49 protein-coding genes (1 of these 49 cut by a window edge) are annotated in these 50,651 nt (G+C 62.5%); 23 read left to right on the top strand and 26 right to left on the bottom strand.

The genetic code is table 11. The features are described 5' to 3' along the window. Positions 1 to 598 (top strand): ATP-dependent Clp protease proteolytic subunit (locus AAF563_04565; GenBank protein ID MEM7120527.1); only part of this gene is annotated, 598 nt, incomplete at its 5' end. 11 nt (positions 599 to 609) lie between these two features. On the opposite strand, the gene AAF563_04560 is transcribed toward AAF563_04565, so the two are convergent. The 4 genes from AAF563_04560 to AAF563_04545 are packed head-to-tail and all read right to left on the bottom strand — an operon-like array spanning position 610 to position 4,084. Beyond that, entirely contained in the window at positions 610 to 1,167 is a 558-nt protein-coding gene (locus AAF563_04560) for an NUDIX hydrolase (GenBank protein MEM7120526.1), read from the bottom strand. A 59-nt stretch (positions 1,168 to 1,226) separates the two neighbouring features. Then, positions 1,227 to 2,462, bottom strand: a complete 1,236-nt coding sequence (locus tag AAF563_04555) for a PQQ-dependent sugar dehydrogenase (GenBank protein ID MEM7120525.1) — start codon at positions 2,460 to 2,462, stop codon at positions 1,227 to 1,229. Beyond that, positions 2,459 to 3,316, bottom strand: coding sequence for a type 1 glutamine amidotransferase (locus AAF563_04550; protein ID MEM7120524.1), 858 nt, complete (start codon positions 3,314 to 3,316; stop codon positions 2,459 to 2,461). Before AAF563_04550 ends, AAF563_04555 begins: the two co-directional genes overlap by 4 nt. A gap of 9 nt (positions 3,317 to 3,325) precedes the next feature. Beyond that, positions 3,326 to 4,084 (bottom strand): HAD family hydrolase, encoded by a 759-nt coding sequence (locus AAF563_04545; GenBank protein MEM7120523.1) that lies wholly within the window; start codon positions 4,082 to 4,084, stop codon positions 3,326 to 3,328. A 113-nt stretch (positions 4,085 to 4,197) separates the two neighbouring features. On the opposite strand from AAF563_04545, the gene AAF563_04540 reads away from it, so the two are divergent. The 7 genes from AAF563_04540 (at position 4,198) to AAF563_04510 (ending at position 12,546) form a co-directional block, all read left to right on the top strand. Continuing rightward, the gene (locus AAF563_04540; GenBank protein ID MEM7120522.1) at positions 4,198 to 4,974 is read left to right on the top strand and encodes an inositol monophosphatase family protein; all 777 of its coding nucleotides are present in this window, start codon (positions 4,198 to 4,200) and stop codon (positions 4,972 to 4,974) included. 42 nt (positions 4,975 to 5,016) lie between these two features. Continuing rightward, entirely contained in the window at positions 5,017 to 5,793 is a 777-nt protein-coding gene (locus tag AAF563_04535; protein MEM7120521.1) for an inositol monophosphatase family protein, read from the top strand. A gap of 123 nt (positions 5,794 to 5,916) precedes the next feature. Next, a complete protein-coding gene (locus AAF563_04530) occupies positions 5,917 to 7,752 on the top strand; it encodes an extracellular solute-binding protein (GenBank protein ID MEM7120520.1) in 1,836 nt (611 codons plus the stop codon). Positions 7,753 to 7,777: 25 nt separating this feature from the next. Beyond that, a complete protein-coding gene (locus tag AAF563_04525; protein ID MEM7120519.1) occupies positions 7,778 to 8,884 on the top strand; it encodes a microcin C ABC transporter permease YejB in 1,107 nt (368 codons plus the stop codon). A gap of 1 nt (position 8,885) precedes the next feature. Next, on the top strand, positions 8,886 to 9,920 hold the full coding sequence (locus AAF563_04520) for an ABC transporter permease (protein ID MEM7120518.1): 1,035 nt from the start codon (positions 8,886 to 8,888) through the stop codon (positions 9,918 to 9,920). Beyond that, a complete protein-coding gene (locus AAF563_04515; protein ID MEM7120517.1) occupies positions 9,917 to 11,539 on the top strand; it encodes an ABC transporter ATP-binding protein in 1,623 nt (540 codons plus the stop codon). Before AAF563_04520 ends, AAF563_04515 begins: the two co-directional genes overlap by 4 nt. A 74-nt stretch (positions 11,540 to 11,613) precedes the next feature. Next, a complete protein-coding gene (locus tag AAF563_04510; GenBank protein ID MEM7120516.1) occupies positions 11,614 to 12,546 on the top strand; it encodes a glyoxylate/hydroxypyruvate reductase A in 933 nt (310 codons plus the stop codon). Between the two features lie 57 nt (positions 12,547 to 12,603). On the opposite strand, the gene AAF563_04505 is transcribed toward AAF563_04510, so the two are convergent. The 4 genes from AAF563_04505 to AAF563_04490 all read right to left on the bottom strand — a co-directional run bounded on the left by AAF563_04505 (position 12,604) and on the right by AAF563_04490 (position 16,677). Next, the gene (locus AAF563_04505; GenBank protein MEM7120515.1) at positions 12,604 to 13,656 is read right to left on the bottom strand and encodes a TAXI family TRAP transporter solute-binding subunit; all 1,053 of its coding nucleotides are present in this window, start codon (positions 13,654 to 13,656) and stop codon (positions 12,604 to 12,606) included. A 281-nt stretch (positions 13,657 to 13,937) separates the two neighbouring features. After that, positions 13,938 to 14,699, bottom strand: a complete 762-nt coding sequence (locus tag AAF563_04500) for a TVP38/TMEM64 family protein (protein ID MEM7120514.1) — start codon at positions 14,697 to 14,699, stop codon at positions 13,938 to 13,940. A gap of 26 nt (positions 14,700 to 14,725) precedes the next feature. Continuing rightward, positions 14,726 to 16,153 carry a mercuric reductase gene (locus AAF563_04495; protein ID MEM7120513.1) on the bottom strand — a complete coding sequence of 476 codons (1,428 nt, stop codon included), beginning with the start codon at positions 16,151 to 16,153 and terminating at the stop codon, positions 14,726 to 14,728. Between the two features lie 44 nt (positions 16,154 to 16,197). Next, positions 16,198 to 16,677 (bottom strand): hypothetical protein, encoded by a 480-nt coding sequence (locus tag AAF563_04490; GenBank protein MEM7120512.1) that lies wholly within the window; start codon positions 16,675 to 16,677, stop codon positions 16,198 to 16,200. Between the two features lie 206 nt (positions 16,678 to 16,883). On the opposite strand from AAF563_04490, the gene AAF563_04485 reads away from it, so the two are divergent. After that, positions 16,884 to 17,765 (top strand): LysR family transcriptional regulator, encoded by an 882-nt coding sequence (locus AAF563_04485; GenBank protein MEM7120511.1) that lies wholly within the window; start codon positions 16,884 to 16,886, stop codon positions 17,763 to 17,765. A 147-nt stretch (positions 17,766 to 17,912) separates the two neighbouring features. On the opposite strand, the gene AAF563_04480 is transcribed toward AAF563_04485, so the two are convergent. Beyond that, positions 17,913 to 18,989: a TauD/TfdA family dioxygenase gene (locus AAF563_04480; GenBank protein MEM7120510.1), complete on the bottom strand. Its 1,077-nt coding sequence runs from the start codon at positions 18,987 to 18,989 to the stop codon at positions 17,913 to 17,915. A 106-nt stretch (positions 18,990 to 19,095) separates the two neighbouring features. On the opposite strand from AAF563_04480, the gene AAF563_04475 reads away from it, so the two are divergent. Next, positions 19,096 to 20,049 carry an agmatinase gene (locus AAF563_04475; GenBank protein ID MEM7120509.1) on the top strand — a complete coding sequence of 318 codons (954 nt, stop codon included), beginning with the start codon at positions 19,096 to 19,098 and terminating at the stop codon, positions 20,047 to 20,049. On the opposite strand, the gene AAF563_04470 is transcribed toward AAF563_04475, so the two are convergent. Beyond that, positions 20,046 to 21,122 (bottom strand): Ldh family oxidoreductase, encoded by a 1,077-nt coding sequence (locus AAF563_04470; protein ID MEM7120508.1) that lies wholly within the window; start codon positions 21,120 to 21,122, stop codon positions 20,046 to 20,048. The two genes, AAF563_04475 and AAF563_04470, sit on opposite strands and share 4 nt — an antisense overlap. 135 nt (positions 21,123 to 21,257) lie before the next feature. Between AAF563_04470 and AAF563_04465 the strand changes: the two genes are divergently transcribed. Then, a complete protein-coding gene (locus AAF563_04465) occupies positions 21,258 to 22,187 on the top strand; it encodes a LysR family transcriptional regulator (GenBank protein ID MEM7120507.1) in 930 nt (309 codons plus the stop codon). On the opposite strand, the gene AAF563_04460 is transcribed toward AAF563_04465, so the two are convergent. From AAF563_04460 to AAF563_04450, 3 genes are read right to left on the bottom strand one after another with little or no spacing between them, the layout of a single operon-like run. After that, on the bottom strand, positions 22,184 to 22,912 hold the full coding sequence (locus tag AAF563_04460; protein ID MEM7120506.1) for a class II aldolase/adducin family protein: 729 nt from the start codon (positions 22,910 to 22,912) through the stop codon (positions 22,184 to 22,186). The two genes, AAF563_04465 and AAF563_04460, sit on opposite strands and share 4 nt — an antisense overlap. A gap of 43 nt (positions 22,913 to 22,955) precedes the next feature. Beyond that, the gene (locus AAF563_04455) at positions 22,956 to 24,518 is read right to left on the bottom strand and encodes a GMC family oxidoreductase N-terminal domain-containing protein (protein MEM7120505.1); all 1,563 of its coding nucleotides are present in this window, start codon (positions 24,516 to 24,518) and stop codon (positions 22,956 to 22,958) included. Between the two features lie 21 nt (positions 24,519 to 24,539). Beyond that, positions 24,540 to 25,514 (bottom strand): agmatinase, encoded by a 975-nt coding sequence (locus tag AAF563_04450; GenBank protein ID MEM7120504.1) that lies wholly within the window; start codon positions 25,512 to 25,514, stop codon positions 24,540 to 24,542. Positions 25,515 to 25,592: 78 nt separating this feature from the next. Between AAF563_04450 and AAF563_04445 the strand changes: the two genes are divergently transcribed. Further along, positions 25,593 to 26,504 carry an SMP-30/gluconolactonase/LRE family protein gene (locus AAF563_04445; GenBank protein MEM7120503.1) on the top strand — a complete coding sequence of 304 codons (912 nt, stop codon included), beginning with the start codon at positions 25,593 to 25,595 and terminating at the stop codon, positions 26,502 to 26,504. 34 nt (positions 26,505 to 26,538) lie between these two features. On the opposite strand, the gene AAF563_04440 is transcribed toward AAF563_04445, so the two are convergent. The 3 genes from AAF563_04440 to AAF563_04430 form a co-directional block, all read right to left on the bottom strand. Further along, entirely contained in the window at positions 26,539 to 27,753 is a 1,215-nt protein-coding gene (locus tag AAF563_04440) for a serine hydrolase (GenBank protein MEM7120502.1), read from the bottom strand. Between the two features lie 173 nt (positions 27,754 to 27,926). Further along, complete coding sequence (locus tag AAF563_04435; protein ID MEM7120501.1) at positions 27,927 to 29,558, bottom strand: N,N-dimethylformamidase beta subunit family domain-containing protein; 1,632 nt, start codon at positions 29,556 to 29,558, stop codon at positions 27,927 to 27,929. A gap of 16 nt (positions 29,559 to 29,574) precedes the next feature. Then, on the bottom strand, positions 29,575 to 30,834 hold the full coding sequence (locus AAF563_04430) for a hypothetical protein (protein ID MEM7120500.1): 1,260 nt from the start codon (positions 30,832 to 30,834) through the stop codon (positions 29,575 to 29,577). Between the two features lie 465 nt (positions 30,835 to 31,299). On the opposite strand from AAF563_04430, the gene AAF563_04425 reads away from it, so the two are divergent. The 7 genes from AAF563_04425 to AAF563_04395 all read left to right on the top strand — a co-directional run bounded on the left by AAF563_04425 (position 31,300) and on the right by AAF563_04395 (position 37,364). Further along, on the top strand, positions 31,300 to 31,581 hold the full coding sequence (locus AAF563_04425; protein MEM7120499.1) for an acyl carrier protein: 282 nt from the start codon (positions 31,300 to 31,302) through the stop codon (positions 31,579 to 31,581). Between the two features lie 58 nt (positions 31,582 to 31,639). Next, the gene (locus AAF563_04420) at positions 31,640 to 32,113 is read left to right on the top strand and encodes a 3-hydroxyacyl-ACP dehydratase FabZ family protein (protein ID MEM7120498.1); all 474 of its coding nucleotides are present in this window, start codon (positions 31,640 to 31,642) and stop codon (positions 32,111 to 32,113) included. Continuing rightward, positions 32,110 to 33,264: a beta-ketoacyl-ACP synthase gene (locus AAF563_04415; GenBank protein MEM7120497.1), complete on the top strand. Its 1,155-nt coding sequence runs from the start codon at positions 32,110 to 32,112 to the stop codon at positions 33,262 to 33,264. The genes AAF563_04420 and AAF563_04415 overlap by 4 nt, the downstream gene beginning before the upstream one ends. Next, on the top strand, positions 33,261 to 34,544 hold the full coding sequence (locus AAF563_04410; GenBank protein MEM7120496.1) for a beta-ketoacyl-ACP synthase: 1,284 nt from the start codon (positions 33,261 to 33,263) through the stop codon (positions 34,542 to 34,544). The genes AAF563_04415 and AAF563_04410 overlap by 4 nt, the downstream gene beginning before the upstream one ends. Then, positions 34,541 to 35,299 (top strand): SDR family NAD(P)-dependent oxidoreductase, encoded by a 759-nt coding sequence (locus AAF563_04405; protein MEM7120495.1) that lies wholly within the window; start codon positions 34,541 to 34,543, stop codon positions 35,297 to 35,299. The genes AAF563_04410 and AAF563_04405 overlap by 4 nt, the downstream gene beginning before the upstream one ends. A 63-nt stretch (positions 35,300 to 35,362) precedes the next feature. Further along, complete coding sequence (locus tag AAF563_04400; GenBank protein MEM7120494.1) at positions 35,363 to 36,385, top strand: zinc-binding dehydrogenase; 1,023 nt, start codon at positions 35,363 to 35,365, stop codon at positions 36,383 to 36,385. 16 nt (positions 36,386 to 36,401) lie between these two features. Further along, on the top strand, positions 36,402 to 37,364 hold the full coding sequence (locus tag AAF563_04395) for a lipid A biosynthesis lauroyl acyltransferase (protein MEM7120493.1): 963 nt from the start codon (positions 36,402 to 36,404) through the stop codon (positions 37,362 to 37,364). 11 nt (positions 37,365 to 37,375) lie between these two features. On the opposite strand, the gene AAF563_04390 is transcribed toward AAF563_04395, so the two are convergent. From AAF563_04390 to AAF563_04360, 7 genes are all read right to left on the bottom strand, one after another. Further along, complete coding sequence (locus AAF563_04390; protein ID MEM7120492.1) at positions 37,376 to 38,266, bottom strand: phytanoyl-CoA dioxygenase family protein; 891 nt, start codon at positions 38,264 to 38,266, stop codon at positions 37,376 to 37,378. Between the two features lie 82 nt (positions 38,267 to 38,348). Continuing rightward, positions 38,349 to 38,630, bottom strand: coding sequence for a DUF2160 domain-containing protein (locus AAF563_04385; protein ID MEM7120491.1), 282 nt, complete (start codon positions 38,628 to 38,630; stop codon positions 38,349 to 38,351). A gap of 13 nt (positions 38,631 to 38,643) precedes the next feature. Next, the gene (locus AAF563_04380) at positions 38,644 to 39,441 is read right to left on the bottom strand and encodes a carbohydrate ABC transporter permease (GenBank protein ID MEM7120490.1); all 798 of its coding nucleotides are present in this window, start codon (positions 39,439 to 39,441) and stop codon (positions 38,644 to 38,646) included. A gap of 13 nt (positions 39,442 to 39,454) precedes the next feature. After that, the gene (locus tag AAF563_04375; protein MEM7120489.1) at positions 39,455 to 40,321 is read right to left on the bottom strand and encodes a sugar ABC transporter permease; all 867 of its coding nucleotides are present in this window, start codon (positions 40,319 to 40,321) and stop codon (positions 39,455 to 39,457) included. A 3-nt stretch (positions 40,322 to 40,324) separates the two neighbouring features. After that, positions 40,325 to 41,407: an ABC transporter ATP-binding protein gene (locus AAF563_04370; GenBank protein ID MEM7120488.1), complete on the bottom strand. Its 1,083-nt coding sequence runs from the start codon at positions 41,405 to 41,407 to the stop codon at positions 40,325 to 40,327. Between the two features lie 12 nt (positions 41,408 to 41,419). After that, positions 41,420 to 42,487 carry an ABC transporter ATP-binding protein gene (locus AAF563_04365; protein ID MEM7120487.1) on the bottom strand — a complete coding sequence of 356 codons (1,068 nt, stop codon included), beginning with the start codon at positions 42,485 to 42,487 and terminating at the stop codon, positions 41,420 to 41,422. Between the two features lie 130 nt (positions 42,488 to 42,617). Then, a complete protein-coding gene (locus tag AAF563_04360; protein MEM7120486.1) occupies positions 42,618 to 44,363 on the bottom strand; it encodes an ABC transporter substrate-binding protein in 1,746 nt (581 codons plus the stop codon). A 157-nt stretch (positions 44,364 to 44,520) separates the two neighbouring features. On the opposite strand from AAF563_04360, the gene AAF563_04355 reads away from it, so the two are divergent. From AAF563_04355 to AAF563_04345, 3 genes are all read left to right on the top strand, one after another. Further along, complete coding sequence (locus tag AAF563_04355) at positions 44,521 to 45,312, top strand: DeoR/GlpR family DNA-binding transcription regulator (protein MEM7120485.1); 792 nt, start codon at positions 44,521 to 44,523, stop codon at positions 45,310 to 45,312. Further along, positions 45,305 to 46,852, top strand: a complete 1,548-nt coding sequence (glpD, locus tag AAF563_04350) for a glycerol-3-phosphate dehydrogenase (GenBank protein MEM7120484.1) — start codon at positions 45,305 to 45,307, stop codon at positions 46,850 to 46,852. Before AAF563_04355 ends, glpD begins: the two co-directional genes overlap by 8 nt. Positions 46,853 to 47,001: 149 nt before the next feature. Then, positions 47,002 to 48,213 carry a CoA transferase gene (locus tag AAF563_04345; protein ID MEM7120483.1) on the top strand — a complete coding sequence of 404 codons (1,212 nt, stop codon included), beginning with the start codon at positions 47,002 to 47,004 and terminating at the stop codon, positions 48,211 to 48,213. Positions 48,214 to 48,229: 16 nt separating this feature from the next. On the opposite strand, the gene AAF563_04340 is transcribed toward AAF563_04345, so the two are convergent. Next, positions 48,230 to 48,589 carry a hypothetical protein gene (locus tag AAF563_04340; protein ID MEM7120482.1) on the bottom strand — a complete coding sequence of 120 codons (360 nt, stop codon included), beginning with the start codon at positions 48,587 to 48,589 and terminating at the stop codon, positions 48,230 to 48,232. A gap of 165 nt (positions 48,590 to 48,754) precedes the next feature. Between AAF563_04340 and AAF563_04335 the strand changes: the two genes are divergently transcribed. After that, positions 48,755 to 49,324 carry a TetR/AcrR family transcriptional regulator gene (locus AAF563_04335; GenBank protein MEM7120481.1) on the top strand — a complete coding sequence of 190 codons (570 nt, stop codon included), beginning with the start codon at positions 48,755 to 48,757 and terminating at the stop codon, positions 49,322 to 49,324. Between the two features lie 17 nt (positions 49,325 to 49,341). Here the strand turns inward: AAF563_04335 and AAF563_04330 are convergent, their stop codons facing one another. Together AAF563_04330 and AAF563_04325 are read right to left on the bottom strand one after the other, a co-directional pair. Then, positions 49,342 to 50,424, bottom strand: coding sequence for an agmatine deiminase family protein (locus tag AAF563_04330; GenBank protein ID MEM7120480.1), 1,083 nt, complete (start codon positions 50,422 to 50,424; stop codon positions 49,342 to 49,344). A 134-nt stretch (positions 50,425 to 50,558) separates the two neighbouring features. Then, a protein-coding gene (locus AAF563_04325; protein ID MEM7120479.1) for an ABC transporter permease crosses the window boundary here: on the bottom strand, positions 50,559 to 50,651 show its 3' end. 828 nt of this gene lie beyond the right edge of the window; only the last 93 of its 921 coding nucleotides appear in the window; its start codon lies off the right edge, out of view; it ends in the stop codon at positions 50,559 to 50,561.

The raw sequence follows: 50,651 nt of genomic DNA, 5'->3' as shown, positions 1-50,651 counted from the left end.
TGACGACGAAGACGACGACGACAAGGACAACGCCAAGTCGTCGGACAAGAAAGACAAGAACCGCGCGGTTCAGAGGATCCTGTTCGATGCCCGCACAATCCTGCTGTTCGGCGAGATCAACGAAAAGATGGCGCGCGAGACGGTCTCCCAGCTTCTGGCGCTGGACGAAGAAGGCGCCGATCCGATCAAGTTGGTGATCAGTTCGCCCGGCGGTCACGTCGAATCGGGTGATGCCATTCACGACATGATCCAGTTCGTGCGCGCGCCTGTGAAGGTGATCGGCACCGGCTGGGTCGCCAGTGCCGGCGCGCATATTTTCTTGGCGGCCGACAAGAACAACCGCTACTGCACGCCCAACACCCGCTTTCTGCTGCACCAGCCCATGGGCGGCGTCGGCGGCAAGGCGACCGAGATCGACATCGAGGCCAAGGAAATCCTCAAGATGCGCGAGCGCCTTAACAAGATCATCGCCGAGGAAACCGGTCAGCCGATCGAGCGCGTCGCCAAGGATACCGACCGGAACTATTGGATGGGGCCGGACGAAGCCAAGGAGTACGGCGTCGTGACCCACATCATCAACAGCTCCAAAGACGTCTGAGAGAGTTCGCTCTAGACGGGCGCATCCTCGACGAAGTTGCCGATCTCGCCCGGCGGGTTAGAGCGTGCCGCGGTATCGCCTGTCTCCTGGGCCTCGCGCCAATGGTTGAGCGCCCAGCGGACCGAGGGGAACGCCAGGTCGTCCCACGGGATGTCGTCCCAGGCGAAGAGACCGACCTCGGACGTCTCTTCGCCAGCGTATATGTCGTCTGACAGCAGGCTTGCGGCGTACATCACCTGGACCTGGCTGATCCGGGGAATGCTGTAGACCGCAAGGACGTGATTAATCTCAATCTCCGCTCCTGCCTCTTCCTTGGCCTCGCGTTTCGCGCCATCGGCGGTCGTTTCACCGTTCTCCAGGTAACCTGCCGGTAGCGTCCAGAAACCCGAACGTGGGTCTATTGAGCGCCGGCACAGCAGGATACGGTCGTGCAGGCAGACAACCGAGCCGACGACGACCTTGGGGTTGGAGTAAAGGACAAAGCCGCAGTCGTCGCACACCAGCCGCTCGCGGTTGTCGTTCTTGGGCACCCTTCGGCTGACGGGCCCGGCTGGTTTGCGGTCGGCCATGACCCTTATATGTTAATCCCAAGACGGCAGATCAGCACCCCCGGGGCGCGATCACCGAATCACTCGCCGCTATAGCTGATGCGCCATACCGCCTTGCCGGTGTCGTCGGCAATCAACAGGCTGCCGTCAGCGGCGATGGCGAGGCCCGCCGGGCGGCCAATGATCTGGGCCTGTTCTTCGCCGGCGAACCAGAAACCGGTCGCGAAGTTTTCGTATCCGCCCGCCGGCCGACCATCTTCGAAGGGCACCCGCACGATCTTGTAGCCGGTCGGCGTCTCACGGTTCCACGACCCGCGTAGAGCGACAAAGGCATCGCCCGCGTACTCATCGGGGAACATGGCGGCATCGTAGAAGACCATGCCGATGGGCGCGGAGTGGGACTGGAACATGACATCCGGCAGGATCGTCTGCTCAACCAGGTCCGGCGCATCGTCGCCATACTTCGGATCGGGAATACCGTTGGCCCAGGCATAGGGCCAACCGAAGAACTCGCCTTCGCGAATGCGTGTGAAGTAGTCGGGCACCAGGTCGTCGCCGTAACCGTCGCGTTCGTTGACGACGACATAGAGTTCGCCGGTCTCGGGGTGGAAGTCGATGCCGACGGGGTTTCTAAGACCCGCGGCGAATGTCTCCGGATCCAACGCACCGTCGCGGAAGACCTGGACCGTTGCGCGGGGCAGCCGTTCGATACCGACATTGCCGCGCGAGCCGATGCCGACATAGAACGCATCGCTATCCGGTTCGAAGACCAGGGTTCGCGTCCAGTGGCCGTCGGGATCGCCCAGGGCCCCTTGACCGGTGATCGGCACCGGGCCCTGGCGCGCCGAGGTGTCGCCGTCCTCATAGGGAACACGCCATACCGCCTCCAGATCGGCGACATAGAAGTAACCGTCACGAAACGCCATGCCGGTCGGCGATTTCAGACCCCGCAGATAGGTGAAGGTCTCATCGGCATTGCCGTCGCCGTTGGTGTCGCGCAGCACCGTGATCCGGCCGGGCCTGGTCTGGGCCAGGAAGACATCGCCGTTGGGCGCGATGGTCATCCAGCGCGGATGGTCGAGGTCCTCGGCGAAAATGTTGACCTCAAAGCCGTCGGGCACGTTCAAGACCGGCGGATCGGGCCGCTTGTTCAACTCGCCGCTGTTGGCGTAACTCTCCGTCGCATAAGGCGGCGGCAGATCTTCGGGCGTGATCAGGAACTGGTAACCGACCGGCTCGTTTGGGCCAGATAGGTCCGTCTGCGCGGCGGCCGGCGCCGCCACCAGAAACAGAACCGTCGCCAGCCTAAAGATCATCGGTGAATCCTGGGCAAGACCTGTTGTTCCATCCAGTTGGTCAACTCCCTCTCGCGCACCTCCTCGCGCATCACGTCGTCGTCGATGCCGAGCGCCCAGGCGATGTCGAACCGGCTGGGGTCCTGATGTAGCGCCTCGAGCTGGGCGACATAGGCTTCGCACTGGTCGCCATCGCGGAAGAAACCGAGTTTCATCAGCTTGTCTTTGCGGCAGGCGATCAGCCGGGCCATCTCATGGAGGTCGTACTCGATGTGGTATTGCGGCGCCCAAAACGTCCCGCGCTTATAGGTGACGCAGACCGACTGGACCGCAGAGAAGTTGTTCGCCGCCAGGACCTGTGAGCCCGGCGGCAGGTGGGTCACCTCGTCGACATGACTGATGAAGGCGTCGAATACCGTGGGTTTGCCGGCATACATCGGATGGCCGCGGCCCTCCGGCGTCAGGCTGATCTTGCGCCCGATGCCCATTTCGCGGCCATAGGGGCTGGCGCGCACGATGCCGCCAGCCGCCGCCACGGCGATCTGGGCGGCCCAGCAACTGCCGAAGCTGGGCGTGCCGATCTCGAAGATGCGTTTCGCCAGATCGATCTGGCTGACGACCCGGGGCTCTTCCTCATAGGCGGTCAGATTGCAGCCCGTCCAGGCGATGCCGTCATAGTCCTCAAGCCCCGTGCCGCTGGGCAGCCCGGCGTCCGGGTCGGACGGATAGAGAATGTCGACGAGCGCGCCCGGCAGGTGTTTTCTCAAGAGATGGGCGTAGAGCTCGCCGGCGACCGAGCAGCCGCCCGCCGCCAATTCGTCGCGGCTGTCGCGGGCATAACCGTCAATGACCAGGAAGCGGATGTCGTTGGTCATTATTGTCCCCTAATTGGCCGCCAGGCGATCGACAATCGCCGGCAGATCGCCGTGGCGTTCGCAGATCGCATCGGCCGATGTCGTCTCCTTGTCGGTGTCGCGGGTCGCGGTGAACAGGATCGCCTTCATGCCGAGCGCCTGCGGCCCTTTGACGTCATTGTGGTCGCGGTCGCCGACATGGACCATTTCTTCGAACGTGACGCCCAGTTCGTCGGCGACATGCTGGAACATGCCCTTGTGCGGTTTGGAGTGGCCGATTTCGTCGGAAAAGGCATAGGAGTCGAAGAACCGGTCGACGCCATAACTATGCAGGATCTGGCGCAGCGCCTTGCCCGGCGACACGATGGCATCGGATACGACACAGAGTTGATAGCGCCCGGCAAGGTCGCGCACCGCGTCGACCACGCCGTGCACCGGGTCCGGCTTGATGACGAGTTCCATCTGCTCGTGCGCCTTCACGACCTCGTTCATCAGGTCGTCGCTCAGTGTGTGGCCCAGATTGGTCAGCACGAGTTCCAGGCGCTGGCGGATGGGCCACGTGATGTGGTCGCCCTTCCATGCCTTGTTGAACGCCTCGTCAGCCTTGTCATAAGCCTCGGAAACCGCCTTGACGTCGACCGCGTGACCGGCACGCTCAAGCGCCTCGGCAACCAGGTGACGGCGCTCGTCGACCTTGCTCTTGAGACCCATTGCCGCGCGCTTCGGCTCGTCGGAATCGTCGTGAATCACCGTGTCCCAAAGGTCGAAACTGACCACCTTCAACGCCATGGCGCCTTCCCCTCCCTGGCCCGCAAACCCGCTAGCGGCCTCATACCGCGATGCGCCTGGATATACCACACAAGGTTGCCAAGTCGCCAAGTGGGCGGCATGGTCCGCGCGCCATGGAAACCGTCCCACCCGAATTCCTGACCTTCGCCGAGCGCCTGGCCGATGCCGACGGTGCCGTGTTGCGCCGCTATTTCCGCACGGGTATCGGATCGGAAGCCAAGTCCGACGAAAGTCCGGTGACCCGGGCCGATCGCGAGGCCGAGACAGCGGTGCGTGCACTGATCGAGGAGCACTATCCCGATCACGGCATTCACGGCGAGGAGTTCCCCACCGTGCGCGGCGACGCCGAGTGGGTGTGGCTGGTCGACCCGCTTGACGGGACCAAGAGCTTCCTGAAAAGCAAGCCGACCTTCGGCTGCCTGATTGCCCTGGCGCACAACGGCCGCTATGTGCTGGGCATTATCGACCAGCCGATTACCGGCGACCGCTGGACGGGCGCGGACGGCCACGGCACCACTCACAACGGCCACCCCGTCAGGACGCGGGCCTGTCCGTCGCTGGGCCAGGCCGTCATGGCCGCTGTCGGCCCTGATGCCGAGACCGAGGCCGACGAATCGAAAGTCGCACCGCTGCGCCAGGGCGTGAACTGGCTGATGTACGGCCTGGAGTGTTTCGCTTATGGCGCCATGGCCAACGGCGCGCTTGACCTGGCGATCGAGGCGGAATTGGGTATCGACGATATCGCCGCTCTGGAACCGGTGGTGCGCAACGCCGGCGGCATCCTGACCGATCTGAAAGGCAATCCCGTCGACATCACCTATGCCGGGCGGACACTGGCCGCCGGCGACCAGCGGTTGCATGAGCAGGCGGTTCGGTTGCTGGACTTCTGACATGACCTTGATCACGCCCTCGGCGGCAGGCACATTCGGCCCATGAGCCCCGTCCCCGACGCTTTTCTCGCCCTGGCCCACAAGATGGCGGATGCCAGCGGCGACATCGCCCGCGCCAAGTTCCGGCGCGACTTCGATACAGAGACCAAGGCCGACAAATCGCCAGTGACCGAGATCGACAAGGCGGTCGAGCTGAAGGTCCGCGACCTCGTCGACCGGCACGCGCCCGACCACGGTGTGATCGGCGAGGAGTACGAGCCAACCCGCCCCGATGCCGAGTTCGTGTGGATCGTCGACCCGATCGACGGCACCAAGTCTTTCGTATGCGGCATTCCGCTGTTCGGCACGCTGATCGCGCTGCGCCACGGCGAGGACTATGTGCTCGGCCTGGTCGACCAACCGGTCATGCGGGAGCGTTGGATCGGTGCTGACGGCCACGGCGCGACCATGAACGGTGAGGCGATCCGAACGCGGAACTGCCCAAGGCTGGCCGATGCGGTGGTCACCACGTCCGGGCCCGACGATTACGCCTACTATGCCTATGACGCCATGCGCCCAGTCCACAAGGCCGGGAAATGGGTGATGTATGGCGGCGAGTGTTATGATTACGGCCTGCTCGCCATGGGGCTGCACGACGTCATGATCGACGCCGATCTCAAACAGCACGACTTTGCCGCGCCGACCGCTTTGATCCGCAATGCCGGCGGCGTCGTATCGGATTGGCAGGGAAAACCGCTCAGGCCCCGGTCGGATGGCCGGATTCTGGCCGTCGGCGATCCCGCGCTGCACGACCAGTGCCTGGCGCTGATCGATGGGTAAAACCTCCGTGATGGCGGAGCCTTCGGGGCTAAATTGGCATCGGTCGGACCAGCCTCGGCCACACAACCGCCGCACCTTCGACGAACAACCGGGCTAACCGCCGCCAAGACGCAGGAGAGTTTCATGCGCCGTTTTGCCGTACTCGCCACCCTCGCCTTTTTTGCCGCCCTTCCGGCCTCTGCCCAGGATGAGGGTGACGTCTACGTCGGCCACGGCATCTCGATGTATGGCGATTTAAAGTATGGGCCGGATTTCACCCATTTCGAGTACACCGACCCGAACGCGGTCAAGGGCGGTGAGATCCGACGATCGGCGCGCGGCACTTATGACAACCTGAACCCCTTCATCCTGCGCGGTACGCCTGCCGCCGGTATCGGCAGTATCTTCGACACGCTGATGGTGAGTTCTCAAGACGAACCATTCGCCGAGTACGGTCTGCTGGCCGAGACTGTCGAGATTCCGGACGATCGCTCTTGGGTCGCCTTTACGTTGAGACCCGAAGCGCGTTGGCATGACGGTACGCCGCTCACGGTCGATGATGTCATTTGGACCTTTGAAACCCTGAAGGCCGATGGTCATCCGTTCTACAGGGCCTATTACGCCAATGTGGTGAGCGCCGAAGATTTGGGCGGCGGCAAAGTGAAGTTCACCTTTGACCAGGAAGGCAATCGCGAGCTGCCGCTGATCATGGGTCAGATGGTCGTACTTCCGAAACACTACTACGCCGAACACGCCTTCGCCGAGACGACCCTGGAACCGCCATTGGGCAGCGGCCCCTATCGTGTCGCCTCGGTCGATGCCGGCCGCTCGATCACTTACGAACGCGTCGAGGACTATTGGGGCAAGGATCTGCCCGTCAATGTTGGTCAGAACAACTTCGGTACCGTGCGCTACGACTACTACCGTGATGACTCGGTGGCGGTCGAGGCGTTCAAGGCGCACGAGTACGACTTCCGCCTGGAGAACGTCTCGAAGACATGGGCGACCGCCTATACCGGCCCCGCCGTCAACCAGGGTCTGATCATCCTGGAGGAGATCGTCCACGAGAACCCGACCGGTATGCAGGCCTTCATCTTCAATCTGCGCCGCGACGAGTTTTCCGACCCCAGGGTGCGTGAAGCCCTGGGCTATGCCTTCGACTTCGAGTGGTCCAATCAGAACCTTTTCTACGGCCAGTACACGCGCACAAAGAGCTACTTCTCGAACTCCGAACTGGCGGCAACGGGACTGCCGAGTGAGGCGGAACTGGTGCTTCTCGAACCTTATCGCGACCAACTTCCACCGGAAGTCTTCACGGAGGTTTACGAACCGCCGACGAGCGATGGTTCGGGCAACATCCGCGCAGGTCTGCAAACCGCGAGGGGATTGCTGGAAGAGGCCGGATGGACGATCCAGAACGGCGTTCTGACTGGTCCCAACGGCGAGACGATGGAGATCGAAATCCTGTTGGGAAATCCGGCGTTCGAGCGGATCGTGCAGCCGTTCTCCCGTAACCTCGAACGGCTTGGCATAAAGGCAAACCTGCGCACGGTCGACGCGGCGCAGTACCAGAACCGGATGGACACGTTCGACTTTGACATGACGGTCGAGGTGTTCGGACAGTCGCAATCACCGGGCAACGAGCAAAGGGACTTCTGGAGTTCGGAGTCCGCCGACATCGACGGGGGCCGTAACGTGATCGGCATCAAGAATCCCGTCGTCGACGCTCTGATCGACGAGGTCATCTTCGCCGAGGACCGGGAGTCACTGGTTACCGCGACGCGCGCACTCGACCGGGTTCTGTTGTGGAACCACTACGTGATTCCGAACTGGCACGTGCAGGTCTTCCGCGTCGCCTATTGGAACAAGTTCGAAAGCCCGGAGATCCCGCCACGCTTTGGTTTGGGTATCAACACCTGGTGGATCGACCCCGGTCTGGCCACGGAACTTGAAGAAGCCGAAGAGGAACTGAAGGAATAGGCGCCCAGGAGACCGGGGCACCGCCATGCTGGCCTATATCGTTCGGCGCCTGCTGCTGATCGTTCCGACGCTGTTCGCCATCATGGTGGTGAATTTCGTGATTGTGCAGTTCGTTCCCGGCGGTCCGGTCGAGCGGCTGATCGCGGAACTGCAAGGAACCGGCGTCGACGCGACAGCGCGGTTCTCCGGCGCCAGTGGCGAAGTCGCCGCTACTACCGGCTCATCGACGGGTGCCGGCGGCGACAACGTCTATCGCGGCGCGCAGGGTCTCGACCCCGCGTTCATTGCCGAACTGGAGAGGCAGTACGGCCTCGACAAACCGCCGGTCGAGCGGTTCCTGCTGATGATGGGGAACTACCTTTCCTTCGACTTCGGCAACAGTGCCTTTCGCGACCGCAGCGTCATCGACCTGCTGATCGACAAGCTGCCGGTCTCGATCTCGCTTGGATTGTGGACCACCATCATTGTCTATCTGGTCTCGATCCCGCTTGGCATTACGAAGGCCGTGCGCGACGGCAGCAAGTTCGACATCTGGTCAAGCGGCGCGATCATTTTGGGTTACGCGATCCCCAGCTTCCTGTTCGCCATTCTGCTAATCGTCGTTTTCGCCGGCGGCTCCTACTTCAAATGGTTCCCGTTGCGCGGCCTGACCTCGCCTGGCTGGGATGACATGTCGCTGATCAATCAGATCCTCGACTACTTCTGGCATCTCGTGCTGCCGCTGACGGCACTCATCATCGGCAGCTTCGCGACGCTAACCATGCTGACCAAAAACTCGTTCTTGGATCAGATTAAGAGCCAGTATGTGGTGACAGCACGCTCCAAGGGGTTGGCCGAACGCCAGGTGCTCTACCGGCATGTCTTTCGCAACGGCATGTTGATCGTGATCGCCGGCTTTCCCGGCGCCATCATCGGCATCCTCTTCACCGGCGCGCTCCTGATTGAGATTATCTTCTCGCTGGATGGTCTTGGCCTGCTTGGCTACGAGGCCGCGATCAATCGCGATTACCCCGTCATGTTCGCCACGCTCTACATGTTCACCCTTCTGGGGCTGATCATGAACCTGGTCGGCGACTTGATGTACGTCGTCATCGATCCGCGCATCGATTTCGAAAGCCGGGACGTCGGCTGATATGGCGCTGGTCAACCTCGATCCCCTCAACCAGCGGCGCCTGCAGCAATTTCGCGCCAACCGGCGCGGCTATTGGTCGTTCTGGATCTTCCTGGTGCTGTTCTTCTTTACCCTGCCGGCAGAGTTCGTCGCCAACGATAAGCCGCTTCTCATCTGGTACGACGGCGGCGTTTATCTGCCGATCCTCAACGCCTATCCCGAGACCACATTCGACGGCGACTTCGAGACAGAAGCCGACTACCGCGACCCCTTCGTTGAGGATCTGATCAACGAGAAGGGCTGGATGGTCTGGCCGCTGGTGCCCTACAGCTACAACACCATCAACTACAACCTGCCTTCGCCCGCACCGAGCCCGCCAACGGCGGAAAACTGGCTGGGTACCGATGACCAGGGGCGCGATGTCGTCGCCCGCCTGATCTATGGCTTCCGCATATCCGTCCTGTTCGGTCTGGCGCTGACGTTCGTGTCCTCCGTCATCGGCGTCGCCGTCGGCGCGATCCAGGGCTATCGCGGCGGCTGGGTCGATCTGCTGGGCCAGCGCGCGCTGGAGGTGTGGTCCGGCATCCCGGTTCTCTACATCCTGATCATCCTGGCCAGCGTCATCATCCCCGGCTTCTGGACACTCCTCCTGATCATGATGCTGTTCAGTTGGACAGCGCTGGTCGGGCTAGTCAGAGCGGAGTTTCTGCGCGTCCGCAATCTCGACTATGTGCGGGCGGCAAGGGCGCTGGGCGTGCGCGATGGCATTATCATGTACCGCCACGCCCTGCCCAACGCGATGGTCTCGACGCTCACCTTCCTGCCGTTCATCCTGAACGGGTCCGTCGTCACCTTGACCTCGCTCGACTTCCTGGGCCTTGGCCTGCCGCCGGGCTCGCCATCTCTGGGTGAGCTCTTGAACCAGGGACGTGCTAACCTGCAGGCGCCGTGGCTCGGGTTGAGCGCGTTCTTTGTCATCGCCATCATGCTGAGCCTTCTGATATTCATCGGTGAAGCCGTGCGCGACGCCTTCGATCCAAGGAAAATGCCGCAATGAGTCTTTTGCAAGTACGCGACCTCACCGCTCGTTTCCGCGTCGAAAAGCGCGAAATCGATGCCGTGCGCAGTGTTTCCTTCGACCTCGACAAAGGCGAGACCGTCGCCCTGGTCGGCGAATCTGGCTCCGGCAAGTCGGTGACCGCGCTCTCGATCCTGCAGCTTCTGCCCTACCCGACCGCGAGCCATCCCAAAGGCAGCATCGTCTACAATGGCGAAGAGATGGTCGGAGCGAGCGACCGGCAGCTGCGCGATATTCGCGGCAACCAAATCTCGATGATCTTCCAGGAGCCGATGACCTCGCTGAACCCGTTGCACACGATCGAGAAGCAGATCGGCGAGGCACTTCTGCTGCACAAGGGCATGAACCGGTCGGACGCCCGCAAACGCATCCTGGAACTGCTCGATCTCGTCGGACTTTCCAACCTTAAGGGCCGGCTGGGCGACTATCCCCACACGCTTTCCGGCGGTCAGCGCCAGCGGGTAATGATCGCCATGGCGCTGGCCAACGACCCGGATGTGCTAATCGCCGACGAACCGACCACCGCGCTCGACGTCACCATTCAGGCGCAGATCCTGAAACTCTTGAAGGAACTGCAGGACCGTCTCGGCATGGCAATGCTGTTCATCACCCACGACCTCAACATCGTGCGCCACTTCGCCGATCGGGTCTGCGTCATGAATGACGGCCAGATTGTCGAGGCCGGGCCGGTGTCGGATGTGTTCGACAATCCCCAGCATGAGTACACGCGCCACCTTCTGGCGTCGGAGCCACGGGGCCGCCCCGATCCGGTACCCCAAGGCGCGCCCGAAGTCATCGAGGCCGACGACGTCAAGGTCTACTTTCCGGTCAAGGGCGGCGTGCTGCGGCGCACGGTCGACAACATCAAGGCGGTCGACGGCGTCACCATTAATCTGAAGGAGAGCGAGACGGTCGGTGTGGTCGGCGAGTCTGGATCCGGCAAGACCACATTGGGCATGGCCATCCTGCGCCTGATTGCGAGCAAGGGTGACATTCGCTTCGGCGGCGACGAGATACAGGGTATGGGCTTCAAGGAGCTCAGGCCGCTACGCCGCGAGATGCAGATCGTCTTTCAGGATCCTTACGGTTCCTTGAGTCCCAGGATGTCGATCAAGGACATCGTCGCCGAGGGCCTAAAGGTTCACGGACTTGGCAAGAGTGACACGGAGCGCCGCGATCGGGTCGCCGAAGCGCTGGAGGAAGTGGGCTTGGAAGCAGCGATGATGGATCGCTACCCGCATGAATTCTCGGGCGGTCAGCGCCAGCGTATCGCGATTGCCCGCGCCATGGTGTTGAAGCCGCGCTTTGTCGTGTTGGACGAGCCGACCAGCGCGCTCGACATGTCGGTTCAGGCCCAGATCGTCGAGTTGCTGCGCAAACTGCAGCGCGACCACAAGCTCGCCTATCTCTTCATCAGCCACGACCTGAAAGTCGTGCGCGCCATGAGCCATAAGGTCGTCGTCTTGAAGGACGGCAATGTGGTCGAACAGGGTGCGGCCGATAACATCTTTGATGCGCCGGAGACCGCCTACACGAAGGCGTTGATGGCCGCCGCCTTCGAGCTGCAGGCAACCGAGACCGGCGTCGTCGCAACCTGAACACCAAATCCGCTGCACGCCCGTCCCGGGGCGGCTATAGTCCGCGCCAACGGCAAACGCGGGAGTGACCGGCCATGGCGATGCTCTACATGAGCGGTTGGGAGAACGGCGAACATTGGGAGAGCCTGATGCGCCAGCACCTGCCCGATGTCGAGTTTCGCATCTATCCGGAAATCGGTGATCCCGCCGACATCGAGATGGCGCTGATCTGGCACGTGGCGCTCGACCAGCTGAAAACGTTCCCCAACCTGAAGCTGATCTCCTCTCTGGGCGCCGGCGTCGACCATCTGGTTGGCGAACGCCACCATCTGCCCGAAGGTGTGCCGTTGACGCGCCTGGTTGACCCATCGATGACGAGCCAGATGACGGCTTGGTGTGTCATGGCCGTCTTAAACCACCACAGGCGATGGGACGACTATCGCACGCTGCATCGCGAGCGCCGGTATGAAGAAATCGATGTCGCGCCGCCGGCAGCCGTGACGGTCGGCGTGCTCGGCCTTGGCGAACTCGGCGGCAGCGTTGCGCGTGCCCTCTTACCCATGGGTTACCAGGTCACCGGTTGGAGCAGATCGCCTAAGGACATCGAAGGCGTCCAGTGCTTTCACGGGGCTGATCAACTGACGGCGTTCTTGGCTGGCTGCGACATCGTGGTCTGTCTCCTGCCGCTGACCGACGAGACCCGTGGCATCTTGAACGCCGAGACACTCGCCCAAATGAAGCCGGGCGCCTTCATCGTCAACGGCGCGCGCGGCGCCCATATTGTCGAGTCCGACCTGATTGCGGCCATCGACGGCGGCCATATCGCCGGCGCCACGCTGGATGTCCAAACTCAGGAACCGATGGCGCCCGACCATCCCTTCTGGTTCCATCCACGCATCCTGACCTTCCCCCATGTCGCGGCGCTCACGATCGCCGAGACGTGCGCGCCGCAAATTGCCGAAAACTACCGGCGCATGAAGGACGGTCGCCCTCTGCTCAATCTGGTTGATATGGATCGCGGGTACTGATTTGTTCGGTTTGTTTCACCGGCCCCGTGAGCGGAAGCTGATCGAGACTAAGGCCGCTCAGGCGCCGACGAGCGGCACTTGCGAGACGTCGAGGCCGATCTCCTCGTAATAGCGCCGCGCTCCCGAGTGCAGGGGAATGCCGGCTCCCTTCAGCGCATTGCGCAATGAGATCTCCGAGGCGACTGGATGACCGGCATCCAAGATCTCGCGGCTATGTTCGTTCCACAGCGCGCTCGTGATGCCATAGACCAATTCGTCATCAATGGTCGCCGATACCGCCCATTGGGCGCCGACGCTGAGCGTCGGAACGATATCGGTCTCCGGATAGGCAACCGCGGAGAGGGAAAAGAACGGATAGACGATAACGATTTCGATCGCGCGCTGGTCGATGATCGGCAGCAGCGTCGCGACGTCGTCGGCGATCAAGCGCGACACCGATACGGTCGGCGCGCCGGCGACGATAAAGAACGCGTCGAGCTCGCCATCGCGCATCAGGCTCATGGCCTGGGGCGACTGCAGATAGATCGCATCAAAGTCGTTCTCGGTAAGACCATAAGCGCCAAGGATGATGCGGGCATCAGCCAGCGTGCCCGACCCCGGCGCGTCCAGTGACACGCGTTTGCCGGCAAGTTCCTCAACCGAGGTAATCCCGGCGCCCTTTCGCACGACGATCTGCACGACCTCCGGATAGAGGTTGGCGATCAGCCGCAGATTCCCGAGCGGTTCCTGATCGGCAAAGATGCCGTTGCCGTTATAGGCCCAGAACAGGATATCGGACTGGGAGAACCCTGATTCGAGCGTCCCCGCGTTGATCGCCTCGACGTTCGCGATCGACCCGTCCGTGGCTTGCGCGACCGCCACCAGGCCGGGCACGCCGCAACTGCCGCCCTTGCCGCATTCCCGTGACCCCGGCGGCTTGGAAATGACGTTCGCGACGACCGAGCCGACCGGGTAATAGGTACCGCCCGTGCTGCCGGTGCCGATGCGAAAAAAGGTCGTGTCCTGAGCAAGAGCCGGGGCCGACCAGGGCGCGAGGACGGTACCGGCGCCACCGGCCAAGAGGCCTAGGGTCCGGCGGCGGGTGACGTCCTGTTTCGACGCATTGCCCACGTCACAGCGCCTTCGCTCGGAGTTACGGATCGTGGCCGGCGCAAATCGGCACCAAGCCACCATCCCTTGGTACGGAACAATCATGACAAAGGGAAGGCAGAATCAAAGGTGGGACGGCGCTAAATCGCCGTCCCACCTCAGAAAATCGTGAACAAGATCACTTAGAGCAGATCCTGCGTTGATGAAATCGCTTCGCGATGTCGTCAAGACAGGTGAATCTGCTCTACTCATAGATGGAGAGCGGATTCACATGGTCGGATGGAACCGCCAAACGGTTCCATCTAACCATGATCCGCAATGCGTCGACGTTTGATCTTTTTGTAGACAACCGGCGCGAGTGACAGCAGCGCAAGGCCGACCAGGGCCGCGATCAGTTCAGGCGTCAGAACGCTGCCCAGCGAAACCTCCTCGGCGCTGTCAAAGATGCTGCCCAGCCCAGCGCCGACCGAAGCATAAACCCACGCGCCGGGGATGATGCCGATCAGGGTCGCCAGGACGTAGACGCGCAGCGAAATACCCATGAAAGCCGGCACCAGGTTGACGACGAAGAACGGGAACAGCGGCACCAGCCGGAGCACCAGCATGTAGCTGAGCGCGTTGTCGCGAAAACCGTCTTCCATCTTCGAGAACCACGGGCCCGCCCGCTGCCGCAATGACTGGCCGATCGCCGTGCGCGCGACCAGGAACACACCGGTAGCGCCTATCGTCGCGCCGATGACGGCATAGGCGGTGCCGAACCAGATGCCGAACAGGAAGCCGCCTGCGATGGTCAGGATCGTCGCGCCCGGCAGCGATAGCGCTGTCGAGACCGCATAGATCAGGACGAAAAGCGCGATGGCGGCCAGCTCGTTCTGGGCCACGAAAGCCTGCAGTTCGAAGCGATGCTCGCGCAACGCATCGAGCGTCAGGTACTTGTCGAGGCCCAGGGCGAACGCGGCGCCGATCGCGCCAACCAAGACGATGGCCGGCAGCCAGCGCTTGACCAACCCGCCGATCTTGGCGGCATGCGACACCGGGCTTACGGTTTCGTGCGACGTGGTCATAACAATCTCCTCCGCTGGCCCGGGTCTCAGCCCAGGCGCTGTAGCAGGCGAACGACCTTGCGTGTCCGTTCGGAAAAGAGCTGGGGCGTGTACCAGGCGCCAGCGGCCCGTTTGGAAACCTCCGACAAGGTCGGATAAGGCGCGATCATCGACGCCATGGCGCCGATCTTCATGCCCTGACCGACTGCCAGGACCCACGGCTGGATAAGCTCGCCGGCGTTCAAGCCGACGATGGTGGCGCCCAACACCCGGCCCTTGGCATCGGTCACGACCTTGATGAAACCGTCGGTCGCGCGCTCTGCCTGGGCGCGGTCGTTCTCGTCGAACGACCAGGTAACCGTGCGGACCTTGTCGCCCAAGCGGTCGCGGGCGACAGCCTCGTTCTGACCGACATGGGCCAGTTCGGGGTCGGTGTAGGTGACCCAGGGCACCGCCTTGGTGTCGACCTTGGCCGGCAGACGGAACAAGATGTTTCGTATGACGATACCGGCGTGATAGCCCGCCATGTGGGTGAACTGATACCCACCCGCCGCGTCACCGATGGCATAGACGCGTTTGTTGGTCGAACGCAGACGGTCATCCACCTTGATGCCGCGCCGCTCATACTCGACACCGGCCTTCTCAAGGTCCAGGCCATCCAGGTTGGGTTGGCGGCCGGCGGCAACCAGCAGATGACTGCCGGTGATGCGCTCTTCACCGTCACCATCGGTCAGGGTGACGGCAACGCCGTTCCCGTCCTTGTCAACGCGGACAATGCCGGCGCCCTCACGCAGATCAACGCCTTCGTCGATCAGACGCTTGCGCACGACGGCGACCGCATCGGGATCGTCCTTGGGCAAGATCTGACTGCGCTCAAGCACCGTAACGTGGGCGCCAAGCCGGTGATGGGCCTGGGCCATCTCGCAGCCGATAGGACCACCGCCGATGACGATCAGATGTTCAGGACAACTGGTCTGATCAAAGATCGTCTCGTTGGTGAAGTAGGAAACGTTGTCCAGACCGGGGATCGCCGGTGCGACAGCGCGCGAGCCGGTCGAGATAACGAAGCGTTTGGCGCGGATGACCTGATCGCCGACGGTGACCTCGCGAGGACCGGTGAAACGGCCGGCGCCCTGGATGACCTTGACGCCAAGACCCTCGAATCGCTCGACGGAGTCGTTCGGTTCGATGGCCTTGATGACGCCGTGGACGTGATCGTGCACCGCGGCAAAGTCGATTTCGGGCTCATGACCGTTGACGCCGAATCGGTCGCTCTTGCGCACAGCCTGGGCCGCCTTGGCCGCGGCCAGCAGGGACTTTGAGGGCACGCAGCCGTAGTTCAGGCAGTCGCCGCCCATCTTGTGCTTTTCGATCAGCACGACATCGGCACCCATCTGGCTGGCACCGGCGGCAACCGAAAGGCCGCCCGACCCGGCACCGATGACGCAGACATCTGTCGTAATGGTCTGTGACATGGTCTTCATGATCCCAAGGTTCGAGAGTTTGCCGAGGCCGTCGCTTAGCCTTCGACGACCAACTTGTAGTCGGGCGTGATGTTGAGCGGGCAGGAGTAGACGTACTCGCCTTCCGTCAGCTCGATTTCATAGTCCTGGGTGACACCCTCGTGCAGACCGCCACCGGAGACGGACGGCAGGAAGGGGCGGTCGATCACGCTCTCGGAACGCAGGTAGAAACCGAGCATGTAGGGAACGTCGGTGTTGGTGACGCGGAAGACGTACTTGCCGGGCTTCAGGTGTAGCGTGTTGTCGTCGCCAATCCGCTCGCCCTCGGTCTGAGCGTTGATCTCTTCGCAGTCGGCCTTGGCGGTCGGCGTATAGCCGTGATCGATGTTGCCTTCGGACTCAATGAATTGGCAGCCGGTCTGGGTCAGTTCGATAACCGTCACATCTTCGGCGGCCTGGGCCGAACCGGCGCTGGCGGCAAGCAGCAGGCCGGTGGAAAAAGCCGTCATATGGGCGGCGCGGGAAAGCAGGGACATCGGTAGCTCCAGTAGTTTTGAGTGTGGTCGGGATATCGGTGTGGCTGTGCCGAAGATGAAATATCGGGTCGGCCTCAATTCAATAGCCTGGGGCTATCAAAGGTCATAACGTGGGCTTGATCGCGCCGTTATCAGTGATGCGATTGGCCGTCTGAATCGCCATGTGGGGCGAACGGACCAGTCGGTGGCAACGGAGTAGAACACCCATGGAAATGCATCAGGCCCGCTATTTTCTGGCGGTATGCGAGACGCTCAACTTCACGCGCGCGGCAGAGCAGTGCCACGTCGCCCAGCCGTCGCTGACCAAGGCGATCAAAAAGCTGGAAGATGAACTGGGCGGCGAGCTGTTCCGCCGCGAGCGGGCCCGGACCCACCTGACTGATTTGGGCCGCATGATGAAGCCTCACTTGGAGCAGGTCGTCGAATCGGCCCAGCGCGCGACCAAGGACGCGGTAGCGTTCCGCACCCGCAAGAAGGCGCCGCTGAAGCTGGGGGTCATGTGCACCGTAGGACCGCGCCGGCTGATCCCCATCCTGCGTCAGTTGGAAGACGAACTGCCGACCCTTGATCTCAAGCTTCACGAATCATCGGGCGAGGATGTCGTGGCCAGCCTGATGGATGGTGACATCGATATCGCGGTGGCGGGCCTGGCCGCATACCCCGAGCGTATCGACGCCACGCCGCTCTTTTCCGAACGTTATGTTGTCGCCGTTCCCAAAGATCACCGCTTCGCCCGCATGAACGCGGTGCCCGTCGCCGAACTCGCTGGCGAACCCTATCTGGAGCGCCTGAACTGCGAGTTCGAGAGTTTCTTCGATGCGCTTGACGGCGATTGGGGCGGCAGCCCGATCATTCGCTACAGCAGCGGGCGCGAAGATTGGATCCAGTCCCTGGTCAAGGCCGGCATGGGATGTTCAATCATGCCGGAGTCCATGCCGATGATGTCGGATATCACGACCCGTCTCCTGGTCGAACCGGAGGTGACGCGCACAGTGCACATGCTGACCGTCGCCGGGCGGCGCCACACGCCGACGGTCGAGACCTTCACGCGCCTGGCGCGCCGCCACGACTGGGCGAGCGCGTTGTAGGGTGTTGTGTCGCTCATGCGACGGCGGCAACAGCCCACTCCCCTCCTCCGGGGCAAAACGCCGAGAGGCGTTTTCGCCGAGGCCACCCATGGCAGCATCCTCGGGGTGGCCGGGCGGGCGAGTGGGCCGGCAACGGCGCAAACTAGCTTACATCGGCGCGCGACGTCCGTCGTCTGCCTGCAGGATACCGCCGCGAATCGCGCCGGCTTCGCGGCTGCCGAAGAGAACGTCGTAGCCGGGCGGCAACTCTCGACTGTTGGGCATAGCAAGCCAGAGGCGGTACAGGCGGCGGATTTGCCCGGCCGCCGGGTCATCCCGGAACGCGCCGCGGGCATGATAGATGACGTGGTTGTTGAGGAACTGGATGTCGCCCTTCTTCAGCTCCATCTCGAAACACATTTCCTCGCCCAGCTCGGCCAGAAGATCGAGCGCCGCCCACTGGTCGTCGCGCATCGTCGGCACGCCGGCGAGGTTCTGGGCGGCCTCGACATAAGTCCTGGAGTAGTGGCTGGAGAACCGGCCCTCATGGACGCCGAACACAGGCAACGCATAGGTCGCATCGACACCGCCAGCTTCCTCGCCCAGCCGGCTGCGCATGATGTCGTCGTAGAGGACAGCCGCGAGATCGGGGCGCCGGCGCACCATTTCGTCATGGATGGCGACGGCGCTGGCGACGCGGCTGGTGCCGCCTTCGGCCGCCTCGCCGGCGCACAGAAGACCAACCACATCGGTACGGTCGGTGTGCCAGCGCAGCAACTGCGTCGATTGCGCCCGGGCACGCGACGACAAAAACGTGCCGCCATCTCTGTCGACCATCTGGCCGCGCTTGGCACCAACCTCCGCGCCCTCGTCACATATCAGCCCCATCACTTCGCCATGGGCGTTCTGATAAACCGGCGTGCCCAGGTTAAGGCCGAGACCCCAGAACAGGCGGCGCAAATCGGCATCGTCGTAACGCTCGACCGGCACGCCGGTGAGCTTGACAACACCACGCCCGTTTTCAAGTTCGTCGGCGGCCTCAGCCAATTCAATGGCGAGACGGGTGAAGGCAAAGTCGCCACGTTTCAGATCCTGGAGCACGGCAGGGCGTCTGTGTAGCGCGGTGACCGCGTCGTCCAGCTCACTGAGCGCGACCGGCGACAATGGGCGTATCCAGTCACGCTCCAGCATGAGATCCCGGCCGTGCCACGCGGCCGGACCGCCGAGTATGCTGGGGGTCGCCATGGCCTAACGATGCCCGCAAATGTCCAATAGGTAAACTGAGTCGCCTTCTAGGCGCCGGGCGGTCATGCTGTGGTTACCTCACGTGCCAACCAATAGACGAGACGCCATGACCGACACCCTGACCCAAGCGCCCGGCAAGCCGTGCGCGACCTTCCTCGACTTTCCGCTTGCTCTCGACCTCGACAAACTTGACGCCGACATCGCGATCCTGGGCATTCCCTTTGGCATGCCCTATTCGCCACCGGAACAGGCGAACGATCAGAGCCGGGCGCCCGACGCACTGCGCCAAGCCGCCATGGATGTGAGTTACACGCTGAATCACTATGACTGGGACCTCGGCGGCCCGTTACTGGACAACCGGAGTATCAAGGTCGTCGACTGCGGCAACGTGACCGCTGATGCCTATGACGCGGCCCTCCATTACAAACGGGCAGAGGCTGCCGCGCGCAGGATTTTCGATGCGGGCGCGGTGTTGGTGACCATCGGCGGTGACCACGGCATTCCGATCCCGGTCATGCGTGCGCTGGAGAACCATGGGCCCATCACGCTCGTCCATGTCGACGCCCACCTGGACTGGCGCCACGACGTGAACGGCGTGACCGACGGGTACTCAAGCCCGATTCGTCGAGCGTCTGAAATGGACTGGTTCGGCGATATCGTCCAGATCGGCTTGCGCGGCATCGGCAGCGCGCGACAGGGCGAAGTCGACGACGCACGCGACTATGGCTGCGACATGATCACGGCCTATGAGCTACACGATATGGGGATGCAGGCGGTGCTCGACCGCATTCCCGATGGCGGCCCCTATTACCTGACCATTGATGCGGACGGTTTGGATCCGACTATCATGCCGGCGGTCATGTCGCCAACGCCGGGCGGTGTGACGTGGGAACAGATGCACAAACTGCTCCATGGACTGGTGAAGAAGGGCCGCGTCCTGGGCATGGATCTGGTCGAGATCGCGCCCAGCCACGACGTGCGCGATCTGACGCTGATCTATGCCGAACGCCTAATCTGCAACTTCATCGGCGCGACGGTCAGGGCCGGCTACTACGACTAGTCGATGTTTGGCGGAGTGATGCCGAGCTCCTGAGCGAGCTTCAGGCTGTCGTCCCAGCACAGGCGGTCGATCTGGACCTCGCCGGTCTCCAACGCCTTCTTGCGGCGCGCAAAGCTGCCTTCGCCGGGAATGCGGATGGCGTCAACGCCCGGCGCCTTCTTCGACGCGCGGATCGCTTCCATGCGCGCGGTCACGGCGGCTTTGAACGTCTCGGCATCGCCGAAGATGTTGGGATCGATGGCGATCAGCAGATGCCCCTTATGAGCGTCCTTCTTGGTGATGTGGTCCAGCCCCATATCAGCGCCGACCAGGGCGCCCGACAGGAAGTCGATCATCAACAGGAGACCATAGCCCTTGCTGCCGCCAGGATTGATTGCCCCGATATCCAGGGTGTGGCCAATACCGGTGCAGACCTGGAACGGATCGGTGGTCGGGTTACCGTCGGCGTCAGCCACCAGGCCCTCGTCCATCTGGGCTTCATAGCGTTGGGAGTAACGTACGTAGGTCGGCAGGGTGACGCATGGCGTGAAGTCGGTCAGGAACGGATCGCCGGTAGACGGCACAGCGCAAGCGAGCGGGTTGCTGCCGATGATTGGCTGGGTCCCGCCGAGCGGATGGACGACCGGCACGTTGTCGTCGGAGAAGATCATGCCGACGAGGTCGTGACGCGCGATGCGTTCGGCGTAGAGGCCGGCCTGAAAGGCGTCGTGGCTGTGATAAACGCCGACGATGGCTGTGCCGGTCTCCTTGGCCTTCTCAACGGCGACGTCGCAGGCCTTCAAGACGGCGATCGGGCCGGGTCCGCGCTTGCCGTCGATCAATGCATAGCTCGGCCCCTCCTTGGCGACCACCGGCTTGGCGCTGGGGTCAGCCTTACCGGCCATGTACTTCTGCACATGGGTGTTGATCAGATGGTTGAAGCCCTGCACGTAGACGCCACGCAGATCGGATTCCAGGTGGATGTCGGCAAGTGTTCCCGCGGTTTCGTCATCGAATCCGACAGCGCGCAGGATGTCCTCCATGAAGGCCCGCAGCACATCGATCTTCACGGGTCGGCTGGTGGTGTTGAGCATGGCTTATCTCCCGTTCCCAAGACGTCGCTTCGAAACTACTTTGGCGCCGTCCTGAAAAGAACCGCAACATTGATGCTATTGCGTGTATAGTTATGAAACATTCCAGATAGAGGACCCGACAATGGGGACCGTTGCATGGTGCGCTTCTCCGGCCATATAGGCGACGTCGACTTGCATCTCTTGCGGGTGTTTCGAACGGTCGCGGAGTGTGGCGGCGTCAGTGCCGCGGAAAACGCTTTGAATGTCGGCCGGTCAACAATAAGCCGACAATTGAGCGACCTCGAGACACGTCTCAATCTTCGCCTGTGCGAGCGTGGGCCGGCGGGATTTCGCCTGACCGAAGAAGGCCGCGTGGTCCTGGAGCGTGCCGGCGATCTGATGGTGTCGATCGAGAACTTTCGCCGACACATTCACGAGATCCATCAGGAGATCGCCGGGACGGTCATTGTGGCCGTTGCCGACGCCACCGTGCCCAATCCGGCGTTCGACCTGCCTGGCGCCATCGCGCAGTTCCTGAAGAAGGCACCAGGGGTCACCGTCTCGCTTCGCAAGGTGTCACCGGAAGACATGGAGTCGGATCTCATCAACCGACGCTGCCATTTAGGCCTGAAACCCGTTCTCGCGCGCAAGAAGGGGTTCTTTTACCGACATCTCTACGATGAGTTGGACTTGCTTTACTGCGGATTGCGCCATCCACTGGGCGCGTCGAAAACCACGCGCCCCACGCTGGCAGCCGTCAGATCCCAAGACTTCGCAGCGCTTTCCTATGACTCCGGCTTTTCGGCAACGCTTGCCGACCTCAAAGTCCGGCCAAGTGCATACGCCAATGACCTCGAAGGCCTAGCAACGCTGATCCTGACAGGCGGTTATCTCGGGTTCTTACCCGAAAGCTACGGCAGCATCTTTACCGATCGCGGCACCATGACGGCGCTCAACGGTTCGCGACTGCACTACACCATTCCATTTCAGGCGATCACACTGGCCCATGAAGAAAAAACGATCGCTATCAGCCTGCTTCTGACCTGTCTTGACCAAGCCGTAACGGAACAACAGACGGAACGCTAGGTCGCGTAGTCCGGTTCCTTGGCATCGATCAATCGACGCATGGCGCCAAAGTGCTGTTCGCTGTGGCCGTCGCGCGCCTGCGCCGCCATCGCCTTGGCGACATCGTCGGGGATCTGGGCCAGGTCACCACCGCCGTTCATAGCCAATACCTGATACATGCAGGCGCGCTCGAGCTGATAGAGATCGACATAGGTGTTGGCGACGTCGGGGCCAGCGACCATGGCGCCGTGGTTGCGCATCATCAAGACCCGCTTGTCGCCCATGGCATGGGCCATGCGCTTGCCCTCGTCCTCGGAGTTCAACAGACCGTCATAGACTTCGAAATAGGCGACGTCGTCATGAAACTGAGCCGCCTGTTGCGACGAACAGGTGTCGAGGCGCACGTCCTTCTTCATCGACAAGGCGGTGATATAGGGCGCGTGAACATGCATCAGGCACTTGGCCTCCGGCACCGCCTGATGCACTGGGTAGTGGATGATCCATCCGGCGACCGTCGGCCGGGTCTCGCCCGACACCGGTTCGCCGTCGGGCCCGACGGCGGCTAGATTGCTGGCGGTGACCTGGGACCAGTGCACGTAGCCCGGCGAGATCAACATGACGTCGGGATCGTCTGGCGACATCACGCTGAAATGGTTCCACGTGCCTTCGTTCAAGCCGTCGCGCACCGCCAGGCGGTGGGCCGCGGCAAGATCGCGGCGTGCCTCTAACTCGCGGCTGTTCTGCATGACCTTGTTCCACTGAGGTGAAGAGACGCTGGGTTAGAGCTTGCTACTGCCCGGCGCCGATGTCACGTGGATCGAATGGCGGCAGCGGCGCCAGGCCGCGCAAGAGATCGCTCGCCCGCTCGGCAATCGCCACGACAGCCGCGTTCACAGGCCCTGCGGTAATCGACGGCATGACCGAGGCGTCGATGACATAGAGTCCTTCAACACCGCGCACCGCAAGATTCGGACCGACGACTGCCGGCTCGCCGCCACCCATGCGGCAAGTCCCGACCGGATGGTGATGGGTGAAGGCGGCCTGCGCCAAGAAGGCCAGGCGGTCTTGGCGGCTGCGGACGGATGCGGCGGGCAGAAGTTCAACATCGCGCCAGTCGTCAAGGGATGCCGCCGCGCCCACCACCCGCGCCCTGTCGAGCGCATGCAGATAGGCCTCGCGATCGGCCTCCTCGGCCAGATAGTTGGGATCGATCCGCGGAGGGAGAAGCGGATCCGCCGATGTGAGCTCCAATCGACCCCGGCTTTTGGGATGGGTAAATCCGAACATGATCGTGTAAGCCTCGCCCACGGGCGGGGCCTCGAAACACTCGGTCACCACCGGCAGGACGACACAGGCAAGCGCGACCTCCGGCACCCCACTGCTGCCGCTGTCGATGTACATCAGCGATTCCGAATGCTGATAATGGCTCGCCGGCACCGGCCGTTTAGCGCGGTAAAGATTGCCACCAGAGAGCAGGTGATCGTGCAGGTTCTCGCCGACCCCTGGCAGGTCGGCCACCATATCAATGCCCAGAGAACGAAGGTGTATGGCCGGACCGACGCCCGAGCGTGACAGGATGACCGGCGAACCGATGGCACCACCGCACAGAATGACCGCCCGATCGGCTTCGATCATACGTCCCTCGCCGTCCTCAAGAACCGCGACACCCGTGCATCGGTTGGCACCGTCGAACACAGCTCGGTCGACAAGACACCCTGTCCGGACATGAAGGTTGGGACGATCGATCGCCGGCCTCAGATAGGCATCGGCGACACTCTGCCGCTTGCCGTCGGCAATCGTCAGCGTGTTCAACGTGGGGCCGATCATGCATGGCCCGTTGTGGTCGCTGGTCGGCGCGATACCGAGACTCTCGCCGGCTGCCATGTAACACATCGTCAGCGGATGCGGTTTGTCCGGCCTGATCAACGTGATCGGGCCGCTATCGCCATGGTAGGCGGACCCTGGATCATCGGAGTTCTCGGAACGGATGAAGTAGGGCATGAGATCGGCGTAACCCCAGCCATCGCAACCGTCGGCGACCCAACCCTCGAAATCGCTGGGGTGACCGCGTACATGCGCCATGGCGTGAAGCGCGCTGGATCCGCCGATCACACGGCCGCGCGGCCAGGCATGGCGCCTCCCGGCGCTGTGGACCTGAGGTTCGGTCTCGAATCGCCAGTCAATCGCAGATCCCTGCAGAGACGGCCATTGGGCGGGGTCGGCGATGCGGGGATCGCTCGCCGGGCCGCCTGCCTCCAGCAGGCAGATAGAGGCCGCGTCGTATTCGCTCAGCCGCGCCGCCAAAACGCAACCGGCTGTCCCCGCACCGACAATGACATAGTCATATGCCACGGCGCTGGGAGACCCGAGGTCCTAGCGGCCGACGCGCTCGGCCCAGCCCGGCTGATCGCAGATCGCGCCCAGAAACTCCAGCATGGTGTGGGCGCCCAGATAGGACGTGATGCCGGTTCCCACGTCGAGTTGCGGGTTGACTTCGACGAAGTCAAAACCGACGACCTGCATGTGCGCGGCGATCGCGCGCAGGATGTCGCGCAGTTCGGCATAGGTCATGCCGTTGGGCTCGGCCGAGACGCAGCCGGGAATGAGCGGCATGTCGAAGACGTCGACATCAATGGAGACGTAGACTTTCTCACCCTTGGGCAAGGTCTCGACAAAACCTTGCGGGCCGTGCTCATAGATCTCACCCATGGTGACGATACGGCTGCCTTCGGACTTGGCGTCGGAGAACTGCTCAGCGGAGCTTCTGAGACTGCGGATGCCGATCTGCGTCAGGCTCAACACATGCGGCATCGGCTTGATGTGCCGGAACGCGTGGCCGTTGGTGAACCGGAGGTCATGGACGAAGGGCGCATAGTCCATGTGCGCGTCGAAATGCAGGACATGGATAGGTTCCGAAAACGCGCGCACGATCGGGTAGGTGATCGCGTGGTCGCCGCCGATGATGACCGGCACGGCGCCGCGGTCGAGAATCGCTTCGACATCGGCGGTGATGAAATCGAACGTCTTTTCGACATTGGTCGGCAAGACATCGACGTCGCCGACATCGACAATACGCCGGTTCTGCAGCTCCCACGTCAGATAGTGTTTATCGGTGTTGATGTCGTAGTAACCACCAGCATCGAAGCGCAGCGAGTGCTCACGGATCGAGCGCGGCGCGAAGCGTGATCCCGCCATGAATGGCGAGCCTTCGTCAGTCGGCACGCCGAGCACCGCGATGTCGGCATCCAACGTCGCGATATCGTCGCAATAGTCGCACCGCAGGAATGTCGGGACACCGACGAATGGTTGGTTTTGACGGTCTGGCCGCCCCTGCATGTTGATTTGCATCGTGCCCCCCCTGTTTACGAAGTCACAAGACTAGGATGACAACTGGAGAATGGGAAACGATCCGTTATGCTGCGAACCATGACAGCATTCCGTATCGTCGACGATCGGTTTGGTCAGATGATCGACCAAACCCAAGGGCTTGAAACGCTGGCCCAAGGCTTTCGCTTTACCGAAGGCACGCTCTGGCACCCCACGCTGCGTCACATCACCTTCAGCGATATCCCGTCGAACAGGGTACATCGATGGTCGGTCGATACTGGCGAACTGACCACGCTGCGCGACCCGTCGGACATGACAAACGGCATGGTCTACGATCGCGAGGGCCGATTGATCATGTGCGAGCACGCGACTAGCCGCGTCACGCGTTGCGAGCACGACGGCACGATCACCGTGCTTGCCGACAGATGGCAGGGTTCGGAGTTGAACAGCCCGAACGACATCGTGGTCGATGAGTCCGGCGCCATATGGTTCACCGATCCCCTGTATGGGCGCGGCGATCACACGGGCATCGAACGTGAACCCGCTCTGCCGTTTCAGGGCGTGTTCCGCATCGATCCGGCGGGTTCACTGCACCTCGTCGCCGACGATTTCGAAGGGCCGAACGGCCTTTGTTTTTCGCCCGACAAACAAAAGCTCTACATCAACGACAGCGAGCGCGAGCACATCCGCGTCTTTGACGTCGCCACAGACAGCGCCCTTTCCGGTGGCGCCATCTTCGCCGAAACCTCCAATCTCGACGGCACGTTGGACGTGGGCTATCCCGACGGCATGAAGGTCGATGCAGTGGGCAACGTTTGGTGCACGGGCCCGGGCGGCGTGCACGCCTTCGATCCCGCGGGCACGTTGCTCGGTGTGGTCCTGACGCCCGAGGCAACGGCTAACTTCTGCTTCGGGGACGACGATTTACGGACGCTCTTCCTGTGCGCCGGAACGGTGTTTCTGCGTATCCGTCTTGGTCAGGCCGGACACCCTGTGTTCGAACCTGGTTAGACAACTGGCCGGCACACCGCCACCGGTTCAAACGTCAGAACACGCCCAGGCTTAGCTGTCGCGCGACGGCGGTCATCTGGTTTTCCTGCCCGTCCGGTCCCGGCGTTCCCACGAATGCGACCACCATGTCACGTTCCGGCGCCACGTAGAGGCCTTGACCGCCATAGCCCCCCTTGAAGAAGTCGCCATCGGACATCACGAAATCCCATTGATAGGTGTTGTGGCGCGGCTGCTCGCCAAGCTGCTCGGTCAGTTCCGGCCCCAGCGAACCGCGCATGAAGATCTCGGGGCGTCCGCCGTTGAGGATCTTGTCGAGAGCGCTGTCGCTGATAACTGGATCGGACGTGCCCGCCCGCCCCGTCGGTGTGAAGAGCAGCCCGACGCGCAGCACGTCGCGCAGGGTTGCCGACATACCGCCATGGGTCGCCGGCGCGTTGGCGTTGCGGGAGACCGAGATCACCGCATCAGACTCCGCGCCGATCTTCGTCCAGATCTCATCGCTCAGGATTTCGTTAAACGGCCGGCCGGTCACCGTCTCGACAAGCCAGCTCAGCACGAAGGTGTCGACGGAGGTGTATTCAAAGGCCTGACCGGCCTCTATCCCGCGCGCCAATGTGGGCATATAGGCATAGGGCGTCTCGCAAGTCCGCTCCGTCGGCGCCAACCACCCCAAACTGGCCTCATAGTGGTAATAAGGCTGTTCCGGGTTTGAGTAGGCGTCGGGGATACCTTCCTCTGGACAATCGATACCGGACGCCATGTCCAACACGTCGAGCACGCTCGTGCCCGCCCACGCCGAATCGCTGAGCGCAGGCAGATAGTGTTCGATACCTAGTTTCACGTCGACCATGCCGCGATCTTCAAGGATCGCCACCAGCGCGGAGACCATGATCTTGGTCACCGACATCAAGAGGTGCTTGTCGAACGGGCGCATGCGGGGATAACGCTCGAAAACGATCTCGCCGCCTTGCGCAATGACAACACCGTTGACCGGCGCCGTGTCGACATATTCGTCCATCGGCATGGTGCCCAACCTGCTTTTGACAGGAAAACGCGCGACCTCATCGCGCAATGCGTAGTCCAACGTGGATACCGGGCCGCTGCGGTGAATCATCGCATGGGGAAAGAACTCCTGGAGGTGCAAGAACGTGTAGTACATGAGGTCCGGATCGTCGGACCAGTTCTGCAAGCTCACCCGCCGGTGAAACGCGGCGGCATCATCGGCGCTGTAACGCATGGGTTCGACCATCCTTCAACATCCTCCGGCAAACCGGGCGACCAAGTACGTGCGCCCCAGGGCGAGATTGAACCGGGGACCATACCGCATTGCCATGCCAGCCTGGCGATATGAAATTCGGCGCAGCAAAAGGTGATTGCTTCGCGGCCTGCACCAACTATCGCCACGCGCGATGTGGCCGAGGGCTAAAGGCTATCGGCACTGAGGGCCCGGTTCAGGACGTTGCGCGTTACGGTCTCGATTTGGTGATCGCGCTCGATCAAGCCATTGACCCACTCGCAGGTACCCGCGTTGAACACCTCGCCCTTGCCTTTGGTCATGGTTGCGATCATGCCGGAGCCGCGGCGCGTCCGGTCGACGGCTTCCGGCGACGGCCCGCCGTAGAGGATCTCGGCGGCGAACGCACCGTCGAGCTCGCCGATAAAGAACACCGAACCTTCGTGGCCGTGATCGCCTTCGACACAGGTCGCCAGCGACATCGCCTGCACCTCGACGGAGTCGGGCGCGCCGTCCTCGCCTGTCGGGAACACCAACCCATCGCGCATCGTATAGTCGAGCCCATCGACCTCATAGCCGAACACGTGGGAGGCCCCGCCCAACACGTCACCGTAGTAGACATCGGCGCCCTCAAAGACCCAGTGATCGGGGCGATAGACAACGAAACCGCCAGGACCGCGCGGCACGCAGTTGCCGAAACTTGCGTAGACTCCGCGCAGACCATTGAGGCCAACGGTCGTGGCGCCCGGTCGGCCGACCAGGGGGTCCTCCCACGCACTGGTCAGGAGATGGGAGTCCTGGGTCTCGCGGATCGGATCCTCATCGCGGGCGCGGTACTTGTAACAGACCTGGCGGCGTCCCTCGTCCTCCAGGCGCACCTGCCACAGGAAGTTGCCGCCAAAGCGCGCGAGATGACCGCCCGCGTCGACATAGGCGTCGATCGCATCGCGCATGGCCCAGCTCCAGTATTCGTCGTGGCCGACCACGACAACGCAGGCATAGCCGTCGAGGATGTCCGGGCAGTAGTGCAGGTCGGTCTGGGTCGCCATATCGACAGAGAAGCCCTGTCGCTCCGCCCAGCCGTAGAAGTGACGGTCATAGCTGGCCCAGCCGGCCGACCCGTACTTCTTGCTGAAGCCGTTCGCATAGGCCCAGTCCAGGTGCGGATAGCGCGGCACTGCATTCAACGCCGGTATGCCGCGATGGGTCGTGCGCGGCGCACCGGTCGGCAGCCAGCAGAAACCCCTACTCCACGGCCGCTGAGTGCTGACCTCCGGCGCGAACTGATCACCGCCCGGCCCGGTGATGCCATCATAGTGGTTCGAGCCGCCCCAGTCGTTATAGGCCAGCCAGGTACTGGTCGCGGCGACCTGCAGGATGTCGCCCTTGGGCCGGTCAGGACCAGCGCGCAAGGCGAACCAGAGGTCGTTCGATACGGCCTTGGTCCCACTGCCTGCCGACAGCCTTATCCGGTAACCGCCTGACGGCCAGTCCTCAGGTATCGCGACGTCATAGCCGACCGGCCAATCGCACCCCTTCACCGAACAGTCCGACGGCGTCTCATGGAAATGCCCAGGAACCGTCACAGCGTGAACGGCCACCAGCGTGCCGCCATCGCGCTGAATGTCGATCGTCAGTTCCGGCAGAGACGTGTTGAGGTGAAGACGAAGCGTGTCACCTGACTGATAGCTCAGCTGATCCGCATAACCCCAGACCTGAGGGATGCCCGGGTCGTTGCTGGCACACTCGTAGACATTCCTTAGGCTGCGGTTTGTGAGCGGCCCACCGACCGGAGTCTCTCGCGCTTCATCTCTCGCCATGCGTGCCCCGACGTCATTATCCCCGACCGAGATAAAATGTTCGCACAACAGCCGGCATAAGGCTCGCATAGAAGCACAGAAAGACGACGATCCCGGCGATGCTGAGTTGCACCGTCTTTTGCCGGATCCCATCGACCGCCGCGGCGGCAGCGAAACTGAGGATGGGCAGCAGTGCAAGGTAGTATCGGCTCTGTGCTGCACTCAGATGCAGACGCTCGACATGCAGATCATACGCAAAGGCCAGGTGGATCGGCAGGACCACAACCAAGGCGGCAAGCGCCGACACGGCAATCCACAAAGAAGTCCGTGACAGGCTGAACCAGCAGGCGACAACACTGAGGCCGACCAAAAACAAAAGATGCGTGCGTTCAAGTGCGTCGGCGGGCTCGTAGGCTGACCAAGTCGTTCCCAGGGCCTCGACGAACCACTTGGTATAGCGCCAGAAGTTCCACGGTTCGCTGCCCGCGATCTGGGCGGCATGAGACGACAGGTCAACCGGAATGACCGCGCCGATTTCGACGAGGTTCGTCAGATAGGGCGACATCCCGATCAGACCGAACACGATGACGGTGATGATGTGGCGTAGCCACTGGGCCTGGCAGCCCGGCCAGTCGCGGATGGCGATGACGTGGACAGCGAGCAAGTAAAGTCCCACCAGCAAGCCGGCGTTCAGCTTCGTCAGGGCAGCGACAACAAATGCCAGACCGGCCAGCAAGGCGGATCCGTAGCCTGGTCCGCGATCGAGCAGTCTCAATGATGCCAACAAGGCCAGGGCACCAGCCACCAGTGAGACCACGTCATTGCCAACCGAGCCCGCGACGACGCTCGCCATCGGGCACAAGGCCATAAGGGAAGCTCCGGTAAGGAAACCCGCATCAGTTGTCATGCGGCTGATCAAGGCCGTGATGACCAGGAGAATGGCGAACGCGCCTAGCGTTACGCTGAAAATCCGGATGGCGACGATGTCGGTGCGGTCAATGTGTTCCCCGATGAGAACCGATGCGAGTGAGTAGAATGCCGGCGGATGGCTCAGATAGTTCTGTTGGTCGGTCCATTCATCGAGATTGTCGCCGTTTAGAAGGCTGATGCGGTCTTGATGTGCGATGAACGCTGGGTCGTCCCGCATAGCCTTGATGTAGGAGAGATGTGCAAGTTCATCGAACTCTGTTGGAAAGGGCGTGTTCACGGCGAAGAGGGCAGCGCCGATCAGATAGACAACGACGAGGACAGAAGCGCAGAGCCACGTCGACTGATGTCTGTCTGTAGTTGCATCCATGACGCCAGATACAACCATTACTTCGATAGAGTCTACCTATTCGGTTAAGTTGTACAAATAATTCGATAAATCTTTCAATGAGTGTGTTCGCGATCACACAATACCAACCGGCGGTGAATTTGGCCTGAACTCTCGCTGAGGTTCTGTTAACGGTTCTGATTCGGCCTTAGCTTCTTAACCGGGAGTTACAGGTTACAAAGAGCGACTCTACCCCACCGGGGCTGATCGGCGGCCAACGACGATGCCCTGTTGATTCAGGCCTGTCCGGGTTATCGATCTACCCGTTGATCCGCGCGCACAAAGGGCTTAAACCCCTCTCAGGTTTTGTTTTTTATCCCCACCCACAAGCGTGTGATCGCCGATTGATCATGCCTGGGTGGGCGTGTACAAACCCCCTTTAGTCTTATGGTCAAGTGCGCGTGCGGCTCGTCGGGCCGCCTCCTGTGAGCACGATGGAGCCCTGCCTTGTCGTCAACGTTTGACACCGTTGCCCAGATCATTTCTGAAACCTGCGATCTGCCGCTCGAAGACATCACGCCCGAGAGCCATGCAATCGACGATCTGGAGATTGATTCCCTTGATTTTCTCGATGTCGCCTTCGCCATCGATAAGGCCTTCGGTATCAAGCTGCCACTCGAGCAGTGGACCGAGGAGGTCAACGAGGGGAACACCCCTGCCGAAGAGTACTTCGTGCTCGGCAACCTGTGCCGCCATATCGACGAGTTCGTCGCGGCGAAACCGGCCTGAGGCCGTCGATTATCCTTGGCGGGCTGCACCGCCTGGGCGGTGAGTAACGAAAGGCGCCATGCGGCTCGAATTTTTCGACATGATCGATCGCGTCACGGCCTATGATGCGGCCTCGAAGACGTTGGCGGCGACATCAACGGTGCCGATGGAAAGTCCGGTGTTCCAGGGTCACTTTCCCGGTTACCCGCTTGTTCCCGGCGTGCTTCTGACCGAAACCATGGCACAGGCGTCGGGGTATCTCATACTGGCACTCAACGGATTCACCAAAATGCCGTTTCTGATGGCGGTCGACAGCGCGCGGTTCCGGACATTCGTTGAGCCGGGCGCGACGCTTGAGACATCAGCCGAGTTCGACATCGAGGGCTCCGGCTACGCTTCGACCCGCGCCAGCATCAAAAGCGACGGCAAGGCGATCTGTAATGGTGAATTGCGGTTTCGCATCATGCCGTTTCCCGCCGAACTGGGCGATCTGATGAACGAGCGGTCTCGCGCGATCGGATTGGATCTCCTGACCGATGGAGGCCATGCGTGACGCAGGCAAAACGAAAGGTTGCGATCACAGGCATCGGCCTGGTGTCGAGCCTGGGCGAAGGGCTCGAGCCACATCTGGCGGCGCTTGACGGCGACGTCGCGCCCCATGTCGACACGGAAGGTTTTTCGCCCTACCCCATCCACCCACTCGTGGAACTCGACCTCTCGCAACAGATACCCAAGCGCAGCGACCAGCGTCAGATGGAAGCCTGGCAGCGGCTCGGCGTCTACGCAGCCGGCCTGGCGTTGGATTCAGCCGGCCTGAAGGATGACGAGGCGGCCAAGGACGTGCTGGAGGTTCTGGTGGCCGCGGGTGGTGGCGAGCGCGATCACGAGGTCGACGCGGCAATCGCGACCGGCATCCGCACCGTCGACGAAAAGGCCGCCTATCTGAACGAGCACCTGATGAACGACCTGCGCCCGACCATGTTCCTGGCGCAGCTCTCCAACCTCTTGGCCGGCAACATCTCGATCGTTCACAGCGTCACCGGCGGATCGCGGACCTTCATGGGCGAAGAGCAGGCCGGCGTCGACGCCATGCGCGACGCGGTCGACCGCATCGCCTATGGCCAGTGCGACGCCATCCTGGTGGGCGGCGCCTATAACGCCAGCCGCCGCGACATGCTGCTGTTGCTGGAGTTTGCCGGCTACGTCCACAAAGGCGCGTTCGAGCCGGTGTTTTCCAATGCCCGCGACGGCATGATCATGGGCAGCGTCGGCGCCTTCGTGGTGCTGGAAGCCGGCGATGCCGCCAACGCGCGCGGTGCCAATGTCATGGCGGAGGTCGCCGGCGTCGCCTCAGGCTGGGCTCGGCGTGAACCGGGCGAGGTCAAGGCCACCCTGGACGCATTGATCGCCGAGCTCGGGCCGTATGACGATGAGACGCGGGTGATCTCGGCGGCCAGCGGTGTCCCGCCATGGTCGGCCGAAGAACGGGCGGCAGTCGCCTCGGCCTTACCGGATGCCGATATGACCGCGGTCGGCGATCTTGTCGGCCATGGGCTCGAAGCGGCCTTTCCGGCGGCGGTCGCGATGGCGGCCGCGCTTGTCGGCGCCGGCAAAAGCACCGACATACTGGTCACCGGCGCGGCCCACTGGCGCGGCGAAGGCGCCGCGCGCATTCTGTCACCTGGCAAAGGAGACGCGACATGACGAGCGGCACGACACGCGATCACCTGGGAAGGCCGGTGGTAGCGGTTACCGGCTTCGGCATCATTACCTCACTGGGCCAAGGCAAGGACGACAACTGGCGCGAACTGAGCGCCGGCACCTCCGGCGTGCATGCGATCACGCGTTTCCCGACCGAGGGCTTGAAGACGACGATCGGCGCGACCGTCGACTACGCGGTCGAAGCCCCCTTCTCATCGCCGGAACTTTCCGAGCGCCTGGCAGCCATTGCCGCCGAAGAGGCGATTGCGCAGAGTGGCATAGGCTCGAAGGGCGATTTCCCAGGACCCCTGGTCATGGCCGTGCCGCCCTTGGAACTGGAATGGCCGCAGCGGATTGGTCTGGCCGAAGAATCGGGCCTGGAGACTGTCGTCTATGACGATCTGCTGGCGACCGCCGCCAAACACGAGCACAAGAACTATCATGAACTCTTTCTTTTTGCCGGCGTCGCCGCGCGCACGGCCGATCGGTTCGGCACAAAGGGTTCGCCGATCTCGCTGTCGACCGCCTGCTCGTCCGGCGCGACGGCGATCCAGATCGCGGTCGAGGAGATCCGGCGCGGCAAGAGCCAGGCGGCGCTGGCGATCGGCACCGACGGCTCTGTCCAGGTCGAGGCGCTGGTGCGCTTCTCCCTGCTGTCGGCGCTCTCGGTGCGCAACGATCCGCCTGAAGAAGCGGCCCGGCCGTTCTGCAAGGACCGCGACGGATTTGTCATGGGCGAAGGCGCCGGCGCGCTGGTGCTCGAGGACTATGACCACGCCAAGGCCCGGGGCGCCGAAATCCTGGCCATCGTCAGCGGCTGCGGCGAAAAGGGCGACGGTTTCCACCGCACCCGCTCCAGCCCGGACGGGCGCCCGGCCATGCGAGCCATGCAGATAGCCGTCGAGGACGCCGGCCTGTCACCGGACGATATCGACTACATCAACGCGCACGGCACCTCGACGCCCGAGAACGACAAGATGGAGTGCATGAGCTGTATGGAGGTCTTCGGCGACCGCATGAAGCAGTTGCCGCTCTCGTCGAACAAATCGATGGTTGGCCATACGCTGACGGCCGCCGGCGCCGTTGAGGGCGTGTTCTCGCTGATGACCATCCTGGAGCAGCGCCTGCCGCCGACCATCAACCACGTGACGCCTGACCCCGCCATCGAACTCGACGTGGTGCCGAACACCGCGCGTGACGCGAAGGTCGAGCGCGTGCTGTCGAACTCCTTCGGCTTCGGTGGCCAGAACACCTGCTTGGTGTTCGCGGCGGAGCCTCAATGACAGACGAAGCCAAGCGCGTTCTCGTCACCGGCGGCGGCAAGGGGCTTGGCGCGGAGATCGTCTCCGCGGTGGCGGCGCAAGGTTTCGACGTCGATTTTACCTACCGGTCGTCCGCCGACGAGGCGGCCGAGCGGGTCAAGGCCTTGCAGGCGGCGCACCCGGATCGCGCGATCACGTCGATCCAGGTGGACCTCTCCGATCAGGCCGCGGTCGACGCGTTCGCCGACAGCCTGGCCGAGAACCCGCCCTATGGCTTCGTCCACAACGCTGGCCAGTCCTATGACGCGCTGACCGCCATGATGGCCCAGGACAAGGCCGAGGCGGCTATGCAGATCAACTTCTGGTCCTTCACGCGCCTCGCCAAGGCGGTCAGCCGCGGCATGATGCGCGCCAGGGTTGGCCGCATCGTAGGCATCGGCTCGGTCGCCGCGCTGCGCGGCAGTGCCGGCAACGCCGCCTATGCCGCATCCAAAGGCGCGCTGATATCCTATTGCCGGGTGCTGGCCGTCGAGACCGCTAAGCGCGGCGTCACGGTCAACGTCTTGGCGCCCGGTTTCATTGACACCGCCATGATGGCCCCCTATGCGGACTACCGGGAGCGGATGGAAGAGCAGATCCCGGTCGGCCGGTTTGCCCAGGCCGAAGAGGTCGCGGCGCTCGCCGCGTTTCTGATGGGCGAGCAGGCGGCCTATATCACCGGCGCTGTGCTACCGGTCGATGGCGGGCTGACGGCGCATTTGGGCATTCACCGCTAACGCGATCTGACAGTCAACGCCATTGGGCCAGCACGCCGTATCGGAAAGGACTTGAACGCGACAATGCGCGCACTGGTATTGCATGGCGACCGGGATGTCCGCCTGGAAGACGTCGACCCACCCGGCGATCCGGGAGCCGACGAGATCCAGGTACAGGTCCGCGCCATCGCGCTGAACTATCTGGATGTCTGGGGCTACCGCGGCATGGCTTTCGCCAAACGCAAGCTGCCGCTGATCATCGGGGTCGAGGCCGCCGGCGAGGTCGTCGCCTGCGGCAAGGCGACAACACGCTTCAAGCCCGGCCAGTTGGTCACCATGTACGGCGCCAACACCTGCGGTGTCTGCCGCGCCTGCAAGGAGGGCCGCGACAACCTGTGCGAGGACGTCGCCGGCATCATGGGTTTCCATATCGACGGCTTCGCCCGCGACTTCGTCAACCGCCTGGAACGCCTCGTCGTTCCGGTACCCGACGGCGTCAGCCTGGAGCACGCCGCCTGCGCGCCCATCGGTGTCGGCACGGTCCAGCACATGCTGTTCGACAACGCCAAGCTAGAGCCCGGCGAGTCCATTCTGGTGCATGCCGGCGGTTCCGGCATCGGCAGCACGGCGATCAAGATGGCAAAGGATCTGGGCTGCACGGTCTACACGACCGTCGGGTCCGACGAAAAGGGTGAGCGCGCCAAAGAGCTGGGCGCCGATCACGTCATCAACTACCGCGAAGACCGGTTCGAGGGCGTCGTGCGCAAGCTGACCAAACGCAAGGGCGTCGATGTCGTCTTCGAGCATGTCGGCGCCGATACCTGGAACGGCTCATTGCTGTGCCTGAAGCGCGGCGGGCGCCTGGTCACCTGTGGCGCGACCAGCGGCATGTCGACCACCATGAACCTGATGCAGCTGTTCCAGCAGCAGTATCGAATCTTCGGTTCGTTCGGCTGCTCGATCCGCAACATCGAACAGTCACTGGCGCGCATCGCCGGCGGTTTGACGCCGGTGATCGATACTGTCCTGCCGGTCGAGCGCTTCGAGGAGGGGCTCGCCCGCCTTGAGGATCGCAAGGTGTTCGGCAAGGTCGTGGTGCTGCTCTGATCCGGGGGCGGCGTTAATGGCGCGTTCACGGCAGCGCGGTTTTGGCACGCGGATACGCGAGGCCATCTTGCTGGGGCTGGCGCGCGCTGTCTTCTTTTTCGTCCGAGTGATCGGACCGGATACCGCAGCCAATCTGGGTGGCTGGATCACCCGCACCTTTGGGCCCCGCCTTAAACCCCACCGCATCGCGATGACCAACCTGCGCGCCGCCTATCCAGACAAGGCCGAGCCGGAGCTTCAGGGGATCGCACGCGGTGCCTGGGACTGTCTGGGCCGCACGATGATGGAGTATCCTCACATCAGTAGGCTGATGGACTACAACCACGACGATCCCGTACCCGACGGACGTGTCGAGGTATCCGGCGTCGACTACTTCGCCGACCTGCGCGATGACGGCAAACCCGGCATCATCTTCTCCGCCCACCTGGCGAACTGGGAGCTGACCGCGATCTGCGGCGCCCGGCACGGCCTTGACGTCACGGCCGTGTTCCGGCCGCCCAACGATCCGGTGTCCAGGCGCTTGGTCGAGGAGATCCGGCGCGAGACGATGGGCGGGCTTGAGGCTTCCCGGCGCGGCGCCATCTTCGCGCTGCGCAAAGTTCTGGACGACGGTGGCCATGTCGGCATGCTGATCGACCAGCACTTTTCGCGCGGTCTGACCGTGCCGTTCCTTGACCAACCCGCGCTGACAAACCCGGTCCTCGGCATGCTGGCGCGCCAATACGATTGCCCGGTCCATGGCGCGCGCGCCGTCCGCCTGCCCGACCATCGATTCCTGCTGGAACTGACGCCGCCACTTGATCTGCCACGCGATCCCGACGGCCGCATCAATGTCGAGGGCGCGACCGCCGCCATGACGGCGGTCGTCGACTCATGGGTGCGCGAACACCCCGATCAGTGGCTTTGGATGCACCGGCGCTGGCGCGAGCCAACGGCCATGGCGCGTTCTATGGGACCAATGTCAACCGACGTCGACTAAGGAACGCGACTTCAGGCGCGGCGAACGCGCTTGCTCAAGACGCCGTGCTCTTCGCCATCGGCGTAGAGGTCCAGATTGGAAGACGACAACTCGTCGTATCCGTCCAGCAGCAGCAACGGTTCCTGCAAGTCGTACCAGCCAAGGAACGGCCGGTGCACCTGATAGCCGATCAGCCGCTGCATCTGTTCGGTATAGAGCCGCGCGATCTCCGGCGGGCTGACGAGATACTGGTTTTCTTCCTGGCGCAGCCAACCGACCACATAGGACGTGAAGAGAGCATGACGCCACTGGTCCGCGGTCAGGTTGGCGCCGCCGCCATGATAGACTGCACAGGTAAAGAGCAGCATGGAGCCCTTCTCCATGACGGCCTGCACGACCTCCTCCTCGCGCGGCTGGCGTTCGTCGTCCCAGCGATGGCTGCCGGGCACGACGCGGGTCGCGCCATTCTCTGCCGTGAAGTCGGAGAGTGCGCAGAACGTCGTGCAGTAGACGACCCGGTCAGTAGGATGGACAAACGGAAACATGAGGTCGTCGCGGTGGAGTTCCTGGGACGTTTCGCCCGGACCGATCGACGCGGTCGAACACGCGCTTAGCTGGTAGGTGTCGCACCATGGACCAAGCACGCCATCCATGATTTCCAGCACCAGTGGATTGCAGATGTTGTCGCGGACCGCTCTGGACTTCGCGACCAGGCCGTGGACACGGCGCGTCTTGTAACCGACCCACTCGCCACCGCCGTCCGGGACCCGGTTCATCCAGCGCTCGAGATCACACAGGATGCGCTCGCAGAAGTCGTCGTCGAGAAGCCTGTCTATGATGACGCAGCCGTCACGCTCCAGGATGCCGATGATCTCTGCGGCCTCCGTCGTTACGGGTACATGCTCTATCGCTGACTTGGACACCTCACATCTCCGGACATGTCGGCGTGACGACAAACAACGATAGCAACACCGGTTGGCTGGTCAAGCAACCGGCACCTCAGCGTCAGACCAACCAGAAAACGAGCACCATCCAGACAATGGCGATGGCGAGGCCACCCCACATGGGTGTTCCCATTAGCCCGAGCCAGGCCAGGAAGATAAAGGCGGAGCCCAGCAACGTGATAAAGAGCCGGTCGCCGCGGGTCGTATCGATGCCCAGGATGCCGCGCCGTCCGGCGCCGCCGGGGAAGCGCCACTCCAGGACACCCATCAAGGCGATAGCGGCAAAGACACCGACGAAGAACCCGGCGGTCGACCAAGTCCAGGCCATCCATTCCAAACCCATGGTCCGCCCCTCCTTAGACACGCCCAAGGGCAAAGCCCTTGGCGATGTAGTTGCGCACGAAGTAGATCACGAAGGCGCCCGGAATAATGGTGAGCACGCCTGCGGCCGCCAACAGACCGAGTTCGTAACCGGCACTGGATGCGGTCTTGGTCATGGTCGCGGCAATCGGCTTGGCATCGACCGCCGTCAAGGTCTTGGCCAACAGCATTTCGACCCAGGAGAACATGAAACAGAAGAAGGCCGCGACGCCGATACCGGATTTGATGTTCGGGATGAAGATCTGGAAAAAGAAACGTGGGAACGAGTAGCCATCCACATAGGCGGTTTCATCCAGCTCCTTCGGCACCGACGACATGAACCCTTCCAGGATCCACACCGCCAGCGGAATGTTGAAGAGGCAGTGGGCGAGCGCGACCGCGATATGGGTGTCGAACAGGCCGACGGCGGAATAGAGCTGGAAGAACGGCAGCGCGAACACCGCCGGCGGCGCCATGCGGTTGGTCAACAGCCAGAAGAACAGGTGTTTGTCACCGATGAACGTGAACCGCGAGAACGCATAGGCCGCCGGCAGGGCGGCCGCCACCGAGATCACCGTGTTCATGGTGACGTAGATCAGCGAGTTGATGTAGCCCCAGTACCACGTCGGATCGGTGAAGATCGTCATGTAGTTTTCGAGCGTGAAATGCTGGGGCAGTAGGGTGAATCCGCCGAGGATCTCATTGGTCGTCTTGAACGACATGCTGAGTAGCCAATAGATCGGCAGCATCAAGAAGACGATGTAGACGATGACGATGAGCGAGCGTGGTTTCATGATCGGCCCCCGCTCACTTCGCGTCGTGCCGTGTCATGACAGTGTAGAACACCCATGACAGCAAGAGCGTGATCAGGAAGTAGATCAGCGACATCGCCGCCGCCGGACCCAGGTCGAACTGGCCAAGCGCCATCTTGACGAGATCGATGGACAATAGTGTTGTCGAATTGCCGGGGCCGCCGCCGGTCATCACGAACGGCTCCGTGTAGATCATGAAGCTGTCCATGAAACGCAGCAGGATCGCGATTGTCAGCACACGCCGAAGTTTGGGGAGCTGGATGTGGCGGAACACGGCCCACGGTTTCGCGCCGTCGATCGCAGCAGCCTGGTAATAGGCGTCGGGGATCGAGATCAACCCGGCATAGGTCAACAGAACGACCAGCGACGTCCAGTGCCAGACATCCATTAGGATGATGGTGAACCACGCCGCAAACGGCTGCTGGGTCATGTTGTAGTCGATACCCAGCGAATTGATGGTGTAGCCCATCATGCCGATATCCGGCAGCGTGAAGATGTTCCACATGGAGCCAACGACGTTCCATGGGATCAGAAGTGGCAACGCCATCAAGACCAGGCACACAGGCACCCAGAGACCGCGCCGGGGCATGGCGAGTGCGATGATGACGCCGAGCGGGATCTCGATGAAGAGGATGGTGAAGGTGAACAGGAGCTGGCGCCCCAACGCGGCGTGGAACCGTTCGGAATGCAGGACGTCCTCGAACCAGCCAACGCCGTGCCAGAAGAACAGATTGTCGCCAAAGGTCTCCTGGACGGAGTAGTTGACCACCGTCATCAACGGCACCAACGCGTTGAATGCGACCAGCAGCACGACCGGGATGACGAAAATCCATGCGCGCTGTGTCTGTACCTTGGACAACATCGCCTAGCTCTCCGAACCGCCGGCGACCAGGCGGCCGTCGGCATAGACATGGGTGTGCGCGGGGTCGAACCGCAGTTTTGCCGGCCCCAGGGGCGTCACCTGGTCCTCGCGGGTCAAGACGTTGATCCGTTCGCCGCCAGCGCGGGCTTCAACGATTCGAAACCGCCCGGAATCGGCGACACGCGTGACCTCCACCGGCAGGCCGTCATCGGAAACGTCGATGTATTCCGGACGTACGCCGATTTCCAGGAAGCCGGAACCCGGCGCCACCTTGATCGGTGACGCCATCGGAATTCTGACGCCCTGCACGAACACCACACCGTCACGAAGCTCGCACGGCATGACATTCATGCCCGGCGACCCGATGAAATGGCCGACAAAGGTGTGGGCCGGCGTCTCGAATAGATCGACCGGCGTACCGACCTGCACGACCTCGCCCTCGCGCATGACGACGACCTGATCAGCGAAGGTCAGCGCCTCCGTTTGATCATGCGTGACGTAAATCATCGTCGCGCCGACCTTGTGATGCAGCTCCTTCAGCTTGGAACGCAGCTTCCACTTCAGATGCGGGTCGATGACCGTCAACGGCTCGTCGAACATGATGACGTTGACGTCTTCGCGCACCAGACCGCGTCCCATGGAGAGCTTCTGTTTGACGTCCGGCGTCAGGCCGGACGCGCGACGACGCAGGATATCGCTGAGCTCCAGGAGCTCGGCAATCTCATTGACGCGGGCGTCGATGCGGCCGTGGTCAACACCGCGGTTGCGCAGCGGAAAGGCCAGGTTGTCATAGACGGTCATGGTGTCGTAGATGACCGGAAACTGGAACACCTGCGCGATATTGCGCTGCGATGGCGGAAGCTGTGTGACGTCCTGGCCGTCGAACAGGATCTGGCCTTCGGACGGCGCGATGAGGCCCGAGATGATATTGAGCAAGGTCGTCTTGCCGCAGCCGGACGGTCCAAGCAGGGCATAGGCACCGCCGTCGTCCCACGCCAGGTCGATACCCTTTAGCGCGTAGTCATCAGGACCAGTGGGTGACGCAACATAACTGTGCCGCAGCCCCTTCAGCTCGATTTTCGCCATCGCGCCCGCCTCCTAGCCCGTTACCCGCGTGCCGTCTTCGCGGAAATAGAGACAGCCCTTGGTGTCGATCGTGAAGCCATGGACCTCGCCAACCCGGTAGGGATGGACGCCGTGACTTTGCGAGACCCAGGTCAGGCCCTCGAATTCGAAATGTGCCGTGCTCTCCGAACCCGACAGTTCCGTGATCAAGACGCGGCCGGTGATTGGTACACCCACCGTTTCTCCGGCGATCGGCGAGACGAAGTGCGGCCTGACAGCGACAGTATAGGTACCGTCGGGCATGCCTGCGACATCGCCTTCGGCAGGCCAGCGCGCGGCATCGCCAAGGCGAATCTCACCATCCGCCTTCACCACCGGCGCGGTGTTGATCGGCGGATCGGAAAAGACCTGCGCCGTCTCCAATGTGTCGGGTCGGCGGTAGACATCGGCCGTCTCGCCGACCTGCGTTACCCGGCCCTCGAACACCGTTGCCGTGCGTCCGCCCAGCATCAGCGCCTCGGTCGGCTCCGATGTCGCGTAGACGACGATGGCGCTGCGGCCGGAGAACAATCGCGGCAGTTCGTCGCGCAATTCCTCGCGCAGCTTGTAGTCGAGATTGACCAATGGTTCGTCGAGCAATACCAGGCTGCTTTCCTTGACCAGCGAGCGGGCGAGCGCCGTGCGCTGCTGCTGGCCACCGGAGAGTTCCGCCGGGCGACGCGCTAGAAACGGTTCGAGTTTCAAGAGCTCCGCCGCCTCGCCGACCCGGCGTTTGATCTCGGCTGACGGCACGCGCTCGATCTTCAGCGGCGAGGCGATGTTCTCGTAAACCGTCATGTGTGGGTAATTGACGAAGAACTGGTGGACCAGGCTGACATTGCGCTTTTGCGTTGCCGCGCGGGTCACGTTCTTACCATCAAACCAGATCTCGCCGTCCGATGGCCGCTCCAGGTTCGCCATCAGCTTGATCAGGGTCGTCTTGCCGGCATTGGTGGCACCCAGGAGGATATTGAATCCAGGCGCTTCGAATGTGAACGAACACGCGTGGATCAACGTCTCGCCGCCGCTGCGTTTTGCGACGTTCCGGAACTCCAGGGTCATGCGACGCTTCCCGCCTGTGCAGTCGGCACCCGTACCAGGCGACGCCCGTGCGTCGTGGGGGAGCAGGAAAAAAGGTGGAAACTACGGCCGCCGTTTACCCAGCACGGCGACCGTAGTTCCCAAGGCAGCCTCACTCGTCCGAAGCAGCCCAGCGCTGGACCAACTCGTCATAGCTGATGGTCTCACCCATCGGCTTTTCGTTCTCCAGCATCGGCTTGGGCGATCCCGGTTGCGACAACCAGTACTCGGGATCGCTTTCTTCGTTGAGCCGCGGCCCGCACCCCCCGTACACGTCCGCTTGCTCGTCGGCTGCCTGCATACGCGCCATGACCTGATCCATTTCGGCGGCCAACCTGTCCATTGCCTCCTGTGGCGTAAAGGCGCCGGAGTTGACGTCACCGATCTGCTGCCACCAGATCTGGGCCAGCTTCGGATAGTCAGGCACGTTGATGCCCGTCGGTGTCCAGAGGACACGATCAGGCGACCGGTAAAACTCAACCAGTCCACCGAGCTGCGGCGCGCGCTCGGTAAAGCTCTCGTGACGCACGGTGCTGTCACGGATAAACGTCAGGCCGACATGACTCTTCTTGACGTCGACCGTCTTGGAGACGACGAACTGCGCGTAGAGCCAGGCGGCTTTGGCACGGTCGGTCGGCGTCGACTTCAGGATCGTCCAAGAACCGGCGTCCTGATAGCCAAGCTTCTGACCTTCTTCCCAATAGGGACCGTGCGGGCTGGGCGCCATGCGCCACAGCGGGTTGCCTGCCGCATCAACCGTGTTGTTGCCGTCTTCCTGGGGCGCAACCATGGAGGCCGTGAACGCCGTGTACCAGAAGATCTGCTGGGCCACGTTGCCTTGGGCCAGCGCCGGCAGCGACTGATAGAAGTCGTAACTGGCGGCGGCCGGCGGCGCGTACTCGCGCAGCCACTCGTCCCACTTGCGGATGGCATAGATGGCAGCCGGGCCGTTGGCAGCGCCGCCACGGCTGACGCTGGCGCCGACCGGATTGCAGGTGCCCTCTTCCATGCGAATGCCCCACTCATCAACCGGGACGCCGTTGGGCAAGCCTTTATCGCCGGCGCCGGCCATCGAGAGCCAGGCGTCGGTCATACGCCAACCGAGATCCGGCGCGCGTTTGCCATAGTCCATGTGGCCATAGACGGTGACGCCGTCGATCTCGCCGACATGCACGGTGAAGAATTCGGCGATGTCCTCATAGGCCGACCAGTTCACGGGCACGCCGAGGTCATAGCCGTAGATTTCCTTGAACTGGGCCTGAAGGTCCTCGCGGTCGAACCAGTCCTTGCGGAACCAGTAGAGGTTCGCGAACTGCTGGTCGGGCAGCTGATAGACGTTGCCGTCGGGCCCTGTGGTGAACGAGATACCGATGAAGTCGTTGATATCCAGGTTCGGGTTGGTGACGTCGGCGCCCTCGCCCGCCATCCATTCCGTCAGATTGACGGCAAGCTGGAGGCGCGAATGGGTGCCAATCAGGTCGCTGTCGTTGATGTAGGCGTCATAGAGGTTACGGCCGGTCTGCAGCTGGGTCTGAACCGCCTGAACCACTTCGCCTTCACCAAGCAGCTGATGGTTGACCTTGATGCCGGTGATATCCTCGAACGCCTGGGTCAGTACCTGCGACTCGTAGGTATGCGTCGGGATCGTCTCCGACAGCACGTTGATCTCCATGCCGGCGAATGGCTTGGCGGCGTCGATGAACCACTGCATCTCCGCCATCTGCTCCTCAACCGTCAGCGTCGAGGGCTGAAATTCGTCGTTAACCCACTGTTCCGCCTTCTCAATATCGGCGTAGGCCGCCGGCGCCGCGACGATCAATCCGATCGCCAGGGCCGCCGACTTAAATCCTGTGCGCATGGCTGTTCTCCCCTGTTCCTCCTGCATCCCGGTAACGCACCCGGTTCACTGCTCAGAATGTTCATTTATTTTTTCAGTTTCCGTCAAGCGAAACTCATGCATTTCATCCGAAAACAAAATATGTATCATCTGAAAGAGTGCAGGAAAGCCGGTCCCAATGGTATTGAGCGATCGCCAAACGGAAATCATGGCGCGGGCGCGCGTCGAAGGTCGCGTCACGGTCGACGGTCTGGCGGCTGATTTCGGCGTGACCACGCAGACGATTCGCCGCGACCTCAATCTCATGAGTCAGGGTGGCCTGCTGACCCGCGTCCATGGCGGCGCGGTGCCGGCGACCAGCGTGACCAATCTGGACTATGCGGAACGGCGCGCGTTGGCGTTGGAAGAAAAGCGCGCGATCGGACAGCACGCTGCGGCGATGATCCCGAATGGCTGCTCGCTGATCATCAATATCGGCACCACGACCGAGCAGGTCGCCTTGGCGCTGCGTGAACGCCACGACCTCTTTGTCGTCACCAACAACATCAACGTCGTCAACATTTTGTCGGGCACGACGACCAAGGAGATCATCCTGGCGGGCGGCGCCGTGCGCCAGTCCGATGGCGCCATCGTCGGCAACGACGCGGTCGAGTTTATTCGGAAGTTCAGGGTCGACTATGCGGTGATCGGCGCGTCCGCGCTGGACGAAGACGGCTCGATCATGGATTTCGACGTACGCGAAGTGGCTGTCGCGCGCGCCATCGCGGCCAATGCGCGTCGAACCATCCTGGTCTGCGACCACACGAAGTTTGAACGCAGCGCGCCCGTGCGCATCTGCGATCTCTCCGATATCGATCACTTTGTCAGTGATCGACGGCCGCCCCGAGCCTTCTGTGATGCCTGCGAGCGCGACGGTGTTGATATCAACATCGCCAGCGGTGCGCCCGACCCGAACAACCACCATGACTGAGAGCGACGACATCTTTGACGTCGCCATCATCGGCGGCGGCATCAACGGTTGTGGTATCGCTCGCGACGCGGCGGGACGCGGGCTCAGCGTCTTCCTGTGCGAGCAGGGCGATCTCGGCCAGGGAACGTCGTCGGCGTCGACCAAACTGATCCACGGAGGACTGCGATACCTCGAGTTTCTCAAGTTTCGGTTGGTTCGCGAGGCTCTGGTCGAACGTGAGGTTTTGCTGCGCGCGGTGCCGCACATCGCGTGGCCCATGCGGTTTGTCTTGCCGCACAATCCGGGACTGCGACCGGCTTGGCTCGTCCGTTTTGGTCTCTTCCTCTATGACAACCTGGGTGGCCGCCGCCTCTTGCCGGCAACGCAGACCCTGGACCTCCAACAGGACAAAACGGGCGAACCGCTTAAACCTTCGCTCAAGCGCGCCTTCGAATACTCGGATTGCTGGATCGACGACGCCAGACTTGTCGTCTTGAACGCACGCGATGCCGAGGCCCGCGGCGCTACGATCGCAGTCGGCACGACCTGTGTCCTGGCCGAGCGGCGGGATGGCCTATGGCAGGTCACCTTGGAAGACGGCCAGACCGGCGCGACTCGGCAGATCCAGGCGCGTTGCCTGATCAACGCGGGCGGTCCATGGGTCGATGACATCATCCGCTACAAGCTGCACCGCAACGCGCCCGCCCACACCCGTTTGGTGCGCGGCAGCCACCTCGTCGTCGCCCGACAGTACGAGCACGACAAGTCTTACATCTTCCAGATGGATGACGGTCGTATCGTCTTTGCGATTCCCTACGAGGACGACTTCACGCTGATCGGCACGACCGAAATGGACCATGACGGTTCACCCGAGACAGCAACCTGCACGGCGGAAGAACGCGCCTATCTGCTTAATGCCGCCAACGCCCACTTTTCCCAGCCGGTCGAAGAGAAGGATATCGTCTGGACCTATTCCGGCGTGCGACCACTCTATGACGACGGTGCACGCAGCAGCACCAAGGCAACGCGCGATTACGTCCTGATGGTCGACACGTCGGGGGGTATCACACCGCTGCTCAACGTGTTCGGCGGCAAGATCACCACTTATCGCCGGCTCGCGGAAGCCGCCCTCGCGAAACTCAAACAGTACCTGCCCTCGATGGGCGAGCCTTGGACCGCCGATACCGCTCTACCCGGCGGCAACATGCCGGTTGATGCGCACATGGAGGCAGAGGCCAAGCTATGCGCCGACTACCCGTTCCTGGATGAGCCGTGGGCGCGGCGGCTGGTGCGCACCTATGGCTCGGAAGCGGCAGCCATGCTGGGGAACGCACACAACGCAGCCGACCTCGGCCGATCCTTCGGCAGCAACCTGACAGAGGCAGAGGTCCGTTGGTTGATGGAGAACGAGTGGGCGTGTTCGGCAGAGGATGTGCTCTGGCGCCGCACCAAGCTCGGCCTGCGGTTGACCGAGGGGCAAGCGCGTGATCTCGACCTTTGGATGCGCGGCCAAGCAACGCGAACGGGGCGAGACAACATGACCATGGTTGGTAAAGGCTGACCAGAAAGGCTGTCGCGGAAACGCCGCGGATGCTTTGACAGAGCCGTGGTCATCCGGCAAGACGGTTGCTGCCCGCCGCCTTTCGACTCGGACAGCTGTCTCATGACAATCAGTCTACCCGCCGTTTGCCGCCTGCTTGGAAGGTCCTCGTGACCGGCGCACTTGCCGGCCTGCGTGTGCTCGACCTCAGCCAAATGATGGCGGGGCCGTTCTGCACCATGATGCTGGCCGACCAAGGCGCGGATGTGATCAAGATCGAACCGCCGGGTGGCGAGGCGACGCGCGTGTTCGGACCGCATTTCGACGATGACGAAACGCGCGCTTACGGCGGCTACTTCAAGAGCATCAATCGTGGCAAACGCTCGATCCGCATCGATTTGAAGAGCGATGCCGGCAAAGCGGCGTTTCGGCGCCTGGTCGAAACAGCCGACGTGGTGATCGAGAACTTTCGTGCCGGCGTCATGGATCGTCTCGATCTCGGCTACGAGAGCCTGGCGGCGATCAACCCGAAGCTGGTCTATGCCGCAATCCGTGGGTTCGGCGACCCGCGTACGGGCGAGAGCCCCTATCAGGACTGGCCGGCCTACGACATCGTCGCCCAGGCCATGGGCGGCATCATGCAGGTGACCGGCGAGCCCGACGGCGCGCCGACCAAGATCGGCCCCGGTGTCGGTGACACCATCCCCGCCATGATGACCGCGTTCGGCATCGTCTCGGCCGTGCTGCACGCGCGCGAGACCGGCGAAGGCCAGTTCCTCGACGTCGCCATGGTCGACGGTATCTTCGCCGTCTGTGAGCGCGCCGCCATGGTCTACAGCTATCGTGGCGAGGTATCGGGCCGCGACGGCAACCACCACCCTCTATTCGCGCCCTTCGGCACCTTCCCGTGCAAGGACGGTTGGGTCGCCATCGGCTGCCCGCGCGATCATTTCTGGCAGCTCCTGAGCAGCGCCATGGGGCGGCCGGAACTGGGAGACGACCCGCATTATCGCGACAACGCTGGGCGCACGGCGCGGCGCGACGAGATCGTCGCCCTCGTCACCGCGTGGACGCAGTCACGGACCAAGGCGGAGATTGCCGAGGCCATTGGTGGGCGTGTGCCATTCGGTCCGGTCAACACCGTCGAAGATCTATTCGACGACCCTCACCTGGCGGCGCGCGATATGCTGGCCGAAGTGCCCCACGCGGGATCCAGCCGTACCGCGCGGATCGCCAACACGCCGATCCGCATGACGCGGACCCAGGGCGGCGTGACCGGTCCCGCGCCGCGGGCGGGCGAACATACCGATACGGTGCTGAAGGAAGCAGGCCTGACGGACGAGGAGATTGCCGCGTTACGCGAGGCGGGCGGCGTCGCCTAGAACAATAGCGCGTGCCTCAGCGTCCGACGGACTCGATGCGATCGGGATCGGAGTACATGCCGGGCTCGTACCACCACGAGCACTGGGCCAGACTGAGCACGGCGACCAGCCCGATATAGGCCAACCCCTGGGCGCCCAGCATCATAGCGGTCGAGATGTGCTCGCGGATGGAGCGACTTCGCGTGAACGAACCGAATAGCGAGGAATAGGATTCTCCGGCGTTGACGCTCGTGTCGACCACGGCGGTGTCGGGGATCGCCGGACGTTCGGTCTGCTTGTAGGCGTTCGGCGTCGTCGAACGCGCGGCGACACGAAGCCGTTCGGCTTCCCGCCGGCGCGCCTCGAACCGCTCTTGAGCACTTTGTTTGTCCGTCATTGCCTCACTATCCTAGCAGATCCTCGAGACCGTTCTCCAATGCCGCAACCGGCCATCCGAAGCGCCAAGCCCTTCTACGCGCCCAATCGATGAGCGGTTCTCACACTAATCATCACCGCCATCGATCTCTTGACATCAATGACTAATATGAGACAAGGGTGTCTTATGCAAGCCCTGCAACGAAAGTCGTCTCGCGACAGCATCTTGGACGCGGCGACCTATGTACTGGCCCACAACCCCGGTGCGTCCTTGGGTGAGATCGCGCTCAAAGCCGGTGTCGGGCGCGCCACGCTGCATCGCCACTTCGCCAAACGCGAGGACCTTATTCGCGACCTCGCCCTGCGCAGTATCGAAGAGGTTAACGCTGCCGTGGCCGACACGGTCGACATGGATGCGGACCCCCCGACCGCGTTGCGCCAGCTTTTCGCGGCGACCGTACCGCTGGGCGACAAGTATCAATTTCTCTGCTCGGAAATGTCCGGCTACGACGCCGAAGTTTCCGCAGTCTACGAGACGCAACTGGTCTGGTTGGTACCGGTTGTCGAACGTCTGCAAGCCGACGGCCACCTCGGTCAGCACGTCAGCACCGATTGGGCAATCACCATGATCGACGCCATTATCTGGGCCGCCTGGTCCGCCGTGCACGACGGCAGTATCGCACGACGCGATGCCGCCCAGTTGGCCTATGAGACATTCATGAACGGCCTGGGCGCCAGGCCGGCGGCGCCGGACTAGCCGAAACACCCCTCCGATCAAGCGCCGGCTTGCGGTACCTGCTGGGTGATGCAGTGGACGCCGCCTCCGCCTTCCGCGATCGTGATCGCCTCGATCCCGACAATCTTGCGTCCGGGAAAGGCCTCGCGAATGATGCCAAGCGCGCGGTCATCGGCCTTGGCGTCGCCACAGGTCGGCACAACCACGCCATCGTTCGCGATGAAATAGTTCATGTGGGCGACCTCGCCAGCCAAGGGTATCTCGACAATGTCGAACCCGCGGCCCTTGGCGTCGGTAGCTGACTCCAGTACACGCCGGGCGGCGTTGCAGATCTCGTGGTTGGGATCGTCCCTGTCGTCGATTGTATGCACCATCACCGCGCCTGGCGCGATGAAGGCGCAGATCCCGTCGACGTGACCGTCGGTAATGGGGTCGGGGACCAGGCCGTTCGGCAACCAGATCACCTTTTCGATGCCAAGCTGGCGGCCCATCTCAGCCTCGACCTCGGCCTTGGTCATCGTCGGATTTCGGTTACGGTTCATCACGCAATGCTCGGTCGTGATCAGCGTACCTTCGCCATCGACCGTGATCGCGCCACCTTCAAGCACCAGCGGCGAGGGGTAGATCGACAGATCGAGATGGTGGGCGATTCGCCCCTTGATCAAGCCGTCCTCGGGGCATTCGTCATGTCCGTCGCCCCAGCCGTTAAACACGTAGCCGGCGGCGCAGCGCTCGCCTTTATCATTGCACAAAATGCTCGGTCCGTTGTCGCGCGACCACGGATCGTTCATCGGCATCTCGACGATATCGACGGCGTCACCGCACCAATGCCGTGCGATGTCAGCCTCTCCGGTGTGGGCGATCATCAAGACGGGCTCGAAGGCGGCAACGGCCAGCGCGACCTTCGACCAGTTGTCGCATGCCGCTTCGTACCAGTTGTCGCGGCCATTTCCTTCGTACGTGTTATGCCGGGCCGGAAAGATCATCACCGTCCGTTCGTGCGGCGTCCATTCGGCGGGCATGCGGAAACCATTACCTTGCGGCGTCCCGGCGACGACGTTCGCGCCAACCGACGCATAGTCGGGGACGAAGGCGGATCGATCTTCAACGGACGTCAACATGCCAGAACCTCACTGTTGATCTGCCAATGGGAGGCCTTGCCGTCCTATCTGACCGCGCACTGAATGGGCAGCGAAACGTTTTCAACCATCTGATCGATCCGGCTCATCGATGACCAAGTCACGTGACTTTTGCTCTAGCCTGCCGTGTCCGACATAGCGGCACCTCCGGAGCGGGGATCGAGCCAGTCGCGCAAACCATCGCCCATCAGATTGAAGCCAAGGGCGGT

It is taken from the genome of Pseudomonadota bacterium (genome assembly GCA_039028155.1).
In the GTDB taxonomy this organism is placed as follows: Bacteria; Pseudomonadota; Alphaproteobacteria; order SP197; family SP197; genus JANQGO01.
Note: the sequence above shows the minus strand (reverse complement) of the source record. Positions and strands in the feature narration are given on the sequence as shown.

Bases quoted from the DNA above. Each gene is read 5' to 3' on its own strand.
- AAF563_04560 (MEM7120526.1), bottom strand. From the start codon at position 1,167: ATGGCCGACCGCAAACCAGCCGGGCCCGTCAGCCGAAGGGTGCCCAAG.
- AAF563_04555 (MEM7120525.1), bottom strand. From the start codon at position 2,462: ATGATCTTTAGGCTGGCGACGGTTCTGTTTCTGGTGGCGGCGCCGGCC.
- AAF563_04550 (MEM7120524.1), bottom strand. From the start codon at position 3,316: ATGACCAACGACATCCGCTTCCTGGTCATTGACGGTTATGCCCGCGAC.
- AAF563_04545 (MEM7120523.1), bottom strand. From the start codon at position 4,084: ATGGCGTTGAAGGTGGTCAGTTTCGACCTTTGGGACACGGTGATTCAC.
- AAF563_04540 (MEM7120522.1), top strand. From the start codon at position 4,198: ATGGAAACCGTCCCACCCGAATTCCTGACCTTCGCCGAGCGCCTGGCC.
- AAF563_04535 (MEM7120521.1), top strand. From the start codon at position 5,017: ATGAGCCCCGTCCCCGACGCTTTTCTCGCCCTGGCCCACAAGATGGCG.
- AAF563_04530 (MEM7120520.1), top strand. From the start codon at position 5,917: ATGCGCCGTTTTGCCGTACTCGCCACCCTCGCCTTTTTTGCCGCCCTT.
- AAF563_04525 (MEM7120519.1), top strand. From the start codon at position 7,778: ATGCTGGCCTATATCGTTCGGCGCCTGCTGCTGATCGTTCCGACGCTG.
- AAF563_04520 (MEM7120518.1), top strand. From the start codon at position 8,886: ATGGCGCTGGTCAACCTCGATCCCCTCAACCAGCGGCGCCTGCAGCAA.
- AAF563_04515 (MEM7120517.1), top strand. From the start codon at position 9,917: ATGAGTCTTTTGCAAGTACGCGACCTCACCGCTCGTTTCCGCGTCGAA.
- AAF563_04510 (MEM7120516.1), top strand. From the start codon at position 11,614: ATGGCGATGCTCTACATGAGCGGTTGGGAGAACGGCGAACATTGGGAG.
- AAF563_04500 (MEM7120514.1), bottom strand. From the start codon at position 14,699: ATGACCACGTCGCACGAAACCGTAAGCCCGGTGTCGCATGCCGCCAAG.
- AAF563_04495 (MEM7120513.1), bottom strand. From the start codon at position 16,153: ATGTCACAGACCATTACGACAGATGTCTGCGTCATCGGTGCCGGGTCG.
- AAF563_04490 (MEM7120512.1), bottom strand. From the start codon at position 16,677: ATGTCCCTGCTTTCCCGCGCCGCCCATATGACGGCTTTTTCCACCGGC.
- AAF563_04485 (MEM7120511.1), top strand. From the start codon at position 16,884: ATGGAAATGCATCAGGCCCGCTATTTTCTGGCGGTATGCGAGACGCTC.
- AAF563_04480 (MEM7120510.1), bottom strand. From the start codon at position 18,989: ATGGCGACCCCCAGCATACTCGGCGGTCCGGCCGCGTGGCACGGCCGG.
- AAF563_04475 (MEM7120509.1), top strand. From the start codon at position 19,096: ATGACCGACACCCTGACCCAAGCGCCCGGCAAGCCGTGCGCGACCTTC.
- AAF563_04470 (MEM7120508.1), bottom strand. From the start codon at position 21,122: ATGCTCAACACCACCAGCCGACCCGTGAAGATCGATGTGCTGCGGGCC.
- AAF563_04465 (MEM7120507.1), top strand. From the start codon at position 21,258: ATGGTGCGCTTCTCCGGCCATATAGGCGACGTCGACTTGCATCTCTTG.
- AAF563_04460 (MEM7120506.1), bottom strand. From the start codon at position 22,912: ATGCAGAACAGCCGCGAGTTAGAGGCACGCCGCGATCTTGCCGCGGCC.
- AAF563_04450 (MEM7120504.1), bottom strand. From the start codon at position 25,514: ATGCAAATCAACATGCAGGGGCGGCCAGACCGTCAAAACCAACCATTC.
- AAF563_04445 (MEM7120503.1), top strand. From the start codon at position 25,593: ATGACAGCATTCCGTATCGTCGACGATCGGTTTGGTCAGATGATCGAC.
- AAF563_04440 (MEM7120502.1), bottom strand. From the start codon at position 27,753: ATGGTCGAACCCATGCGTTACAGCGCCGATGATGCCGCCGCGTTTCAC.
- AAF563_04435 (MEM7120501.1), bottom strand. From the start codon at position 29,558: ATGGCGAGAGATGAAGCGCGAGAGACTCCGGTCGGTGGGCCGCTCACA.
- AAF563_04430 (MEM7120500.1), bottom strand. From the start codon at position 30,834: ATGGATGCAACTACAGACAGACATCAGTCGACGTGGCTCTGCGCTTCT.
- AAF563_04420 (MEM7120498.1), top strand. From the start codon at position 31,640: ATGCGGCTCGAATTTTTCGACATGATCGATCGCGTCACGGCCTATGAT.
- AAF563_04410 (MEM7120496.1), top strand. From the start codon at position 33,261: ATGACGAGCGGCACGACACGCGATCACCTGGGAAGGCCGGTGGTAGCG.
- AAF563_04405 (MEM7120495.1), top strand. From the start codon at position 34,541: ATGACAGACGAAGCCAAGCGCGTTCTCGTCACCGGCGGCGGCAAGGGG.
- AAF563_04400 (MEM7120494.1), top strand. From the start codon at position 35,363: ATGCGCGCACTGGTATTGCATGGCGACCGGGATGTCCGCCTGGAAGAC.
- AAF563_04395 (MEM7120493.1), top strand. From the start codon at position 36,402: ATGGCGCGTTCACGGCAGCGCGGTTTTGGCACGCGGATACGCGAGGCC.
- AAF563_04385 (MEM7120491.1), bottom strand. From the start codon at position 38,630: ATGGGTTTGGAATGGATGGCCTGGACTTGGTCGACCGCCGGGTTCTTC.
- AAF563_04380 (MEM7120490.1), bottom strand. From the start codon at position 39,441: ATGAAACCACGCTCGCTCATCGTCATCGTCTACATCGTCTTCTTGATG.
- AAF563_04375 (MEM7120489.1), bottom strand. From the start codon at position 40,321: ATGTTGTCCAAGGTACAGACACAGCGCGCATGGATTTTCGTCATCCCG.
- AAF563_04370 (MEM7120488.1), bottom strand. From the start codon at position 41,407: ATGGCGAAAATCGAGCTGAAGGGGCTGCGGCACAGTTATGTTGCGTCA.
- AAF563_04365 (MEM7120487.1), bottom strand. From the start codon at position 42,487: ATGACCCTGGAGTTCCGGAACGTCGCAAAACGCAGCGGCGGCGAGACG.
- AAF563_04360 (MEM7120486.1), bottom strand. From the start codon at position 44,363: ATGCGCACAGGATTTAAGTCGGCGGCCCTGGCGATCGGATTGATCGTC.
- AAF563_04355 (MEM7120485.1), top strand. From the start codon at position 44,521: ATGGTATTGAGCGATCGCCAAACGGAAATCATGGCGCGGGCGCGCGTC.
- glpD (MEM7120484.1), top strand. From the start codon at position 45,305: ATGACTGAGAGCGACGACATCTTTGACGTCGCCATCATCGGCGGCGGC.
- AAF563_04340 (MEM7120482.1), bottom strand. From the start codon at position 48,589: ATGACGGACAAACAAAGTGCTCAAGAGCGGTTCGAGGCGCGCCGGCGG.
- AAF563_04335 (MEM7120481.1), top strand. From the start codon at position 48,755: ATGCAAGCCCTGCAACGAAAGTCGTCTCGCGACAGCATCTTGGACGCG.
- AAF563_04330 (MEM7120480.1), bottom strand. From the start codon at position 50,424: ATGTTGACGTCCGTTGAAGATCGATCCGCCTTCGTCCCCGACTATGCG.